At 61.5% G+C, this 46331-nt stretch carries 51 protein-coding genes (1 of these 51 running past the window's edge); 30 read left to right on the plus strand and 21 right to left on the minus strand.

The window, feature by feature from the left end:
- Positions 1-212, minus strand: the beginning of a protein-coding gene (locus BLU26_RS18225) for a nitrite/sulfite reductase (protein ID WP_092288246.1). 1459 nt of this gene lie to the left of the window's left edge; 212 of the gene's 1671 nt are visible here — the first part of the coding sequence; it begins with the start codon at positions 210-212; its stop codon lies off the left edge, out of view.
- Positions 199-417: a hypothetical protein gene (locus BLU26_RS18230; protein ID WP_092288247.1), complete on the minus strand. Its 219-nt coding sequence runs from the start codon at positions 415-417 to the stop codon at positions 199-201. The genes BLU26_RS18225 and BLU26_RS18230 overlap by 14 nt, the downstream gene beginning before the upstream one ends.
- A 94-nt stretch (positions 418-511) precedes the next feature.
- Here BLU26_RS18230 and ccoG point away from each other — a divergent pair, with 94 nt between their 5' ends.
- The 5 genes from ccoG to BLU26_RS18645 all read left to right on the plus strand — a co-directional run bounded on the left by ccoG (position 512) and on the right by BLU26_RS18645 (position 6416).
- A complete protein-coding gene (gene ccoG / locus BLU26_RS18235; RefSeq protein WP_092288565.1) occupies positions 512-1927 on the plus strand; it encodes a cytochrome c oxidase accessory protein CcoG in 1416 nt (471 codons plus the stop codon).
- A 64-nt stretch (positions 1928-1991) separates the two neighbouring features.
- The gene (gene mapR, locus BLU26_RS18240) at positions 1992-3401 is read left to right on the plus strand and encodes a GntR family transcriptional regulator MpaR (RefSeq protein ID WP_092288566.1); all 1410 of its coding nucleotides are present in this window, start codon (positions 1992-1994) and stop codon (positions 3399-3401) included.
- Positions 3402-3518: 117 nt separating this feature from the next.
- The gene (gene ubiM / locus BLU26_RS18245) at positions 3519-4691 is read left to right on the plus strand and encodes a 5-demethoxyubiquinol-8 5-hydroxylase UbiM (RefSeq protein ID WP_092288248.1); all 1173 of its coding nucleotides are present in this window, start codon (positions 3519-3521) and stop codon (positions 4689-4691) included.
- 125 nt (positions 4692-4816) lie between these two features.
- Entirely contained in the window at positions 4817-6250 is a 1434-nt protein-coding gene (gene ccoN, locus BLU26_RS18250) for a cytochrome-c oxidase, cbb3-type subunit I (protein ID WP_092288249.1), read from the plus strand.
- Positions 6251-6269: 19 nt separating this feature from the next.
- Positions 6270-6416, plus strand: coding sequence for a hypothetical protein (locus BLU26_RS18645; protein ID WP_157719403.1), 147 nt, complete (start codon positions 6270-6272; stop codon positions 6414-6416).
- Positions 6417-6442: 26 nt separating this feature from the next.
- On the opposite strand, the gene BLU26_RS18255 is transcribed toward BLU26_RS18645, so the two are convergent.
- The 5 genes from BLU26_RS18255 to BLU26_RS18275 all read right to left on the minus strand — a co-directional run bounded on the left by BLU26_RS18255 (position 6443) and on the right by BLU26_RS18275 (position 11016).
- Complete coding sequence (locus BLU26_RS18255; protein ID WP_092288250.1) at positions 6443-7105, minus strand: response regulator transcription factor; 663 nt, start codon at positions 7103-7105, stop codon at positions 6443-6445.
- A 203-nt stretch (positions 7106-7308) separates the two neighbouring features.
- A complete protein-coding gene (locus BLU26_RS18260) occupies positions 7309-8100 on the minus strand; it encodes an ABC transporter permease (protein ID WP_092288251.1) in 792 nt (263 codons plus the stop codon).
- The gene (locus tag BLU26_RS18265) at positions 8097-8837 is read right to left on the minus strand and encodes an ABC transporter ATP-binding protein (protein WP_092288567.1); all 741 of its coding nucleotides are present in this window, start codon (positions 8835-8837) and stop codon (positions 8097-8099) included. The genes BLU26_RS18260 and BLU26_RS18265 overlap by 4 nt, the downstream gene beginning before the upstream one ends.
- Entirely contained in the window at positions 8834-9808 is a 975-nt protein-coding gene (locus BLU26_RS18270) for a YVTN family beta-propeller repeat protein (protein ID WP_092288252.1), read from the minus strand. Before BLU26_RS18270 ends, BLU26_RS18265 begins: the two co-directional genes overlap by 4 nt.
- Before the next feature lie 11 nt (positions 9809-9819).
- On the minus strand, positions 9820-11016 hold the full coding sequence (locus tag BLU26_RS18275; RefSeq protein WP_092288253.1) for an ABC transporter substrate-binding protein: 1197 nt from the start codon (positions 11014-11016) through the stop codon (positions 9820-9822).
- A 151-nt stretch (positions 11017-11167) separates the two neighbouring features.
- Between BLU26_RS18275 and BLU26_RS18280 the strand changes: the two genes are divergently transcribed.
- From BLU26_RS18280 to BLU26_RS18340, 13 genes are all read left to right on the plus strand, one after another.
- Positions 11168-11611: a cupredoxin domain-containing protein gene (locus BLU26_RS18280; protein WP_092288254.1), complete on the plus strand. Its 444-nt coding sequence runs from the start codon at positions 11168-11170 to the stop codon at positions 11609-11611.
- Positions 11612-11620: 9 nt separating this feature from the next.
- Positions 11621-12910 carry a sensor histidine kinase gene (locus BLU26_RS18285; protein ID WP_092288255.1) on the plus strand — a complete coding sequence of 430 codons (1290 nt, stop codon included), beginning with the start codon at positions 11621-11623 and terminating at the stop codon, positions 12908-12910.
- The gene (locus tag BLU26_RS18290) at positions 12907-13548 is read left to right on the plus strand and encodes a response regulator (protein WP_092288256.1); all 642 of its coding nucleotides are present in this window, start codon (positions 12907-12909) and stop codon (positions 13546-13548) included. Before BLU26_RS18285 ends, BLU26_RS18290 begins: the two co-directional genes overlap by 4 nt.
- Before the next feature lie 193 nt (positions 13549-13741).
- On the plus strand, positions 13742-15262 hold the full coding sequence (exaC, locus tag BLU26_RS18295; protein WP_092288257.1) for an acetaldehyde dehydrogenase ExaC: 1521 nt from the start codon (positions 13742-13744) through the stop codon (positions 15260-15262).
- A gap of 816 nt (positions 15263-16078) precedes the next feature.
- Positions 16079-16507, plus strand: coding sequence for a hypothetical protein (locus tag BLU26_RS18300; RefSeq protein ID WP_231701977.1), 429 nt, complete (start codon positions 16079-16081; stop codon positions 16505-16507).
- Positions 16508-16591: 84 nt separating this feature from the next.
- Positions 16592-16957 carry a molecular chaperone DnaJ gene (locus tag BLU26_RS18305; protein ID WP_092288258.1) on the plus strand — a complete coding sequence of 122 codons (366 nt, stop codon included), beginning with the start codon at positions 16592-16594 and terminating at the stop codon, positions 16955-16957.
- A 72-nt stretch (positions 16958-17029) separates the two neighbouring features.
- Complete coding sequence (locus tag BLU26_RS18310; protein ID WP_092288259.1) at positions 17030-17566, plus strand: hypothetical protein; 537 nt, start codon at positions 17030-17032, stop codon at positions 17564-17566.
- A 267-nt stretch (positions 17567-17833) separates the two neighbouring features.
- Complete coding sequence (gene pqqA, locus BLU26_RS18315; protein WP_063607997.1) at positions 17834-17905, plus strand: pyrroloquinoline quinone precursor peptide PqqA; 72 nt, start codon at positions 17834-17836, stop codon at positions 17903-17905.
- Positions 17906-17961: 56 nt separating this feature from the next.
- Positions 17962-18873: a pyrroloquinoline quinone biosynthesis protein PqqB gene (pqqB, locus tag BLU26_RS18320; RefSeq protein ID WP_092288260.1), complete on the plus strand. Its 912-nt coding sequence runs from the start codon at positions 17962-17964 to the stop codon at positions 18871-18873.
- 10 nt (positions 18874-18883) lie between these two features.
- Entirely contained in the window at positions 18884-19636 is a 753-nt protein-coding gene (gene pqqC / locus BLU26_RS18325) for a pyrroloquinoline-quinone synthase PqqC (protein WP_083724656.1), read from the plus strand.
- Positions 19633-19911 (plus strand): pyrroloquinoline quinone biosynthesis peptide chaperone PqqD, encoded by a 279-nt coding sequence (gene pqqD / locus BLU26_RS18330; RefSeq protein WP_092288261.1) that lies wholly within the window; start codon positions 19633-19635, stop codon positions 19909-19911. Before pqqC ends, pqqD begins: the two co-directional genes overlap by 4 nt.
- A complete protein-coding gene (gene pqqE / locus BLU26_RS18335) occupies positions 19883-21025 on the plus strand; it encodes a pyrroloquinoline quinone biosynthesis protein PqqE (protein WP_092288262.1) in 1143 nt (380 codons plus the stop codon). The genes pqqD and pqqE overlap by 29 nt, the downstream gene beginning before the upstream one ends.
- Positions 20991-22892 carry an alpha/beta hydrolase family protein gene (locus BLU26_RS18340; RefSeq protein ID WP_092288263.1) on the plus strand — a complete coding sequence of 634 codons (1902 nt, stop codon included), beginning with the start codon at positions 20991-20993 and terminating at the stop codon, positions 22890-22892. Before pqqE ends, BLU26_RS18340 begins: the two co-directional genes overlap by 35 nt.
- 23 nt (positions 22893-22915) lie before the next feature.
- Here the strand turns inward: BLU26_RS18340 and BLU26_RS18345 are convergent, their stop codons facing one another.
- Together BLU26_RS18345 and BLU26_RS18350 are read right to left on the minus strand one after the other, a co-directional pair.
- Positions 22916-23362 (minus strand): regulator, encoded by a 447-nt coding sequence (locus tag BLU26_RS18345; RefSeq protein ID WP_092288264.1) that lies wholly within the window; start codon positions 23360-23362, stop codon positions 22916-22918.
- Positions 23363-23408: 46 nt separating this feature from the next.
- Positions 23409-25514, minus strand: coding sequence for a 4Fe-4S binding protein (locus BLU26_RS18350; protein ID WP_092288265.1), 2106 nt, complete (start codon positions 25512-25514; stop codon positions 23409-23411).
- Between the two features lie 256 nt (positions 25515-25770).
- Here BLU26_RS18350 and ercA point away from each other — a divergent pair, with 256 nt between their 5' ends.
- From ercA to BLU26_RS18365, 3 genes are all read left to right on the plus strand, one after another.
- Positions 25771-26934 carry an alcohol dehydrogenase-like regulatory protein ErcA gene (ercA, locus tag BLU26_RS18355; RefSeq protein ID WP_092288266.1) on the plus strand — a complete coding sequence of 388 codons (1164 nt, stop codon included), beginning with the start codon at positions 25771-25773 and terminating at the stop codon, positions 26932-26934.
- Positions 26918-28648 (plus strand): PAS domain-containing hybrid sensor histidine kinase/response regulator, encoded by a 1731-nt coding sequence (locus BLU26_RS18360; protein ID WP_092288267.1) that lies wholly within the window; start codon positions 26918-26920, stop codon positions 28646-28648. Before ercA ends, BLU26_RS18360 begins: the two co-directional genes overlap by 17 nt.
- A 310-nt stretch (positions 28649-28958) precedes the next feature.
- Positions 28959-29597 (plus strand): isochorismatase family protein, encoded by a 639-nt coding sequence (locus BLU26_RS18365; RefSeq protein WP_092288268.1) that lies wholly within the window; start codon positions 28959-28961, stop codon positions 29595-29597.
- A gap of 54 nt (positions 29598-29651) precedes the next feature.
- Here BLU26_RS18365 and BLU26_RS18370 read toward each other — a convergent pair whose 3' ends face one another.
- Genes BLU26_RS18370 through BLU26_RS18405 form a run of 8 tightly spaced genes read right to left on the minus strand, consistent with a single transcriptional unit; the run spans position 29652 to position 35883 of the window.
- Positions 29652-30575, minus strand: a complete 924-nt coding sequence (locus tag BLU26_RS18370) for a metal ABC transporter solute-binding protein, Zn/Mn family (protein ID WP_092288269.1) — start codon at positions 30573-30575, stop codon at positions 29652-29654.
- Entirely contained in the window at positions 30572-31477 is a 906-nt protein-coding gene (locus tag BLU26_RS18375) for a metal ABC transporter permease (RefSeq protein WP_092288270.1), read from the minus strand. The genes BLU26_RS18370 and BLU26_RS18375 overlap by 4 nt, the downstream gene beginning before the upstream one ends.
- Positions 31474-32256 (minus strand): metal ABC transporter ATP-binding protein, encoded by a 783-nt coding sequence (locus tag BLU26_RS18380; RefSeq protein ID WP_092288271.1) that lies wholly within the window; start codon positions 32254-32256, stop codon positions 31474-31476. Before BLU26_RS18380 ends, BLU26_RS18375 begins: the two co-directional genes overlap by 4 nt.
- Positions 32253-33188 (minus strand): metal ABC transporter substrate-binding protein, encoded by a 936-nt coding sequence (locus BLU26_RS18385; RefSeq protein WP_231701978.1) that lies wholly within the window; start codon positions 33186-33188, stop codon positions 32253-32255. Before BLU26_RS18385 ends, BLU26_RS18380 begins: the two co-directional genes overlap by 4 nt.
- Before the next feature lie 55 nt (positions 33189-33243).
- Positions 33244-33819 (minus strand): DUF6162 family protein, encoded by a 576-nt coding sequence (locus tag BLU26_RS18390; RefSeq protein WP_092288273.1) that lies wholly within the window; start codon positions 33817-33819, stop codon positions 33244-33246.
- Entirely contained in the window at positions 33816-34145 is a 330-nt protein-coding gene (locus BLU26_RS18395; protein WP_092288274.1) for a hypothetical protein, read from the minus strand. Before BLU26_RS18395 ends, BLU26_RS18390 begins: the two co-directional genes overlap by 4 nt.
- Complete coding sequence (locus BLU26_RS18400) at positions 34142-34684, minus strand: thiamine pyrophosphate-binding protein (protein ID WP_092288275.1); 543 nt, start codon at positions 34682-34684, stop codon at positions 34142-34144. The genes BLU26_RS18395 and BLU26_RS18400 overlap by 4 nt, the downstream gene beginning before the upstream one ends.
- On the minus strand, positions 34681-35883 hold the full coding sequence (locus BLU26_RS18405; RefSeq protein WP_092288276.1) for a PepSY-associated TM helix domain-containing protein: 1203 nt from the start codon (positions 35881-35883) through the stop codon (positions 34681-34683). The genes BLU26_RS18400 and BLU26_RS18405 overlap by 4 nt, the downstream gene beginning before the upstream one ends.
- A gap of 354 nt (positions 35884-36237) precedes the next feature.
- Here BLU26_RS18405 and BLU26_RS18410 point away from each other — a divergent pair, with 354 nt between their 5' ends.
- The 3 genes from BLU26_RS18410 (at position 36238) to BLU26_RS18420 (ending at position 39128) form a co-directional block, all read left to right on the plus strand.
- Positions 36238-37188, plus strand: a complete 951-nt coding sequence (locus BLU26_RS18410) for a hypothetical protein (RefSeq protein WP_092288277.1) — start codon at positions 36238-36240, stop codon at positions 37186-37188.
- Positions 37185-37511 carry a DUF7693 family protein gene (locus tag BLU26_RS18415; protein WP_092288278.1) on the plus strand — a complete coding sequence of 109 codons (327 nt, stop codon included), beginning with the start codon at positions 37185-37187 and terminating at the stop codon, positions 37509-37511. Before BLU26_RS18410 ends, BLU26_RS18415 begins: the two co-directional genes overlap by 4 nt.
- Before the next feature lie 273 nt (positions 37512-37784).
- A complete protein-coding gene (locus tag BLU26_RS18420) occupies positions 37785-39128 on the plus strand; it encodes an MFS transporter (RefSeq protein WP_092288279.1) in 1344 nt (447 codons plus the stop codon).
- A gap of 112 nt (positions 39129-39240) precedes the next feature.
- On the opposite strand, the gene BLU26_RS18425 is transcribed toward BLU26_RS18420, so the two are convergent.
- From BLU26_RS18425 to flgA, 4 genes are all read right to left on the minus strand, one after another.
- A complete protein-coding gene (locus BLU26_RS18425; protein ID WP_092288280.1) occupies positions 39241-39900 on the minus strand; it encodes a flagellar brake protein in 660 nt (219 codons plus the stop codon).
- 160 nt (positions 39901-40060) lie between these two features.
- A complete protein-coding gene (locus BLU26_RS18430; RefSeq protein ID WP_157719404.1) occupies positions 40061-40519 on the minus strand; it encodes a flagella synthesis protein FlgN in 459 nt (152 codons plus the stop codon).
- Positions 40520-40558: 39 nt separating this feature from the next.
- Positions 40559-40882, minus strand: a complete 324-nt coding sequence (flgM, locus tag BLU26_RS18435) for a flagellar biosynthesis anti-sigma factor FlgM (RefSeq protein WP_092288282.1) — start codon at positions 40880-40882, stop codon at positions 40559-40561.
- 142 nt (positions 40883-41024) lie between these two features.
- Positions 41025-41735, minus strand: a complete 711-nt coding sequence (flgA, locus tag BLU26_RS18440) for a flagellar basal body P-ring formation chaperone FlgA (RefSeq protein WP_092288283.1) — start codon at positions 41733-41735, stop codon at positions 41025-41027.
- Positions 41736-41852: 117 nt separating this feature from the next.
- Here flgA and BLU26_RS18445 point away from each other — a divergent pair, with 117 nt between their 5' ends.
- The 6 genes from BLU26_RS18445 to BLU26_RS18650 form a co-directional block, all read left to right on the plus strand.
- Positions 41853-42791, plus strand: coding sequence for a chemotaxis protein CheV (locus tag BLU26_RS18445; RefSeq protein ID WP_092288284.1), 939 nt, complete (start codon positions 41853-41855; stop codon positions 42789-42791).
- Between the two features lie 50 nt (positions 42792-42841).
- Entirely contained in the window at positions 42842-43669 is an 828-nt protein-coding gene (locus tag BLU26_RS18450; RefSeq protein WP_092288285.1) for a CheR family methyltransferase, read from the plus strand.
- Between the two features lie 235 nt (positions 43670-43904).
- Positions 43905-44309 (plus strand): flagellar basal body rod protein FlgB, encoded by a 405-nt coding sequence (gene flgB / locus BLU26_RS18455; protein ID WP_092288286.1) that lies wholly within the window; start codon positions 43905-43907, stop codon positions 44307-44309.
- Between the two features lie 3 nt (positions 44310-44312).
- On the plus strand, positions 44313-44753 hold the full coding sequence (gene flgC / locus BLU26_RS18460; protein WP_092288287.1) for a flagellar basal body rod protein FlgC: 441 nt from the start codon (positions 44313-44315) through the stop codon (positions 44751-44753).
- 17 nt (positions 44754-44770) lie between these two features.
- Positions 44771-45454, plus strand: a complete 684-nt coding sequence (flgD, locus tag BLU26_RS18465) for a flagellar hook assembly protein FlgD (RefSeq protein ID WP_092288288.1) — start codon at positions 44771-44773, stop codon at positions 45452-45454.
- 36 nt (positions 45455-45490) lie between these two features.
- On the plus strand, positions 45491-46331 hold an 841-nt coding region (locus tag BLU26_RS18650), incomplete at its 3' end, for a flagellar hook-basal body complex protein (protein WP_157719412.1).

Raw genomic sequence — 46331 nt, forward strand, 5'->3', positions numbered from 1 at the left:
AGGCTGCGCAGCTGGTCTGCCGATAGCGTGCCGTAGGGGATCGCCACCCGCAGCATGTAGGCGTGGCGCTGCAAATACAGGCCGTTCTGCAGACGCAGCGGCAGAAACTCCTCTTCGCTGAGTTCGCCGCTCAGGCGCCGCGCAACCTGATCGCGAAACTGGGCTACGCGCTCGGTTACCAGGGCGCGGTCATATTCATCATAGTGGTACATGCAAACCTCTCGGCTGGGCTGCACGCAGCGCCAATAAGGCCAGGCAACGGGCAGCTCGGATCAGATCGCCACTATGCGCAGCCCGGCGGTTACCAACCAGACCCAGATCCAGACAAAAAAAGCGGATCAGATCGCGGCCTTGCAGGTGCCGGGCGCTGGCGCGTAGCAGTAGCAGGCCGCTCTGCGAGACGGCCAGTAACCCCATCTGATCTGCTTTTTTTAGTGCAACCTGAATCTGTTACCGAATCAGCTGGCCCCGCATCATGCCCCGTGCCTGATAACCAAGAGCCATGATTGCCATGACCAGCCAGATTCCGCTTAAAGACGTGACTGCCAGAAACCAGCAGCCAATCACCTTCGTGCCGCCCGCCCAGACCGGCGAGCCGATCCATACCCGCAGCTTCAAGGGCTTTTTTCGCAACCTGCGCCTGAGCGGCGCGGGCGCGCTCATACTCCTGTTCTTCGGTACGGCCTGGTTGAACTGGAATGGCCACCAAGCGGTGCTCTGGGATCTGGACGCCAAGCAGTTCTTTATCTTTGGCGCGACCTTCTGGCCGCAGGATTTCATTCTGCTGTCGGCGATTCTGATGATTGCCGCCTTCGGCCTGTTCTTTATCACTGTATTCGCCGGACGCGTGTGGTGCGGCTATACCTGCCCACAGAGCGTGTGGACGTGGATATTCATGTGGGCCGAGAAGGTCACTGAGGGCGAACGGCATCAGCGCGTACGCCTGGACGCCGCGCCCTGGTCATTCAAAAAGCTGGCGCGCCGCGCCGCCAAGCACGGCATCTGGCTGGCAGTCAGCCTGGCCACGGCGATTGCCTTCGTCGGTTATTTCACCCCGGTACGCGAGCTGGTCAGCGATATGCTGCAGCTGCAACTGGGGGCTAGCAGCGCCTTCTGGCTGTTCTTCTTTACCGCGGCCACCTACTTCAACGCGGGTTGGCTGCGCGAAAAGGTCTGCCTGCACATGTGCCCCTACTCGCGCTTTCAGAGCGTCATGTTCGACGAGCACACGCTGGTCGTCACCTACGACAGCGCCCGTGGCGAAGCGCGCGGCCCGCGCAAGAAGAACATCGACCACACTGCAGCCGGCCTGGGTGACTGCATTGACTGCACTGTATGCGTCCAGGTCTGCCCAACCGGTATCGATATTCGCGACGGCCTGCAACTCGACTGCATCAGCTGCGGCGCCTGTATCGATGCCTGCAACAGCGTGATGGACCAGATGGATTACCCACGCGGGCTGATCCGCTATACCTCCGAGCGGGCGCTGGAAGGCAAGCCCACACACTGGCTGCGCCCCCGCCTGGTCGGTTATGCCGCCGTGCTGCTGTTGATGGTTGGCAGCCTGGTTTGGGGCATCCAGACCCGCCCATTGATTGATCTGGACATCAGCCGTGACCGCAGCATCTTCCGCGAGAACAGCGCCGGCGACATTGAAAACCTCTACACCCTGAAGGTGATCAACAAGAGCCAGCAAAGCCGCGCCTATACGATCGCACTGGGCGAGCCGGAGCGCTTCAAGGCACAAGGCCTGGGCGAGGTACGCATTGCCGGCGGTGAGACCGCTGTTGTACCGGTGCGCGTCAGCCGCCAGCAGGCCGACGGCCGTGCCGGCAGCCAACCGCTGCACTTTGTGGTCAGTGATCTGCACGACGCTGGCAGCAGCGTGCGCGATGCCTCGACCTTTGTTTCGCCGCAGGCGCGTTGAGTAGCCCATGGCCACTGACGATGGCGTAGAGTATGTGCAGGCTTCCAAACCCGCACAGGACAGGATGAAACGCTACGAGAAATTCGCCGACGAGATCGCCGAACTCATCCGTACCGGGGTGATCGCTCCCGGCGAGAAGGTACCCTCGGTGCGGCACGCCAGCCGCACCTACGGGGTCAGCCCGTCTACCGTGTTTCAGGCCTATTACCTGCTGGAGGACCGGGGCCTGATTCAGGCGCGCCCGCGCTCCGGTTACTTTGTGCACGCCCTGGCGCGGCGCCAGCTGCACGAACCGGATATCGGCCAGTACGCCTCCGGCAGCGTAGAGGTGGATGTCAGCGAGCTGGTGTTCTCGGTCTTGGGCTCGCTCAAGGACCCGGACATGGTCGCGTTCGGCTCGGCCTTTCCCAGCCCCAACCTGTTCCCGCTGGCGCGCCTGTCACGCTCGCTGGCCAACAGTGCGCGCGACATGCAGCCACACGCGGTGATCGCCGACATGACCGCCGGCAATCCCGACCTGCGCCGGCAGATTGCCCTGCGCTATATGGTCAGCGGCATGATGCTGCCGCTGGAGGAGCTGGTCATCACCACCGGCGCCATGGAAGCACTCAACCTCTGCCTGCAGACCGTGACCCAGCCCGGCGACCTGGTCGCCATCGAAACCCCGGCTTTTTACGCCACCCTGCAGGTGCTGGAACGGCTCAAGCTCAAGGCGGTGGAGATTCCGGTTCACCCGCGCGAAGGGATTGATCTGGACAGCCTGGCCGACAGCCTGCAGCGCTTCCCGATCAAGGCCTGCTGGTTCATGAGCAGCCTGCAGAACCCGCTGGGCGCCAGCATGAGCGATGAGAAAAAACAGGCGCTTTATGCGCTGCTGAAGCAGCATCAGGTGCCGATGATCGAGGACGACGTCTATGCCGAGCTGTACTACGGCAGCCAGCCGCCCAAGCCGGTCAAGAGCTTTGATACCGAGGGTCTGGTGATGCACTGCGGCTCTTTCTCCAAGTGCCTGGCTCCCGGTTACCGGGTTGGCTGGGTGGCGGCAGGGCGCTTCGCCGAGCAGATCAGCCGCCTCAAACTGATGACCACCATCTCGCCCTCGGTGCCGGCCCAGGCGGCACTCGCCGATTACCTGCAACACGGCGGCTACGACCGCCACCTGCGCAAGCTGCGGCATGCGCTGGAAAGCCAGCAGCGCGCGATGCTGGCCTCGGCCGCGCGGCACTTTCCGGCCGAAACCCGGGTTACGCGCCCTCATGGCGGCTACTTTCTGTGGTTTGAGTTTCCCAGCCGGGTCGACTCCTTGCAGCTATTCCAGCATGCGCTGGCCCAGGGCATCAGTCTGGCGCCGGGGCCGATCTTCTCGGCCAGCCGCCATTACGGCCACTGCGCGCGCCTGAACTACGGGCACCCCTGGGATACGCGCAGCGAGCAGGCCATGGCGACGCTGGGCCGCATCATCGCCTCCTTCTGATGGCCGCCAGCTGCGACACCCGACCGCAGACGCCAGCGACGGCACACTGACCCAGCGCAATATTCCGCGCGCCGCAACTCGCCAGACTGGCCTTTTGCTGCCGTAGGGAGACTTTGCATGATCCATGACGTTGCCATCGTTGGCGCTGGCCCCAGCGGACTTTGCCTCGCCCGCGCGCTATCGGAGCAAGGCCTGTCGGTGTTGTTGCTCGAGCGGCAAGCGGAGGCAGCCATTGCCGAGCCGGCCTTTGATGGGCGCGAAATTGCCCTGACCCACAGCTCGCAAGCGCTGCTCGAGCGGCTCAATATCTGGTCACTGATTGAGGCCGATGAGATTGCCGTGTTGCGCGATGCCAGCGTGTTCAGCGGCCCGTCTCCGTTTGCCCTGCACATCAATGCCCAGCAGGCCGGGGCCGAACGGCTCGGGCATCTGGTGGCCAATCAGGCGATCCGCCGTGCCTGTTACCAGAGCCTGCAACAGGATGCTGCGACCACGCTGCGTTGCGATGCCGAGATACACGCCATCCGGCAGCACCCGGACCGGGTCGAGCTGGCGTTGGCCCACGGCGATGTGCTGCAGGCGCGGCTACTGGTTGCTGCGGATAGCCGTTTTTCCGAGACCCGCCGCCTGCTGGGCATAGGTGCTCAGCTGAAGGATTTCGGCAAGAGCATGCTGGTCTGCCGCATGCGGCACGAGAAAGACCACCAGCAGGTCGCCTGGGAGTGGTTCGGCTACGGTCAAACCCTGGCCCTGCTGCCGTTGAACGGGCGGCAGTCGTCGGTGGTGATTACCCTGCCGCCGCGCGCGATTGCGCAGCTGCAGCAGCTAGGCGACGAGCGCTTTTCCAGAGAAATCGAGCAGCGCTTTGCTCACCGTCTGGGACGTATGCAACTGGTCAGCAGCCGCCATGCGTACCCTCTTGTGGGTGTTTATGCCCGGCGTGTCATCAGCCAGCGCTGCGCGCTGATCGGCGACGCTGCTGTGGGCATGCATCCGGTGACCGCACATGGTTTCAACTTTGGCCTGGGGAGTGTGCAGCGGCTCAGCAAGCTGGTGCTGGCTGCCCATGCGCGCGGTAAAGATCTGGCGGAGCCAGCCTTGCTCGAGCGTTACCAGCGCCAACAAAGGCTGGCTACCTGGCCCCTATATCAGGCCACCAATCTGCTGGTGGAGTGCTACACCAGTGATCAACTGCCTATGCGTCTGCTGCGCAACGCCGGTCTGCGTCTGGCCCAGCAGGCTCAGCCACTCAAGCGTGGCATAGCCCGGCATCTGACTACCCAGCGGTGATTCGCGCTGGCCATCTGATACGCCTTAACGCGTGACCTCTGAGTCTGTTTTGTGTTGTTCGCCTTTTCTACAGTACGGCTACCTTTGCGGCCCTGGCCGCAGTCACTGTCAGAAAGGTTTCAACGATGCAAAACACAGGTGCTGTGCAGCCTTACAACTACCGGGTGGTGCGCCAGTTCGCCATCATGACGGTGGTGTGGGGCGTGGTAGGTATGTCGGTCGGCCTGCTGGTCGCTTCGCAGCTGGTCTGGCCAGCGCTCAACTTTGATCTGCCCTGGACCAGCTTTGGCCGTCTGCGCCCACTGCATACCAGCCTGGTGATATTCGGCTTTGCCGGCAGCGCACAGTTCGCCGCCAGTTACTATGCGGTGCAGCGTACCTGCCAAACGCCGCTGATTGCGCCGCGCCTGACGGCCTTCACCTTCTGGGGCTGGCAGGCGGTGATCATCATCATGCTGGTGACCCTGCCCCAGGGGCTGACCACCACCAAGGAATACGCCGAGATCGAGTTCACCGGTGCGGTGGTGATGGCCATCGTCTGGGTGGCCTACGCGGTAGTGTTCTTCGGTACGCTGAGGCGCCGCAAGACCCGCCACATATACGTGGGCAACTGGTTCTTTGCCGCCTTCATCCTGGTCATCGCGGTGCTGCATATCGTTAACCACGCCGCGATCCCGATCAGCTGGTTCAAGTCCTACCCGGTCTATGCCGGCGCGACCGACGCCATGGTGCAGTGGTGGTACGGGCACAACGCGGTGGGCTTTTTTCTGACCACCGGCTTTCTCGGCATGATGTATTACTTTGTGCCCAAGCAGGTGAACCGGCCGGTGTACTCCTACCGCCTGTCGATCGTGCACTTCTGGGCGCTGATCACCCTGTACATCTGGGCCGGGCCACACCATTTGCACTACACCGCCTTGCCAGACTGGGCGCAATCGCTCGGCATGGTGATGTCGCTGATTCTATTGGCGCCCAGTTGGGGCGGCATGATCAACGGCATGATGACCCTCTCTGGCTCCTGGCATCAGCTGCGTACCGATCCGATCCTGCGTTTTCTGGTGGTGGCGCTGGCCTTCTACGGCATGTCGACCTTTGAAGGGCCGATGATGGCGATCAAAACCGTGAACGCACTTTCGCACTACACTGACTGGACTATCGGCCACGTGCACGCAGGCGCGCTGGGCTGGGTTGCGATGATCACCTTCGGCTCGCTGTACCACCTGATTCCCAAGGTATTCGGGGTCGAGAAAATGCACAGCACCGGGCTGATCAACCTGCACTTCTGGCTGGCGACCATCGGCACCGTACTCTACATAGTCGCGATGTGGGTCAACGGCATTACCCAGGGCCTGATGTGGCGTGCAGTGAACGTCGATGGTACGCCAACCTACTCCTTTGTGGAGGCGCTGGAGGCCAGCCATCCGGGTTACGTGGTACGGGTTATTGGCGGCGCCTTCTTCTTCACCGGCATGCTGTGCATGGCCTGGAATACCTGGCGCACGGTGCGTGCGGCCCGCCAGTTGGAGGCGCAGACCAGCGCTCTGGCAACCGTCCATTGAGAACGCAGGAGCTTGTCCCATGCTGATCTCTGAAATAGTCGCACTGCTGACGCTGATTGGCTTCTTCCTGGCCGTGAGCGCCAGTCTGGCGAACCATCCCGGCAACGAACTGGAAGACGCAGCTCAGCTGCCTTTCCTGGAGGAGCCGGACAGCTTTGACGCCTGAGCCAGCCCTGCGCCAGGGCCTGGCCGTTAACGTCTCAGATAAGCACTGAAATCCACATCACTGGCCGACAGAATCGCCTGCACGCGGTTGTGCACGTTCAGTTTGCGCAGGATCGCCGAGACGTGGGCCTTGACCGTGGTTTCGGCGATTTCCAGATGGTAGGCAATCTGCTTGTTGGACTCGCCCTTGGCCATGCGCTCCAGCACCAGCAGTTGTTTGCGGGTCAGGGCGTACAGCAGTTCCGGGGAGATGGGGTATTCCTCGGGGTTGCGACGGGTGATGGTACGGTTGGCGCGGATGATGTCGGAGGGCAGGTAAACGTTGCCGTCGAGGATCTGCACTATGGCCTCGGTCATCTGCGCCCGTGGCGAGGATTTGGTGATAAAGCCCACCGCGCCGTAGGTGATGGCCTGCAGCACTACCTGCTTGTCTTCTTCGGCCGAGACGATCACCACGGGAATCGAGGGTGAATCGTTGCGCAGAGTGATCAGCCCGTTCAGGCCGTGCATGCCGGGCATGTTCAAGTCGAGCAGGATCAGGTCAAGGTCATCGTGTTCCTGGGCCAGCGTCAGGGCGCTGTCCAGATCGCAGGTCTCCAGCAATTCGCTACCGGGAAACCCGCTGCTGATCACATTGCAGATGGCCTCGCGGAACAACGGGTGATCATCGGCTATCAGGATCTTGTACATGGCGTTGGTAACCTGTTTTTTTTGTATGCGGCCGACGTAGTCTGGCTGGGACTCGCCTGCTCGGTGATATTACATCGGTATTACACCCGGAGTAGGCTGTCTTGCAAATGATACATTGGCACAACAAACCGGTACTAAAGTAGTAAGTCCTGCCCGGAGCGCCGCAAGCGAAAAGCGGTGCGGGCGAGCGCTCGGTGGGCAGCTCAGCCGCGCACCGCTGCCCGCTGCGGGTTGAAGGTCAGCACCGCCGCCAGGCTGACCAGCAGCCACAGGCCCAGGCACACCAGCAGGGCAGTCAGGTTGAACCGCTGATAGAGCGCAAAGCGCACCAGTTCTACCGCGTGGGTAAAGGGGTTGAGGGCGCACAGCCAATACAGCCATTCACTGGATTCGCGCATCTTCCACAGCGGATACAGCGCCGACGACAGGAAGAACAGCGGGAAGATGACGAAGTTCATCACCCCGGCGAAGTTCTCCAGCTGACGAATCCCGTTCGATAACAGCAGCCCCAGTGAGCTGAGCAGCAGCGCCGCCAGCAGCAGGGCGGGTGCGGCGGCGAGCAGGCCCCAGAGGGGCGGGCGAATGTCAAAGCACCAGGCAATCGCCAGAAAGGCGTAGACCTGAATCAGTGACACCAGTGCCGTTGCCAGCAGCTTGCTGAGCAGCAGAAAGGGGCGCGGCAGTGGGCTCATCAGCAGCACGCGCATGCTGCCCATCTCCCGGTCGTAGACCATCGACAGGGAGCCCTGCATACCGTTGAACAGCAAGATCATGCAGCACAGCCCGGGCAGGATGTAGGTCTCATAGGTGATGTAGGTGCTGTACGGCGGGATGATCGACACCCCCAGCGCGGCGCGAAAGCCGGCGGCAAATACCAGCAGCCACAGCAGCGGGCGCACCAGTGCGCTGAGAAAGCGTGAGCGTTGCAGAAAAAAGCGCAGCCACTCGCGTTGCAGAATCCCGGCCATGCAGGCGAGGTAATGGTGCGGGCTCATGCGGTGGCCTCCAGGGCGTTGGCACTGAGCCGGGCGAAGGCCTGGGTCAGGTCGGCGGCCTGTTGTTGCCGCACCAGCTCGGCGGCTTCACCGCTGGCCACCACGCGGCCACGGCTGAGCATGATCACCGGATCGGCATCGTGGATTTCATCCAGCAGGTGGGTGGTCCAGATCACTGTCAGTTGCTGCTCGGCGCACAGGGCGCGCACATGCTGGTTGAGTGCGGCGCGGCTGGCGGTATCCAGCCCCACGCTGGCCTCATCGAGCAGCAGAATGCGCGGCTGGTGCAGCAAGGCGCGGGCGATCTCCACCCGCCGCCGATGGCCGCCGTTGAGCTGACGCACCTTCTCGTGCTGACGCTCCAGCAAGTGCTGCCGTGCCAGTTCGGCTTCGATGCGCGGGGCCGCCGCGCGGCGTGACAGCCCGTGCAGGGCCGCGTGGTAGGCCAGGTTCTGACGCACCGTCAGGTCCAGGTCGAGGGTGCTTTGCTGGAATACCACGCCTAGCTGGCGTAGCGCGTGGCGCGGGTGGCGGCGGATCGATTGGCCGTCCAGCAGGATGTCGCCCTGCTGCAGGCGGTACAGCCGGCTGAGCAGCGCCACCAGCGTCGACTTGCCGGCGCCGTTGGGGCCCAACAAGGCGTTCAGACAGCCCGTGCGCAGCGTAAAGCCAACCTGCTCAAGCGCCCTGTGTGCGCCATAGGTAAAGCTGACGTCGGCGACCTGAATGCTCATCAGGGCGTGACCACCACGCCCCACGGGAAGCGCCCTACCTTGATGGATTTCAGTACCTTGAGGTCCGCCACATCAATCACCGAAACGTCGCCACTCACACCGTTGGTGGTCAGCAGCCGGCTTTCGTCGCCGTTGAACGCCAGGTGCCAGACGCGGCGGCCAACCAGCAGGTAATCCAGCACTTCAAAGGTGTTGGCGTCGACCACCGCCACGTGGTTGGCCGGGCCCAGGGCGACAAAGGCGTATTTGCCGTCGCGGGTCAGGCGCACGCCAACCGGCTGGATGCGGTCCGGGTGAATGCCCTTGATCTCGAAGGTCAGCACCTTTTTCACTTCGCGCGAATCCACGTCCAACACGGTGACGGTGCCGCCGATCTCGGCCGAGGCCCACAGTGTCTTGCTGTCGTGGCTGAACTCGACGTGACGCGGGCGCTGGTCAACCAGGGTGTTGTCGACCAGCTCGTTCGTGGTGGTGTCGATCCAGTGCAGCATGTTGGTGGTTTCGCTGGTGTTCACCGCCCACTTGCCATCCGGGCTGACCGCCATGCCTTCTGGCTCCACGCCCACGTCGATCTGCGCCAGTACCTCGGCGGTGGGTACGTCGACCACGGTTACCAGTGCGTCGTCTTCGTTGGAGATGTACAGGGTGCGGTCGTTCGGGTGCAGGGCAAACTGCTCCGGGTCAGCGCCGGACGGCAGTTCCTGCACTATGCGGCGGGTCGCCAGATCCATGATCTGCACGGTGTCGGAGTCGCTGGCGCAGATGAACAGCTTGCTGTTATCGCTCGACAGCAGAATACCGCGCGGGCGCATGCCAACGTCCAGCGTGTCGGTCACCTCCAGCGTGTTCATGTCGATCACCGAGATGCTGTTGTCCTTCTCGTTCGATACGTAGGCAGTCTCGGCCAGAGCGGTGGTGCTCGCAGAGGTGATCAACGCGGCCAGCAGGGCGTGGCGAAAGGGCAGGGTAGTCATGGGCAGCTCCATCAGCTCTTGTTCAGGTGTTCGGCAATACGGCACTGGCTCTCGGGTTCGTCGTAGCCGAGGGTGTCCAGGTCGGTGCCGGGGTGCAGGAAGCCGTCCTGCGGTGAGGTCGTAACCAGTGCGCGTGGCTGCACCAGCGCAATCGGCTGGCGCAGCTGGCCGCTCCAGGTGCGGTAGCTCAGCTTGCGACCCTTGAAGCCGTCCATCGGCAGGCGGTCGCTGACGCTGAGCGCGCCAATGGCGTCGGCGTCGGCGCTGTTGAGGGTGGTGACGGCCGCGCCAATCGAGCGCACGGCCAGCCAGGAGGCAAAGTCCAGGCTGTTCATCCAGCGCCCGGCGTGCTCCTCAAAGCGCTTCTGCAATTGCGCCGCGCCATAGGTCTCGATGGTCTTGTGCCAGCCGACCGGGGTCAGGCCCTGGGTGCCGGCTACCGGGCGCGGATACCAGGTGTTGTAGGGGATGTATTCGCCAAAGTCGCCGCGCTCGTCGGCCACCAGCACCACGTCGTACTCGTCGGTCTGGGTGAACAGCGGCACCTCGGCCTGGGCGGCGCGGCGCAGGTCGGTAGCAAAGCTCCACTCCTTCTCCGCGACGATGCGTATGCCGTAGCGCTGGGCGGCGCGCTTGAGAACAGCAGCGTAGGCCTGATCCTCGGCGGTCGGGCCGCTGATCAGCAGCCAGCGCTTGAGTTTACGGCTGAGCAGAAACTGGCCCAGCGCATCGGCCAGCATGGCGCGGCTGGGCAGGGTGTGCAGCACGTTGGGCAAGCATTGGCTGGTGCGCAGGGCGTCGTCGTAGCTGCCCGCGTTGAACAGCAGGCTGTCGCCAAATTCGGCCGACAGGGTACTCAGCGCGCTGGCGGGCAGGTTGCTGATGAACAGCCGCACGCCGTCGGCATGCAGGGCGCGGGCAGCGTCCAGCGTGGCGCTCAGCTCGGGCTCGCTCGCGGTCAGCAGCTGATAGTCGTGCTTGAGGAAGCGGCCGGTGGTGTTGTTGTCGACGATGGCGAGTTCCGCCCCGCGCAGGCCGGCGTCGGTCGGCTCGGGAATCACGTTCGACAGCACCGGGCCGGGGTCGGGCGTCCAGCCGATATAGCCGATGCGCACCGTTAGCGGGTTGGCCTGTACGTCATGCGCGACCAGCGTGGCGGTCAGCAGGGCGAACAGATAAAGCGAGGTATGCAGGGCCATCAGACGCATGGGGACTCCTTCTTTTTATGCCTCCCAGCATAGGAATCCGGTTACCGCGGGGAAATATGAAGAAAGTACCAATAAGCCGGTACCAAGGTAGTATTTCGGCGATTTTCTTGCGCATTAGCATGGTGGCTACACAACAAAAAGGATTCCCGCCATGAGCCTGTCACGCACCCGTACGCTATTGAACGTCGGCCTGATGATCATCTGTCTGGTCGGTACCGACCGCATTCTGGCCGCTGGCGACCTGACCCGCCGGACCACCTCATTGCCGGATCTGGTGCTGGGCAACGCCGAAAGCGATTACGCCATGAGCCAGAACGAGTATCAGCTGGAAACCGGCAAGGCCTATCAGTTGATGGTGGTGGCCTCGGGGCAGAAGGAGTATGCCTTCCAGGCGCCGGACTTCTTCAAGACGGTGCACCTGCGCAAGGTGGAAGCCGGCGACGTGGAAATCAAGGCAGCGCTGCTGCACGAACTGGAGTTTGAAGAGGCCGGCGAAGCCGAGCTGTTTTTTACCCCGCTGATTCCCGGCCGCTATGCCTTTTACATGAAGGGGTTGGAGAGCAAGGGCATGGTCGGGCACTTTGTCGTCAAGTAACCGCCACCAATGAACGCGCTCTCGTTTCGCGCCCGTCTGTATGCCGGCGTCTGCCTGCTGTTTGCCGTGGTGCTCGGCAGCCTGCTGCTGGTGTTGTTGCAGCAGGCCGAAAAAGACCTGGTGCGCGAGCTGCACGCCAGCCGGTCGATGGCGCTGCAGTTGTTCGATAGCCTCTCGCGCTCGGCCACCGCGCCAGACGCCGCCCAGTTCAGTGGGCTACGGCACCTGCGCATCACCGACGTAAAGGCCACACCCGATGCCACGCCGCCGGCCGCCGAGCCTGGCGACGTGCCTGAGTGGCTGGCGCGGCGGCTGGCCCCGGCGGTCAGCGAACGCTTCCCGCCGCTGACGCTGTCGTTTGCCGACAGCCAGCAATGGCGAATCACCCCAGATGCCCACGACGAGCTGGCTGAAATCTGGGAGTCGGTACAGTTGCTGCTGCTGGTGTTTGCGCTGGCGCTGCTGCTCTCACTGCTGACCATCCACTGGGCACTGAATCGCGGTTTGCGCGCCTATCACCGCTTGCTGGATGCCCTGCAGTCCATCGCCGGAGGCCAGTTACGTACCCGCCTGAGCCCCAGCCAGCAGCCAGAGATCAACCGTCTGGCAGAACGCTTCAACGGCATGGCTGCCGCGCTGCAGCGGGCCGAGCAGCGCAATCAGGAGCTGACCGAGCGGCTGCTCAGCGTGCAGGAGCGCGAGCGTATGCAGCTGGCGCACGCGCTGCACGATGACCTGGGCCAGTACCTCACCGGCATCCGCGCCCAAGCCTTCTTACTGCAACGTTGCGATCACAGCGACTCACGCACGCTCACGCGTTTAAGCAGCCAGCTGCTGAGCAACTGTGATGGCCTGCAGCAAGGCTTCCGCCGTCTGGTGCGCGACCTGCACCCGGTGGTACTGGAGCGTCTGGGGCTGGAGCAGGCGCTGGCCCAACTGACCGAACAATGGCAACAGCAGCAGGGGGTCGAATGCCGCCTGGAGCTGGACGGCCAACTGCCCGGCCTGCGGCTGGAGGCCCGCGCCCATCTGTACCGCCTGCTGCAGGAAGCACTCAACAATGTGGCGCGGCATGCCCGCGCGCGCTGTGTGTGGGTGCGCCTGAGTCAAGAACAAGACTTGCTGCTGGTCAGCGTGCAGGACGATGGCAGCGGCATGGTCACGCCCGTGCAGTGGGGTATTGGCATGCATTCGATGCGCGAGCGCGCCCGCTGCCTGGGCTCGCCGTTGCAGGTTAACTCCGCAGCCGGGGAGGGCGTTGTGCTCGGGCTGCGTATTCCCTTGGGGGCAGTGGCATGAACATCTTGCTGGTGGACGATCACGCGGTAGTGCGCCAGGGCTACACCAGCCTGTTGGCGATGCTGTTCAGTCAGGCCGAGATTCGCGGCGCGGTGAGCGGTGAAGACGCCATCGCCGCCGCCCAGCAACAGGTGCCTGATCTGGTGATTCTCGATGTTGGCCTGCCGGGCATCAGCGGTATTGAAACCGCCCGGCGGTTGCTGCAGCGCTGGCCGCTGCTGCGTATTCTGTTCTTCAGCATGCACGATGAGCTCCCGCTGGTGCGTCAGGCACTGGCCACCGGCGCGCTGGGCTTCATCACCAAGAACGCCTCGCCTGAAGTGCTGCTGGATGCGGTCGGCCGTTGCCTCAAGGGGCACCGTTACATCGAGCAGGAGCTCGCCACCCAGCTGGCCTGCGCCGGCACTGACGAGCGCCTCGACCCGCGTCTGCGCGACGTCACCCAGCGTGAGTTCGAGATCTTCGTCATGCTCGCCCGCGGCGTGGCGCCCCGGCAGATCGCCGACAACCTGTGCATCAGCAGCAAGACCGTCTCAAACAACCTCACCGTACTCAAGCAGAAGCTCAACGTCAGCTCGCTGACCGAGCTGGTGCACCTGGCCATCGACACCGGCGTACTGCGGGTGCAGAGCGCCTGACCGTCCGTCAGCGGCGGCGCGGTCTGGCGTTGCCAGCAGCTAGCCTGAGAGAGCACCTGCAGCGTCGCCAATTACTACTAAATAACGATGTCATCCCTGCCAAGGACGCATACCAGAGACCCCGGCGCTGTTACTAGTATCAACCCATGACTTGGCCCGTGCGGGGTCAGGCTGCGCTCAGAGGGTAACAACAATGATCTATGCACAACCGGGAGCCCAAGGCTCCGTCGTCTCCTTCAAGTCACGCTATGGCAACTTCATCAATGGCGAGTTTATTGCGCCGCTGAAGGGCCAGTACTTCACCAACCTGTCGCCGGTCACCGGTGGTGCGGTTTGCGAAATCCCGCGCTCCACCGCTGAAGATATCGAATTGGCTCTGGATGCCGCGCACTGCGCCAAAGATGGCTGGGGCAAGATGTCGGTCCAGGCGCGCAGCAACATCCTGCTGCAGATTGCCGACCGCATGGAACAGAACCTGGAAAAGCTCGCCGTCACCGAAACCTGGGACAACGGCAAGGCCGTACGCGAAACCCTGAATGCCGACATCCCGCTGGCGGTTGACCACTTCCGCTACTTTGCCGGCTGCATTCGCTCGCAAGAGGGCACCGCAGCCGAGATCGACGAAAACACCGCGGCCTACCACTTCCACGAGCCGCTGGGCGTGGTTGGCCAGATTATCCCCTGGAACTTCCCGCTGCTGATGGCCGCCTGGAAAGTCGCCCCGGCGCTGGCGGCCGGTAACTGCATCGTGCTCAAGCCCGCCGAGCAGACGCCGCTGGGTATTCTGGTACTGATGGAGCTGATCGGCGACCTGCTGCCGCCGGGCGTGCTCAACGTGGTCAACGGCTACGGCCGCGAAGCCGGCGAGGCCCTGGCCACCAGCAAGCGCATCGCCAAGATCGCCTTCACCGGCTCCACCCCGGTGGGCCGCCACATCATGAAATGCGCGGCAGAGAACATCATCCCCTCCACCGTTGAGCTGGGCGGCAAGTCGCCGAACATCTACTTCTCCGACATCATGCGAGCCGAAGAGTCCTTCGTCAGCAAGGCCGTCGAAGGCATGGTGCTGGCATTCTTCAACCAGGGCGAGGTGTGCACCTGCCCGTCCCGCGCGCTGATTCAGGAAGACATGTACGAAGATTTCATCGGCATGGTGGTCGAGCGTACCCGCAGCATCAAACGCGGCAACCCGCTCGATACCGAAACCCAGGTAGGCGCACAGGCCTCCGAGCAGCAGTTCGACAAGATTCTGTCGTACATGGAGATCGCCCGTGAAGAGGGTGCCGAGTTCCTGATTGGCGGCGGTGCCGAGCGTCTGGAAGCCGAGCTGGGTAACGGTTATTACATCCAGCCCACGCTGCTCAAGGGTCACAATAAGATGCGTATCTTCCAGGAAGAGATCTTCGGCCCGGTGGTCAGCGTCACCACCTTCAAGGACGAAGCCGAAGCCCTGGCGATTGCCAACGATACCGAGTTTGGCCTGGGCGCCGGCCTCTGGACCCGCGACATCAACCGCGCCTACCGCATGGGCCGCGCCATTCAGGCTGGCCGCGTCTGGACCAACTGTTACCACATGTACCCGGCACATGCCGCCTTTGGTGGTTACAAGAAATCTGGCGTGGGTCGTGAGACGCACAAGATGATTCTCGATAGCTACCAGCAGACCAAGAACCTGCTGATCAGCTACGACGTCAACCCGCTGGGTTTCTTCTGAGGTAACCCGCAATACGGCTGAGCTTGCCCTGTTCAGCCGCCTGCAATGCCTGCGCAGGCCAGCTCCTCCTGTGGGGTGTTGCAGCGCAGCTGGGCGGGAGCCCTTCTGCAAGTCTGTTCGTGAACCTTTGGCGTGGCTTCGGTCACGTCTTTTTTTGTCTGGGGTTTGGTGGGGGAGCGTTGGTACTTGGCAGGACTCGCTCCTCGGGTGGCGCAGATCCTGGGAAGGTTGAGCTCCCGCTCGACCAGCTCTCTTGCCTGCAGCACCCATGGCCGAGTTGGAACTCGGCCTTCCCGTACACCCCAATCTGATGGTTCCCATGCCCTGCGTGGGAACGCCTGCTGGGCGCTCTGCGTCTCTTTCACTTTGGTGTGGTTGGCTCGCATCTGTCTTTCGCCTTCGCGGCGAGCAGGAGGAAATGCTTGGCCATTTCCCCCTGCACCCCCTAGGCCACCCCGGCTACGCGGCCCTTCGGGTTCGCTGCGTTGCTCGGTCTGACGGGGGCCGGCAGAACTCGGCTCTGCGAGCCTCAGACATGCTGCCGTCCTATTTCCCGCCAGCCCTGCGCTACTCGCCCGCGTAAACGGGGACCCGGGATCCGTGCAAGCAATAGGGCTTGCGCCTTAATCAAAAAATCAGCTTGCCGTGTGTGCTCCTTTCGCTAAAGTAGGAAGCACTTCACATAACTTCGCCACAGCGCGAAGACGCCATAAACACCAAGGAGGGTGGCAATTGCATGATTTCATTAGAGAGCCCCCAACACACGCAGGTTGCGTGCTATCTAATCAGTGTCATATCTGAGCAGAGGGGGAGTGCATGGCACGTCGAATGACAAAGGCTGAGAGCAAGGCGGTCGGAGTTCTCGCAATCATTGCCCTTCCGGTACTAGCTGTCGTTAAGCTGTTTGAAACTGTTGGTTGGGTAATTCCTGTCGCAGCTGTTGTCGTAGCGATTGCGCTCTTCATCTGGTATCAGCGCGATAAAAAGAAAAGGCGGCTTACATATCTTCGAGAAAAGTACGATAACGAAGAAGTAGTGCAGAAGATATTTCAAGGTTACTTTTGGCAGGGCCAAAGTGAGGAACAACTGCGCGACGCTCTTGGCCCACCGACCGATATTGATAATAAACTGCTCAAGACCAAGACGCGTGATGTATGGAAGTACCATCACCAAGGTGGAAATAGGTTCGGCCTGCGAATTACTGTGGAGAATGGGTATGTCACTGGTTGGGACAAAAAAGTTTGACCAGAGATTAAAGTCGACTTCAACGTAGCCGCTGCGCTCCGGCATGGCTGTTTAGTAGGTTGGGTTTTGAGTTGTAGAGGGAATATGCATCAGATCAAGTCAAATCTCTATCCTTGTGCTCATTGTGCTGGCGTTGGTACCTGCAGAAATGGCAGAAACGAACTCTCATGCGCTGTTTGCATAAAAGATCATGAGTTGAAGGGTATAGAGCTAGCCGGGCTTCCCTGTGGGGTCTGCGGGGGTATAGGGCAGGCAGAACCAAGAACTGAACGTATTAATAAACGGATGCCCGCCCTATTAGGGTTTATGATCGTTTTCCTGCTGATGCTCGGGGTGTTTTTAAGTGCTGTTTTCAAAAGTCCATATTTTAGTGAAGTCCTTGCCTTTTCCGGAACGCTAATTGGGACAGTGCTGGGCTTCTATTATTCAGACCGTAGCAAGTCCGCCTGACTAGTGGTTTAAATGTTTTCTTATCTGCTAGGGTGAGTTGTCGCTTCAGATTCAAGGGGATGAGTCAGCTCTATGGCTGAGTTTCTAGATGCGTTTTGGCCAAACCTCGCGGCTACAGCAATCGGTGTAGTGCTTGGTTTGCCTGTTGCGCTTTACCTTAATCGCCAGTTTACAATTAAGGCGATGGAAACTGAGGTTACAGAAAGCAAGAAGTTGCTTTCGGATGCAATTACCACCCTTGTTGAGTCTTGTGTCTACAATATTAAAGTGCTCAACAATATGAATCAGCTCTCGCTAGATGGCCAGGTCATGAGGAACCCTGACCTAAGAACCACAACTTGGGGCACGCTATCCGTGATACTGGTTCACCACCTTCGCGACCCCGGTCTACTCGAGGTTACCTCGCATCATTGGCTCAGGCTCAACCGTCTTGAAGAGCTAAATAGTCAGGTATTCGCTATGCAGACTGGACAAGCTCCTTTGCCCCAAGAGCCTATCACTCTAGCTGACTACATCTGCGAATTGCATAGATCTGCTTCCGACCTTGCGGCTCACGCCCATGAAATTTCGGAACGTCTGCAGCATTTGCAAGGGCAAGGTGCGTCTTGATCGTTCACCGGATCTAGGGCCGCTTCGTGACGTAGTCTCGCTCAAGTGTTGTCGCTGCAGAACGTTGCCCAGAACAGAGCGCTCGCCGATTGGATACTTGAAGCCGGCCGTTGGGAGCGAGCAGACACTTTGAGTTGTCCACACCAACCAAATCACGACCCAATCTCCTCCCAAAGTACCATTCGTACCCCCCGATCCCGGTGTTTAACTGAGTCCGTCGGTTCCTGCCGACGCTGTAAACCCACGCAATAACAAGAGGATCGACCCATGTGGACTAAACCCAGCTACACCGACCTGCGCATTGGCTTTGAAGTCACCATGTACTTTGCCAACCGCTGAGTACCGGGCGCCCCGGTTTCCGGGGCGTTTAGGCACGCTGGCCGAGGACAGATCCCATGCATGTACAGATACTTGGTTCAGCTGCTGGCGGTGGTTTTCCGCAGTGGAACTGTAACTGCCGCAACTGCGACGGCTTGCGCCGTGGCACGCTGAACGCGAAAGCGCGTACCCAATCTTCCATTGCCTTGTCGGATGACGGGGTGAACTGGATTCTCTGCAACGCTTCCCCTGACATTCGCACCCAGTTGGAGCAGACGCCTGTGCTGCAACCGGCGCGGGCGGTGCGTGATACGGCGATCCGGGCGATTGTGTTGATGGACAGCCAGATTGATCACGTGACCGGGCTGCTGACCCTGCGTGAGGGTTGCCCGCACGAGGTCTGGTGTACCGATATGGTCCATGAAGACCTGCAGACCGGCTTCCCGCTGTTCCCGATGCTGAGCCATTGGAACGGTGGTTTGCAGCGCCGCGGGATCGGGCTAGGCGAGCCGTTCCGTATTCCCGCTTGCCCGGCGCTGGAGTTTTTGCCGATTCCGCTGCGCAGCGCGGCGCCGCCGTATTCGCCGCACCGCAACGATCCGCACCCCGGCGACAACATCGGCCTGCTGGTGCGCGACACCAATACCGGCGGTGTGCTGTTTTATGCACCGGGCCTGGGCCAGCCGGATGAAGGCCTGCTGGCGACCATGCGTGATGCCGATTGTCTGCTGGTAGACGGCACCCTGTGGCGCGATGACGAGATGGCCTTTGCTGGCGTGGGCGACAAGCTCGGCAGCGAGATGGGCCACCTGCAGCAGAGTGGGCCGGGCGGGATGATCGAGCTGCTGGATGCGCAGCCGGCCAGCCGCAAGGTGCTCATTCATATCAACAACACCAATCCGATCCTGGACGAGGACTCCGCCGAGCGCGCCGAACTGGTAGCGCATGGCATCGAGGTCGCCCATGACGGTATGCAGATCGTTCTGTAAGGAGGCCGCCATGCAGCGCGAGCCGATGAGTATTGCCGAATTCGAGCAGGCCCTGCGCGACAAGGGCCGCTACTACCACATTCATCACCCGTTCCACGTTGCCATGTACGACGGCAGCGCAACCCGCGAGCAGATTCAGGGTTGGGTGGCGAACCGTTTCTACTATCAGGTCTGCATTCCGGTGAAGGACGCGGCGATTCTGGCTAACTGCCCGGACCGCGACACCCGCCGCGAGTGGATTCAGCGCATCATCGACCACGATGGCGAGCCGGGCAGCGAAGGTGGCATCGAGGCCTGGCTGCGCTTGGGCGAGGCCGTGGGGCTGGACCGCGAGGTGCTGCTGTCGCAGGAGCTGGTGCTGCCGGGCGTGCGCTTTGCGGTGGATGCCTACGTCAACTTCGCCCGCCGGGCGAGCTGGCAGGAGGCGGCCAGTTCGTCGCTGACCGAGCTGTTTGCCCCGCACATTCATCAGTCGCGGCTGGACAGCTGGCCGCAGCATTACCCGTGGATTGATCCGACCGGATACGACTACTTCCGCAAGCGTCTGAAAGAGGCCCGCCGCGACGTCGAGCACGGCCTGCGCATTACCCTGCATCACTACACCACCTGGGAGGCGCAGCAGCGCATGCTGGAGATTCTGCAGTTCAAACTGGACGTGCTCTGGAGCATGCTCGACGCCATGACCATGGCCTACGAGCTGGAGCGCCCGCCGTATCACACGGTCACGGCCGACAAGGCCTGGCACCGGGGGATCGCGCTATGAGCCCGGTGGTGCGTGATAACACGCCGGTGCTGCGCCCCGGCTTTCGTCTGCAATGGGAACCGGTGCAGAACAGTCACGTGCTGCTCTACCCGGAGGGCATGGTCAAGCTGAACGAAAGCGCCGCCGAAGTGCTGTTGCTGGTCGACGGCAAGCGGCCGGTGGCTGACATCATCGACACCCTGTCCGAACGTTTCCCCAATGTGCCTGGTCTGGACGAAGACGTTCTGGCCTTCATCGAGGTGGCCCATGCTCAACACTGGCTCCACATCCGCTGAACAGGGGCCACCACTGTGGCTGCTGGCTGAGCTGACCTACCGCTGCCCGCTGCAGTGCCCGTACTGCTCGAACCCGCTGGAGTTTGCCAACCACAAGAGTGAGTTGAGCACCGCCCAGTGGATCGATGTATTCACCCAGGCGCGAGCGCTGGGCGCGGCGCAGCTGGGCTTTTCCGGTGGCGAGCCGCTGGTGCGCGAGGACCTGCCCGAGCTGATCGGCGCGGCGCGCGAACTGGGCTTTTACACCAACCTGATCACCTCCGGTATGGGGCTGACCGAGGCCAAGATCGAGGCGTTCCGCGAGGCGGGGCTGGATCATATCCAGATCAGCTTTCAGGCCTCCGATGCCGAGATCAACAACATGCTCGCCGGCTCGCGCAAGGCGTTCGAGCAGAAACTGGCGATGGCGCGGGCGGTCAAGGCGGCGGGTTACCCGATGGTGCTCAACTTCGTTACCCATCGGCACAACATCGACCAGATCGACCGCATCATCGAGCTGTGCGTGGCGCTGGAGGCCGATTTTGTCGAGCTGGCGACCTGTCAGTACTACGGCTGGGCGCACCTGAACCGCGCCGGGCTGCTGCCGACCAAGGCGCAGCTGGACCACGCCGAGCAGGTCACCAATGCGTGGCGCGAGAAACTGGCCGAGCAGGGCAACCCGTGCAAGCTGATTCTGGTCACCCCCGATTACTACGAAGAGCGCCCCAAGGGCTGCATGAATGGCTGGGGCAATATCTTCCTGACCATCACACCGGACGGCACCGCGCTGCCGTGCCACAGCGCGCGGCAGTTGCCGGTCAGCTTCCCGAGCGTGACCGAACACAGCCTTTCACACATTTGGTATGACTCGTTCGGCTTCAACCGTTATCGCGACTATGATTGGATGAGCGAGCCATGCCGGTCCTGCGACGAAAAGGAGAAGGACTTCGGCGGCTGTCGCTGTCAGGCGTATTTGCTGACCGGTGATGCCACCCAGGCTGACCCGGTGTGCAGCAAATCGCCACACCATCACAAGATTCTGCAGGCCAGAGCCGAAGCAGAGCAGCCCCAGCCGGGGATAGAGGAGTTGACCTTCCGCAATGAGCGCACCTCAAGGATCATCTGCAAAGTCTGATAACCAACCGCCCGGCCGCTGGGCCAGCGAGTTCAGCGCGGCCCAGGCGGTCGCCGCCAGTGCCGATTACAGCGATTTGTGCTGCGCCGATGGCGCGCTCTGGTGGGTTGAGTTTCGTCCCAGCCAGGGCGACAGCGTACTGATGCAGTATCGCGACGGCCACAGCCTGCGCATTACGCCCAAGGGTTACGCCGTGCGCAGCCGGGTCTACGAGTACGGTGGTGGCAGCTTTTGTGTGCTGCCGGGGTTGCTGGGGCCTGATTGCCAGGTGGCCTTCGTCAACGCGGACGACCAGCAGATCTACCTGCACTGCCCGGCTACCCAGCAGCTACGCAAGCTGAGCAAGAATCCCGAGTACCGGTATGGCGGCCTGTGCGCTGATCCGCTGCGCCGGCGCGTGTTGGCGGTAGAGGAGGCGCATCTGCCGGGTCGGGTTGAGCATCGGCTGGTCGCTATCGGGTTGGATGGCAGCCGCCAGGTGCTGGCCGATGCGGCAGATTTTTACCACAGCCCGCAGCTCAGCGACGAGGGCGCGCAACTCGCCTGGATCGAATGGGACAGGCCCAACCTCAGCTGGACGCGCACCCGGCTGATGCACGCCGGGCTGGATGAGCCGGGTGCGATTACCACGCAGCAGACAATTCCCGGCGGCGATGAAGCCTTTCAACAACCGCAGTTTGATCAGCAGGGGCAACTGCTCTGCCTGACTGACCGCAGTGGCTATTGGGTGCCCTGGGCCCTGGCTGCGGACGGCAGCGCAACGCGGCTACCCAGCCACGCGGCTGATCACGCCCCGGCGCCCTGGCAACAGGGCGTTAATACCTGGCTGGCGCTGAAGGACGACTGGCTGGCGCTGAGCTGGACCGATGGCGGATACGGCCACCTTGCGCTGCGCCATGCGCGCAGCAGTGAGGAGCGCTTGTTGGCGCACGGCTACAGCCGTTTTCGCTACCTGTGCAGTGACGGTCAGGCGCTCTACTGCATTGCCGCCTCGCCGCGCTGCAGCGCCGCCATACTGCGGATTGATCTGGCCAGCGGCGCGCTCACCCGGCTGCGCGGTGACGACAGCAGCTTGCCAGCGGACGATCTGGCCCAGCCGCAACGCTTGCTGTATCTGAGCGAGGGCGGTGAAACCGCGCATGGCTTTTTCTACCCGCCGCGCAATAGCGCGCAATCGCCCACCCAGGCGCCGCCCTTGCTGGTCTTTACCCACGGCGGGCCGACCTCGGCCTGCTACCCGGTGCTGGATAATCGCATCCAGTTCTGGACCCAGCGCGGCTTTGCCGTGGTTGACCTCAACTACCGTGGCAGCACGGGCTATGGCCGCGCCTATCGCCAGCGTTTGCAGGGTGGCTGGGGCGTGGTGGATGTGCAGGATGTGTTGGCGGCTATCGAGCACCTTGGCCGCCAAGGCTGCATCGACCCACAGCGGGTGTTTATCCGCGGCTCCAGCGCTGGCGGCTACACCACGCTGTGCAGTCTGATCGCCGGGCCCCAGCGTTTTCGCGCCGCAGCCAGTTTGTATGGGGTGAGTGATCCGCTGCAGCTGCGCGCCGTGACCCACAAGTTTGAGGCCGATTACATCGACTGGCTGATCGGCGACCCCGAGACCCAGCCCAAACGTTACGTCGAGCGTTCACCCTTGGTGCAGGCCGATCGCATCCGCACGCCGGTGATCTTCTTTCAAGGCCTGCGCGACGCCGTGGTGCTGCCCAGCCAGACCGAACAGATGGTTGCCGCACTGGACGACAACGGCGTACCGGTACACAGCGTGACCTTCGCCGATGAACGCCACGGCTTCCGGCAGGCCGCGCATCTGACGCAGGTGCTGGAAGAGGAGTTGGCGTTTTATCAAGCGTGGTTGTAATGGGGCGCTGCCGTATCCCGCTGTTAGCCAGACGCCGCCTGCTGGCGTTGGTTGGCCTCGTGCAGCGCGGCAAACTCGGCCATGCCTAACGCTGCGATCAGGTTCTGCTGGTCATCCAGAATCTCGTACATCACGCCACTGGTGCCGCGAATGCTGAACAGCACTACTGTGCCGCCATCGCCGCCGCATTCCCGGTGTGGCGTGCTGTCGGCGGCGCTCACCGTATAGCTGCCGGTGGGCCGTATCTCCTTGAGGTCGCCGTTGGCGTGATAGAGGTGATGCTCGCCGCTGATCACAAAGGTGTGATTCAGCGCGCAGTGGCGGTGCAGGACGATCGGGTCGTGCGCGCGGAAATGAAAGATTACATCTACCAACTGATTGGCTTGGTCGATGTTCAGAATGCTGTAAGAGAAATTCTCGAAGCCGGGCAACTGGCTCCAGTGAATCTGGCGGTCGTCAAAGTGTTGCATGCGGGTGTGCCTCTTGTTGGTGTGATTTCCCTGGTTGGCGGGTGGCTCAGCGACCGGGCGACCAGTCGCTGACAATAATCTGGCCGGCGGCCGCCCTTTGCGCCTTGGCGGCCTGCTTGCGCGCGCTGATGCTGGCCACGCACTGATCCTGGTTGTTCAGAATCACGATGCACTCCAGGCATTGAATGCACTCCTCGTAGTCGATGGCGCCGCTGCGCTTGATAGCGCCGATCTCGCATTTGTTGTGGCAGTGCTGGCAGGGCTTGCCGCAGGCATCGATGCGCGTCAGCCAGGAGAACAGCCGCAGCCGCCCGAGTATCGCCAGCCCGGCACCGAGCGGGCACACATAACGACAGTAGAACTTGTGCACAAACAGGCCGAGCCCGAGCAGCAGCAAGGCATAGAGTACAAAGGGCCAGCTGCGCACAAAGAGCAGGGTGATCGAGGTTTTAAATGGCTCGACCTCGGCCAACCGCTCGGCCAGTGTCAAGGAGTAGAAAGCGGTCGGTAGCAGGGCAATCAGGATCAGATACTTGAGCCATTGCAGGCGCTGGTGCATGCGTTCGCTGATCTTCCATTGCCTCAGCTTGAGCCGCTTGGCTAGCCAGCCGACCATCTCCTGCAGGGCGCCGAACGGGCATAGCCAGCCACAGAACAGCCCTCTGCCCCAGATGAACAGGCTGGCAAAGGTAAACACCCAGAGGCAGAAAATCACCGGGTCCATCAGGAATACGGTCAGGTCGAAGCCGTGCCAGAGCGCGAGCAGCAGGGTGAAGATATTCACTACCGACAGCTGCCCTTGGGCGTAAAAACCGATAAAAAACAGGGTGAACAGTAAAAAACCGGCACGAAACCAATGAAAGCCTCGGCTGTGTTCGCTGATCTGCCGCTGTTTGACAAACACCACGGTGAGCAGCGTCAGCGCCGCCGCCAGCAGGCACAGTTGCCAGGCACGTTGCTGCCACATGCGCAGCCAGACCGGCGTAGCTTTGGCTGCTATCACCTGCGCCTGTATATCGAACAGCGTTGGGTCGAGCGTCAGCGCCTGACGGAACTGGCTTTGCTGCTCGATCAGCGGATTGCGTCGCAAGCTGACGTTGAGCTGCAGCGCCGCCGGCGCCAGCGGGTTGAACGCCGCGTGGGTTTTGATGCGGAAGATATTGGCGTGTAAATCGCGCTCTGGGGTGTTGATCAGCTCCAGCAACGCGCCGTTGTTGAAGTTCATGTCGTGCAGCTCTATCGCCTTGCCGTTTTGCAGCAGGTTGAGGCGGCTGGGCGCGGTGGCCGGGATAAAATCTGGCGGTACATGCGTGTAGCTGCCGCGCGACATCACCAGCAGTGCTTGCTCGTTAGCTTCCAATTCACTCATCAGTTGCGTAAAGCGCGTCTCACCCAGCAGGTTTCGGCCAATGCTGGGCGCGTTCAGATAGGCGAAGTAGAGCTCGCTGAAGGGCGCTTGCGCATCGCCCGCAACATCGGGATAAAGCGCCAGCGAGTGGCCCAATTGCTGTTCGACTGTCTCGCGGCGTAATATCCAGTGCTGCACATAACCGCGCTCGAGCAGTTGCTGCCAGCTCAGTGGCTGGAACAGCTCGGCACGAGCGATGGCCTGCGGCCCTTGCGCGAACTCTGGGAGCAGCGCGCGGGCCACGGTCATCGCCGATTGCAGTACCGTCTCATTGAGAATTACCACCGAGACCGTGGCCTTGCTGACGCCATCGATATAACCGAGGCTGTCGCCTTCTACCGCGTTGCCGTGGGCGCTACCCACCAGAATCGGCGTGGCGATATTGCGGCCAGCGTACTGGGCGGCAAAGTCGAACAGCGGTTGCTCCCCCAGCCCGTGCAGAAAGACCGGTTCGTGATGCTCCAGCACGCTGACGCCGGTCAGCTTGCCGCTGGGCGTCATGCCGATCAGCAGGCGAATCGGCTTGCCGGAAAAACCCTGCAGGCTGGAGTAGTCGGTCGACTCAAAGGCATACCCCAGCAGCGCGTCGAGCTGGTAGGCCTGATACACCGGCGGCTCGCCCTGTTTGGGCTCGATGCGGGTGGCGCTGGGAAACAGCGCCTGCACCGCCTGTTCCACGCTCTGCGTGCGCGGCTCCACATTGGCCTGTAAGGGCGTGGCGGTTACCCAGCACAGCAGCGCCATCAGTAAAGCGCGAAGAGTTGAATGGGTGCAGGCAGGCATGGGTCTGGCCCCGGCTTTTTATGATTTGCTCCATGCTATCCAGCCATCTGCTGCCAGCCATGCCACTTAGGGCCTGATGCACCGCTACTTCAGTCTTATAGCCGCCGGTTTCGGCTTAAAAAGGGCAGGGCTTTAGGGTAGGCTGCGGGAATGCCGGGCGGCGCTGCAGTGCTGCCTTCAGGCGATCCATTACAAGAACAACAGCGGTGCAAAATCCATGAGTTACGATATCAGCCAGCTGCGCAAATTCGTCACGCCGGAAATCATCTTCGGCGCCGGCGCGCGCAAGACCGTGGCCAATTACGCCACCACCTTTGGCGCCAAGAAAGTTCTGCTGGTGTCCGATCCTGGTGTACAGGCGGTTGGTTGGGTAGTGGATGTGGAAGAAAGCCTGCAAGCGCAGGGCATCGACTACGTGCTGTTTACCCAGGTATCGGCCAATCCACGCACCGAAGAGGTGATGCACGGCGCCGAGGTGTACCGCGCGGCGGGCTGCAACGTGATTGTGGCGATTGGCGGCGGCAGCCCGATTGACTGCGCCAAGGCGATTGGCATTGCGGTGGCGCACGACCGCCACATTCTGGAGTTTGAGGGCGTAGACACCATCCGCGCGCCTATCCCGCCGCTGATCTGTATTCCCACCACCGCCGGCACGTCCGCCGACGTGTCGCAGTTCGTGATCATTTCCGATCAGCAGGAGAAGGTGAAGTTCTCGATCATCAGCAAGGCGGTAGTGCCGGACGTGTCGCTGATCGACCCGGAAACCACCTCGACCATGGACCCCTTCCTGTCGGCCTGTACCGGGGTGGATGCCATGGTGCACGCCATTGAAGCCTTCGTCTCCACTGGCAGCGGCCCCATGACCGATGCCCACGCGCTGGAAGCCATGCGCCTGCTGAACAGCAACCTGGTGAAGATGATTCAAAACCCGCAGGACATCGCCCTGCGTGAGCAGGTGATGCTCGGCAGCCTGCAGGCCGGTCTGGCGTTCTCCAACGCGATTCTTGGCGCGGTACACGCCATGTCGCACAGCCTGGGTGGCTTTCTGGACCTGCCACACGGCCTGTGCAATGCGATTCTGGTGGAGCATGTGGTGGCCTTCAATTTCGACTCGGCACCGGATCGCTTCAAGGTGATTGCGCAAACGCTGGGGATCGATATTCGCGGGCTGAGCACGCCGCAGGTAAAACAGCGTCTGGTGCAGCATCTGATCGAGTTGAAGCAGGCGGTGGGCTTCCAGCAGACGCTGGCGATGCACGGCGTCAGCAACAGTGACCTGCGCATGCTCTCGCTGCACGCGATGGATGACCCGTGCATCCTCACCAATCCGCGTGAATCCAGCCTCGCCGACGTTGAGGTGGTCTATGCCGAAGCCCTCTGATCCGCGCCGTGAGGTGCTGACAGGGCTGTTGGGGCTGGGCTCGCAGTCCTCGCGCAAGAGTTACTACCCCGAGCTTTCAGCGCGGCTGGAGGAGCTGGAGGCCGAGCGCAACCGCTATAAGTGGCTGTTTGAAAACGCCGTACACGGTATCTTTCAGGCCAGCCTGGGCAAGGGGCTGCTGACCGCCAACCAGTCGCTGGCGCGTATGCTCGGCTATGGCTCGGTGACAGCGCTGGTTGCAGCACGGCAGTCGCTGGAACAGGGCTTCTTCATCAGCGCCGACGAGTTTCAGCGCGTCCGCCGCCACCTGTTGCTGCAGGGCGAGTTGACGGGGTATGAAACCCGTCTGGCCCGCGCCGACGGTAGCCTGCTGGATGTGCGCATGAACATTCTGCTGCGTCCTGACGCGGCTGATCATGTGATTGAGGCCTTCGTGGCTGATGTGACCGAGCGCAAGCAGGCACAAGTTGCCATGCAGCAGCTCAACGATGAACTGGAACAGCGTGTTCAGGCCCGTACCCGCGAGCTGGAAACCCTGAATGAAAGCCTGCGCTTCGAGATCATCGAGCGCGAGCGCACCCAATGCGAGTTGCGCGAGGCGCGTGATGTGGCCGAGCAGGCCAATCGCAGCAAGGATCGTTATCTGGCGGCCGCCAGTCACGACCTGTTACAGCCACTGAATGCCGCCCGTTTGCTGATGGCCACGCTGCGCGACAGCGCACTACCGGCCAGCGCTGCGCAGATGGTCGAGCGCTCACACACGGCGATGGAAAGTGCCGAGGACATGCTCAGCGATCTGCTGGATATCTCCCGTCTGGATCAGCCAAACCTGCAGGCAGAATTCGATGATTACGCCATCGCTGATGTGATCGAGCCGCTGCTCAGCGAGTTCCACAGCGTGGCCCAGGCCGGCGGCGTGACGCTGCGCGGACGCCTGCCAAACCGGACCGTGCATACCGACTACCGTTTGCTCAGCCGCATTCTGCGCAACTTCATCAGTAACGCCATCCGCTACACCGAGCGGGGCGGGGTGCTGGTGGGGTGCCGGGTGCGCGGCGAGCAGCTGTGCATCCAGGTGTGGGATACCGGTCGTGGCATCGAGCGGCAGGATTTTCGGCGGATTTTTCAGGAGTTCAATCAGCTGGAAGTGGGCAAGGCGGGGCAGCGCAAAGGGGTAGGGCTGGGGCTGGCGATTGTTGAGCGGATCGCGCGGCTGCTGCGCGTACGCATCGAGGTGCAGTCGCAGGTGGGCCGTGGATCGGTGTTTTCAGTCAGCGTGCCGCTGGCGCCGGATTTGCCGACGCGTGCGGCCAGCAACAGCTTGTTGGATAGCCTTGCGGTGCCACTGCAGGGACGCCGGCTGCTGGTGATTGATAACGAGGAAATCATTCTGCAGAGCATGCAGAGCCTGCTGCAGCAATGGGGTGCAGAGGTGGTGCTGGCGCTGGATGCCGACGCTGCGCTGGCCGCACTGGCAGGCGTGCCGCCGGATGCCATTCTGGTCGACTACCACCTGGATAACGGGCTGACCGGCTGCGACGCGGTGAGCCAGCTGCGCGCGCACTTCGCCCAGCCACTGCCGGCCATCATGATCACCGCCGACCGCACCGAGCATTGCCAGCAGGTACTACGCGACATGGCCATGCCGATACTCAACAAACCGCTGAAGGCTGGCAAGCTGCGGGCGATGCTGGGCAAATTGCTGCAGCCCTGAGTCAGGCTGCAGGCCCGTATGCAAAGCCGCGTTGCGCTGGCGTGGGGCAAGTGCGCCCGTGCGGTGCAATGCGGTTTTTGTCATTGTTCTCTAGCGCAGCGCCGCGCCGATTTGGGCCGCGCTGCGGCGCCCGGATTTCGGCGCCTGTCGCCGAGCTGCTGGCCCGCTGCGATGGCCTGCGCTGAACGGTACGTACCTTGCTTCCCCTTGCTCGCCCGGAATCCTCCGCCTTGAGCGGCCGAGGGCCGTTTTCGGGTGTTCTGCCGGTGTCTGCCGGCGAGGACTCATTCAAGCCGAGGAGCAGTACGTCATGAGCAAGCCCCTGATCCGGTGGGATCTCAACCCAGCCCGCACCGCCATTATTGTGGTGGATATGCAGAAGGTATTCTGCAACCCCACGGGTGCGTTGTACGTGAAGAATACCGCGCAGATCATCGCGCCCATCCTGCAGCTGACCACGGCTGCGCGCGCGGCTGAGGTGCCGGTGGTCTACCTGCGGCATATCGTCCGCGGGGATGGGTCGGATACCGGACGGATGCGCGATCTGTACCCCAATGTCGACCAGATACTGGCGCGCAGTGAGCCGGACGTAGAGGTTATTGACGAGCTGGCGCCGCAGCCCGGCGACATCGTTATCGACAAGCTGTTTTACAGCGGTTTTCACAATACCGATCTGGACACGGTGCTGCGCGCGCGGGATGTTGACACTATCATCGTCTGCGGCACGGTAACCAACGTCTGCTGCGAGACCACCATCCGCGATGGCGTGCACCGTGAGTACAAGGTGGTGGCGTTGAGCGACGCCAACGCGGCGATGGACTATCCGGATCTGGGTTTTGGGCCGACGGCGGCCGAGGAGATTCAGCGTGTGTCGCTGAGCACTATTGCCTATGAGTTTGGCGAAGTGACCACCACGGCGGATGTTATCGAGCGATTGGGCGTGGCATGACGCCTGCTGCCAGACGGTGCGCGCTTGCGAACGCGGCACCGTCTGGCGCGCGGGTCAGGGGGCGAAGGCTTCCAGCAGGTCTTTGATGTGGTTTTCCAGGTTGGTGACCGGGTCTGTGTCTGCCTCTTCCAGCACTACCAGGCTGCTGTTGCTGGCGGCGATAGCGGCGAGAATATCGTCACTCGGCTGATTGGGGGCGAGCACCAGCGCTACCTCGTAGTCGTTCAGGGTCTGGGTCAGCTGCGCCAACTGCTCTGCACTCCAGCGGCGGGTGGTGGGTAACTCGAACGGTACCGGCTCCAGATTGAGGCCGCTGATCAGATAGTCAAAGTGCGCGCTGAGGCTGACCACGCTGAGGTTGTCGATTTCCGCCAGTTTGCTCTCACTGCTGGCGCTCAGTTGCAGCAGGCGATGTTTCAGGCTGGCCAGGTTCTGCTCGATTTTCGGTCTGGCATCAGGCGCCAGGCGCACCAGATCGGCGGCGATGATATCCGCCATACGACCCATATTAGTCGGCTCCAGCCAGGGCTGGGTGTCGAGCCCGTTGCCGCTGAGCGCAGGCTGGGTGGCAATGCCGGGCAAGGCGCCATCCACCGGCCTGGCCGCGTCTATCTCGATCACCCTGATGTTGCTGCGGCGGGCCAGCGGGTAAAGGCTGTCTTCCGGCCAGCTGGAGCGCAGGCTGATGACTGCATCGGCCGTTTTGGCCAGGCCTTCCAGCTTGGCGGCGCCGCGTCCGGCGAAGTAAGACGGCTGCCGGCTGCCGGGCAGATTGGCCGGGGCCGCACGCACCAGCTGCACACTACTGCCCTCAATCAGCATGGCGGTCAGGCCATAGGTAATGGGTAGCGCGGCCAGTAGCTGTACCTGGGCCGCGGGCGAGGCGCTATCGTCGGCCGCTTGGGCCAGAACGGGGATGCTGCTGCCGACCAGCAGGGCCGTCAGCAGCGCTGTCAGCAGGCGAGGGGAGTGGCTCATCCGATATTTCCTTTCAACTGCGGGAGGGTGCCGCGGGCGATAGCGGCGAGGGCGAAGAACAGGCCAGCGACCAGAATGATGGCCGCGCCGGAGGGGATCGGCAGATCAATCATGATCGGCAGCAGAATGCCGGCCAGGGTGCTGAGCGTCGCGATGAGCACCGAGTACCAGAAAAAGCCGCGCAGCGATTGCCCCACCAGCCGCGCCGCCGCCGCCGGAATCACCAGCAGCGCACCCACCAGAATCGCGCCAATGACTTTCACTGCAGCGACGGTGATCAGGGTTACCAGTACCACAAACAGGTAGTCCATGGTTTTCACCGCGACGCCGCGTACCGCCGCCAGCTGGGGATTGAAGCTGGCCAGCATGATGCGGTTATAGAGCGGAATGGCCAGGCAGACCACCAGCGAGCCCACCCCGGCCAGCACGGCCAGATCGGTGCCGTTGACCGTGAGTACCGAACCGAAGAGCACGTTTTCCAGAATGTGAATGTTGATCCGCCCGGCCAGTATCAGCAGCAGGCTGGCGCCGAGGGCCAGGGAGACCGAGAGGAACACGCCGATCAGGGTATCCGGCGCAAGGCCGGTGCGGTTGCGCAGGTAGTTGAGCAACAGACCAAACAGCAGACAGTAGGCGAACAGGCTGCCGTACGGGCTGGTGTAGGGCTCGCCCAGCAGAATGCCGATGGCGACGCCGGTCAGCGCGGCGTGGCCGACCGCCTCAGAAAAGAAGGCGAAGCGCTTGACCACGACCAGGGTACCAAGACCTCCGAGTACCGGGCCGATCATCAACCCGGCCAGCAGCGCATTGACCACAAAACCGTAGGTGAGCATTTCCGGCAGGTAGCCGGCGCTGGCCCAGGCTTGAATGCCCAGGCGAAGGTGTTCGTAATCAAAGCTCATGCGGGCTGCCCCTGCGGCGAGTGGTCGGTGCTGCGCGGATGGGTCGAGAACAGCGCGAGCAGACGCTCTGGCGTCAGTGCCTCGCGCGGGGTCGAGCTGAACAGAATCTGCCGGTTGAGCCCGCTGACGCGGTCGGCCATACGGCCCACGGCGGCAAGGTCGTGCTCGATCCAGAGCACGGTCACGCCGGCGGCGCGCCAGTGCTGCAGCAGCCGTTCAAACACCTGGATCCCTGCTTCGTCCAGCGCCGACATAGGCTCATCCAGTACCAGCAGCTGTGGCGCCGGGATCAGGCCCTGGGCGAGTAGCACGCGCTGACGTTCACCACCGGACAGTGCGCCCATACGGCGCTTGCGCTTGCCCTGCATGCCGACCAGGTCGAGTGCCTCATCGATCGCTGCGCGAAAGCGCTTGGAGATGCCGAAAAAGGCCGGGCGGCGCTGGCACATGGCAGCCATGAAATCTTCCACACTGAGCGGCAGTCCGCGATCAAATTCCAACGCCTGCGGCACATAGCCAATCACGCCGGGGGCTTCTGGCCAGTGCAGGCGCAGCTCGCCCTGATGCGGCATTTGTCCCAGCAGGGTCTTGATCAGCGAGCTTTTGCCGCCGCCATTGGGGCCCACCAGCGCTTGTATGTCACCCGCGGCCACCTGCAAGTCGATGTGGCGCAGAATCTCGGTTCTACCCAGGCTCAGAGACACGCCGGCAAACTCGATGGCGGGCCCGCTGACCTGAGGTTGCAGCGCGCTCAATGGCGCAGCACCGGCACTGTTCATTGGGCCGACTCCTGGATCGCGCGCACCACAGTATCAAGGTTCTGCTGCATGCCCTGTTGATAGAGTTCCGGGCTGTATTCGCCGTAGGAGATGTGCGTCAGGGCATAGAGCTTCACGCCCGACTCACGCTGGATGGTGTCGACGTACGCCGAGGGAAAGTCGATCTCGGAGAAGATCACCTGAACGTCCAGCTCCTTGAGTTGATCGATGGTTTTCTTCAGCTGGCTGGGGCTGGGCTCGATACCGTGGGCCGGCTCCACCACGGCGGTGACATCCAGCCCAAACTCGCGCAGCAGGTAGTCGTAGGCGCCGTGGATGGTGGCGACGCGCAGCTCGGCGTTGGGCGCATCTGACAGTTTGGCCAGCGCATCGGCGCGCATCTTGCGCAGCGTGCGGCCGTAGCTGCGGGCGTTGCGAATGTAGGTACTGGCGTTATCGGGATCGAGTTTGCCGAGTTCGCGGGCGATATTGTTGACCTGCGCAATGCTGGCGCTGATCGACAGAAAAGTATGCGGGTTGACCACCTTGCCGGCGCCCCGCGCGGCGTTGCCGGTGGCGGCCAGCAGCGGCACGTTCTCATTGGCTTCGATGGTCGGGATGTCGGGCTTCTCGCTGGCGGCGATCATGCGGTCGGCAAAATCGTCGTGGCCGATGCCGTTGAGGACGATCACGTCCAGGGTACCGATGCGCTTGATGTCTTCAGAGTGCGGCTCGTAGGCGTGCGGGTTGAAGCCGGCGGGGATCAGGGGCACTACTTCGGCCTTGTCACCGACGATATTGCTCACGTAGCTGTAGTAAGGGTGCAGGGTGATGCCGATACGCAGCGGTTTGGCGCTGTCGGCGTAGGTGGTCTGGCAGGTGAAGAGGGCGATCAGGCTGAGCAGGGCCAGGCGCAGGAAGGTGCGTCGAGGAGTGGCGGCTTTGCGTGTCATGGTCATCCAGAAATAGGTTTCAGGTAAAAAGGTGAAGGCCCGGCGCTAGCCACGTTCAATGATCGCGGTGGCGCGTGACGCCGGCGTCAAACTGGATTGCCAGTTGCTTCCAGCCAGCAGCGATCAGCGCCTGATCACTCAAGCTGTCGGGAGCCGCAACCGGGGTTTTTGCGTGCAGCCACACGGCCTGGTTGATCTGCTCGGGTGCCGTCAGTCGCATGAGAAAGCTGCCGGCCACACTGGCGTCATCCGTCTGGCCCAGGTAGGCGCTGTCAGCACCGCGTTGAATCAGCTCCCAGTGATGGCCGCCGCGCTGCTCGGCGCTCATGTCGTGCATGAACGGCGGGAAGCCTTCTTCGCCCATCTGCTGCGGGCTGGGCAGCGCGCCAAGTTCATCGCGAATGAAAGGAATCTCTTCTGCCACCACGCGCAAATCGGCATAGATGCCTTGCTCGGCGGCGCTCAGGTCACGGCGGGCATCGAGCTGGTAGTCTGCGATGCTTTGCTCGATGGGCGCTTCGTGGTGCCAAAGAATGATGGCAGCGGCGAGCGCGAGAATCAGTGCGCAAACCAGCGCAACATACAACGACTCGTGGCCGGCACCGGCCGGGCGTACGACTTGTACCGTCACGGGCCAGGTACTTCGGTGTGATCCACTTCAACCACGTGGCCGGGGCCGGCATCGAACAGGATGTAGAACTCGTCGTCCGGCCGCGCGAAGGTCATGCTGGAGTCGTCGCCGAGCTTGCCGGGCACCAGGATCTCTTCGTTGTAGCTGATCACATCCAGGGTTACCCCGGGCGCGCCGCTGCCATCGGAAAACCCGCCAGTGCAGCGGATCTCTTCCTCGCCGACCGGCTCGCAGGTGCACAGGGGGTTGTGCGCGAACGCCTGGCCTGTGGCCATGAGTAGCCCGGCAGTCAGGCCGCTCAGACCGAAACGCGATAGTGTTTTCATTCGGTGTCTCCTCGTTGTTTCAGCCAGGCAACGGTTGCCGGTGAGGCCTGGGCCAGGGGAATAGAGCCTTGGTGCATGCTGCCGTCCCAGCCTTCCATGGTGACCCACAGCTGGTCATCGGCTTTGGCACGGGCGGGGACCGGCAGGCTGGCGCCCATGCGGTAGGGGCTGCCGAAGAACAGGGCGCCAGCTGCCCGCAGGCTGCGTGGCTTGCCGATACGCAAATAGGTGGCTTTGACCTCGTCGATGCAGGTGTCGCACAGCGCGGCGTTAAAGGCCTTGAAGTAACCTGCCGGGCCGGAAGAAACCGGGCCGTCCTCCCGCAGCTCGGCCAGCGTCAGGCTCCAGGGGCCCACCTCGATAACCCCGGCTTCACGCTGCCCCAGCCCGGTATCACCGCGAAACAGCGCGGCATCCTGGAAGTAACGCGGCATGAAGCCTAGCGGAATCAACACCAGCAGAATGTTCAGGTGAAAGCGCCAGCGCTGCCACAGACGGCCCAGGGTGCTTGGTGCAGGTGGGTTGGTTGCGGTCTTCATACGCGACCCTCGGCTGATTGGCCCAGCGTGTGCTGTGGCTGCGTTTGGCTGGCTCCGGCCTGATTGCTTTTCTTGAGTGCCTTGGCGGTGGCGATGGCGGTGCGCTTGCTCCAGATCAGCAAGCCGCTGAGTACCATCATGCTCAGTACCAGGCCGAAGAAGAACCAGATCAACTTGATCCACAGGCCGCCGAAGTCACCGGTATGCAGGGGGCGCATCGACTCGGTAACGAACTCAAGCGAGCTGCGATCGCTCAGCAGGCGAGTGTATTCCACGTCGCCATCATAGGGATTGATGCCGGCGGTCTGGTTCATCAAGGGATACCAGCCGCGGCCACTGACAAACAGCAAACTGTAGGCGTTGCCGGGCAGAAAGACCGAGCTCGCCTCCAGGGTGGGGATCTTGTCGATGGCGCGGGCAATCGCCTCATCGGTACTCAACTGGGCTGGCGCGTACAGGTCATCGCTCTGCGGCACGTCCTCGCGGGAAATAACCGGCGGCACGCCCTCGGTTGAGATGGAGATGTGGTTGTCAAACAGCAGCGCCTGAATCAGGAACCAGGTGCCGGTAATGGAAATGACCGCAATGAACCAGATCGACCAGATACCGCTGAGGCGGTGAAAGTCACCCCAGAAGATGCGTGCGCCCTGGCGTACGCGCAGGCGCGGCGAGAAAAAGCCTTTCCAGAATTTCTTGTAGACTACCAGCCCGGTGATCAGCGACACCAGCATCGGCAGACCCAGGAAGGACACCAGGTACCAGCCCCAGCTGAAGCCGTTGGTGAACGGCACCAGCCACCAGCCGTGCAGTGCGCGGGTGAACTGGCGGAAATCGAATGTGGGGCTAACGCCCTGAATGTTGCCGGTGTATGGATTGACGTAGAGCGTGGGTGAGCTGCCGTCGGGGTAGCTGACACGCGCGCGAATGGCAAAGTGCGACTCGTGCGGCTGGCTGAGCGACTGCACCTTGATGTCGGGCTCCGCTTCATTGATTTTTTGCAGTACGGCGCCAAAGCTCAGGCGTTCGGCGTCAGCTGTGGGTTTGGGTGCCCGCACGGCGGGGTCAGCCAGCCAGACGATTTCCTGGCTGACGGTTGCCAGGGTGCCGGTAACGCAGACAATGAGCACGAAAAACCAGACCGGCAACGCCAGCCAGCTGTGCACCAGGAACCAGATTTTCGAGCGGGACTTCTTCGACATGAGTTCAACTTCTTCAATGATCCGCCAGCGCGGTTATCTCCATTGGGGCGGCGGGCAGCAGGGCAATGCAATCTGTGCCTCAGCAAAGTGCCGATGAAGAAAATAACCATAGAGGTGGAGAACGTGATGTTAATGCGAACTGTTAGCATTTTCTTATTTTCTCGGGGTGCTTGTCCATCACAAAATCGCCCATTTTCTCAGGCCAGCGCGGGTTGGGGTGCAGTGCAGCAATGGTTGCGGGCGGGTTATCGCGATTATCAGGCTGTATTTAAGCCGCGTTCTGTTTAACACTTGCAGGTCGAGGTGCGATGCGCCCTTAGCTTGCCACCCACCCATGGATGCAGGATCCGCAATATGCAGTTTGCCTTGTTGGAATGGTGTTTACAGGCGCCGCTGGCGACGCCGGAGATGGACTCGGCCGATGCTTGGTTAGCGTGCTGGCAGCAGTTGCCCTTTGCTGATGCGTCCGCCATGCAACTGGCAGTACAGGGCGGTTTTCAGGCGGATCGCGCTGCCTGGGCGTTTGCCAGCGGCTATCAGGCGGCGTTGCGCGCTCAGTTCCCCTCAGCCGAGGGCGACGGCCTGTACGCGTTCTGCCTGACCGAGCAGGGCGTGCGGAGTTCGCGCCAGCTGCATAGCCGTTGGTGGCACACAGAGACGGGCGTGGCGCTGCAGGGCAGCAAGGGTTGGGCGCCGCTGTTTGAGCAGTGCCGCGCCTTTTATGTGGCCTGCCGCAGCGCAGACGGTGCCGCGCCGGATGAGCAGGAGCCCGGCGGTTTCCGCATCCTGCGCGTGGCGACTACTGCCAAAGGCGTGACCTTTACTCCCCGTGCGCCCGGCAGCTTCATGCCGGAGCTGCCCACGGCGCGCCTGCAACTGGATGGCGTGGTGCTGTGCGCCGATGCGCTGTTGCCGGGCGATGGCTGGCACGCTTACGCCAACCCTTTTTCAGTGCAGGAAGAGCTTTATGTCAGTGCGGCGTTGTTGGCCTACCTGCTGCGCGAAGGGCGCAGTAACGAGTGGCCTGTAAGCTATCTGCAGCAGTTGCTGGCCGCACTGGCGCTGTTTGCCGAGCTGGCAGGCAGCGACGGCAAGGCGACGATTTCCCGCGTGGTGCTGAGTGGGGCCACGGCCTGGGCGCGTCAGCTGTTTAATGAGGCCAATGCGCTTTGGGCTGTCGCCCCCGATGACGCACGGGCGCAACGCTGGCTGCGTGATCAGCCGATCCAGACGCTCTGGGCTGGCAGCAGCGCCCAGCGTGGCGCCAAGGCTTGGCAGGCGGTTTGTGCGCAGGTCAGCTCGTGAGTCTGCCGGGCAGCGCCAGAGCGTTGCAGGCGCGCGAGGTATACCAGGTGTTGAAGGATATTGCGCTGGAGCAGCGGCGGGTGATCGGCAAAACACCCCGGGCCTGGGGTGACGTCGCCTCGGGCGAGGTAGCGGTCGAGGTCGACGGCTATCGGCTGCGTCTGCGCAAGGAGGCGGGCGAGCTGGACTACTGCATTGCCTGCACAGCGACGGACGGGCGCAGCGCGGATATGCACTGCTGGGCCGGTGCTGGCACCGATCCGCTCGAGTTGCTCAGTGTCTGGGAGCGCGCTCGGCTGATCGAATTACTCGCTGCCGAGTAGCCACGGTCGCGCATCGTCGCCCTGGCGAGCTGTCGGCACAGTGTAACGCTGGCGCGTTAGGCTGACGGTGCTCGGACAGGCGCGGCTACTCTGGAAGCGGAACTTGCCCCCACGCCTCCGGTCAACCGGGCAACTCGTCACCCGGACGGTTTTTCTGTGCCGCCCAGCGCGCCGCGAACGTCAGGCATAAAGCTGTTGGCAGGCCCAATCGGGCGATAGCTGCTATATCTATCATTCAAGCGTTATTCAACGCTGTAATACGCAGGAGTATTGATGTCTCAGGCACTGATGGCTTTTTCTTCACTCTATTTTGCGACCCTGCTGATGCTGCTTGGCAGCGGTTTGCTGGGTACCTATCTGGGCTTGTATCTGGCCGCGAAGGAGGTGAGTGAAATCTGGATCGGTGTGCTGATGACGGGGTACTACGTAGGTCTGGTCATGGGGGCGTCGATCGGGCACCGGATGATTGCGCGGGTTGGCCATATTCGTGCCTTCGTTGCCAGCGCGGGGGTGGTAACTGCGTCAGTGCTGGGGCATGCGTTGACCGATAATGTCTCCATCTGGCTGGCGCTGCGGGTGCTCACGGGCATGGCCATGATGTGTCAGTACATGGTGCTGGAGAGCTGGCTGAATGAGCGCGCCGAGTCCCATCAGCGCGGCATGGTGTTTGCCAGCTACATGGTCGTGACCTTCCTTGGGTTGGTGCTCGGTCAGGTGGTGTTTACCGTGATGCCGACTTTGCAGATAGAGCATCTGCTGTTTGTCGCCATGTGCTTTTCACTGTGCCTGGTGCCGGTTGCCGTCACCAAGCAGATTCACCCGGCGCCACTGCACCCAGCGCCGCTCAAGGTCAAACTCTTCGTTGAGCGCATTCCACAGGCCTTGACCACCATCGCGGTGGCCGGTCTGATGCTGGGCGCGTTTTACGGTATGGCGCCGGTGTTTGCCAAGACCGCCGGCCTGACGACCTCACAGATCGGTATTTTCATGGCAGTGACCATCTGCGCCGGGTTGATGGCGCAGTGGCCGGCGGGCTGGCTGTCGGACCGGCTTGACCGTAGTCATCTGATTCAACTCAATGCGATTGTGCTGACCGGCGTGTCTGTGATGATTGCGTTGGACCTGCTGCCGGGCATGGCGCTGATGGTGCTTACCTCTCTGTTCGGGTTGCTGGTGTTTACCCTTTACCCGTTGGCGGTCGCCTTGGCCAATGACCACGTTGAGCCGGATGACCGGGTGCCGCTGTCGGCCATGCTGCTGGTGACCTTTGGCCTGGGTGCCAGTGTTGGCCCTTTGGCCAGCTCGGCGATGATGAAACTCTGGGGCGCCGACATGCTGTATGTCTTCATGGCCTGCTGCTCGCTGGTGTTGGTATTCCGCGTCCGCGCTGGCGCAGTGACCGGCGAGCACCTGGTGGAGGAGGCGCCGCTGCACTTCATGCCGGCCGCCGGTAACCTCGCCAGCTCACCGTTGGCAGCTGCGATTGATCCTCGGGTCGATGAACAGGCGGTCGCTGACCAGATGCAGGACGACGTGGTGGAAGAGGAGCCAGCGCCCTTGTCCGAGGCGGAAGTGGCAGCAGCGGATGCCGATCAGGACGACCATCGTCCGGGCTGAAGGTTTTTTTACCAGTGCCAGGTGGGCGGCGTTCTCGCCCACAGGATGCTCGCTGCAAGCAAGCTGATGGCGCGCGCTGGCGCCGGGTGAGTCCGGCGCATTCGCAGGTAGCTTAGAAAAGGTCTTCTTTTTCGATGCGGCGCGCTTCGCGCTGAAGGTGGTTGACGAAGCGGTCTATCTGCCGCTGCGCGAGGGGCGAAGGCTGGCGGAAATGCGCGCCAACGTGGGTTTCGTTTGCGGTTTCCACGAAGGCCGCATGGCGGATTTCCAGGCCCAGTTCCAGGCGCCCGGTCTCGGGCAACTGCAGATAGCAGGGCTCGAACAGTTCACCTGGTTGCAGCGACTTACTCAGATCGCCATCGAGTCGAATCTTGCAGCCGGTGGCGGAGATGTCCATCAGAAAGGCTTTCAGGCTGCGCTGGCGCTCGGGGTGGTTCAGCTCCAGCGCAATGTCGGCGGTGCGGCGGACGCTGGCTCGGAAGGCGCCACGTTTCTGGTGATAGATGAGTTCTTCCGGCATCTTCGCAGCGTAGGCGGGTGCATCGTCGAGCATCACCTGAGTAGCGCCAGGGCAGCTCCAGCGGATATGAATGCCCTCATGCCAGGCATCCACCTTGTAGGCCTCACCCTGGCTGGCGTAGCGGTCGCCTTCGCGCGGAATCATCTCGTCAATCCAGACGTCGCCACGATCGCCATCGAGGTTGACGATAAAACTCTGGAATTTCTGGGTACGATCTTCAAAGGTGATGATCAAGGGGTCGCGAGATTGCATCAGTGTCTTGAGTAGCGCGGTAATCTCAATCGGGGAGCGGACTTCGCGAGGGGGCTGTGGACCAGCTTCTTGTGAGAATAGGGTGGACACTTAGGGCTCTCGGTATTATTGGTTTTGGCTTGCGGACTACTATACAGCAAGCTGGCTGATTGGCATCACCTCAGACCTTGGTAAGGTCACGTGACACGCCTGACCGGCTCCGATTGCCCAGTTGGTCATAGATGTTCTGGCTGGATTCGCCCTGATTGCGCAGCAGGTCGAGCAGGTTGGAGGTGCTGTTCTGGCTATGTCGAACCAGTCGTGCATTGCGGTCATTGGCGGCCTTGCAGGCTTCCAGGTGCTCGAGAAACTGCTGATAGGCGGCGCTGAGTGCTTCATCGTTCAGGCCGCTAACATGGCTTTGCAGGCTCTGAGCGCTGATTTGCTGCTGGCTGCAATAGTGCTTGATGCTCTGATCGTGGCGGGCGAGGGCTTCGATCAGCGGGCGCTTTTCCTGCAGCAGTTGTTCCAGTTCGTCCATGCTTTGCTGCACTATGGCCTCGCGCTCGCGCTCGGTCAGTGCAAGGTAGCGTTCACAATCCTGGTCAGCCTGTTGAAGAATATCGTTCAACGCGTGCATCGGTGCCTCCGCAAGCATTGGCCAGGATCAGACAGCCGGTCAGCTTTCGAAACTGAGCAGCTTGTCTGCAATCCGGTTGCTATCGACCTGATAACTGCCGTCAGCAATGGCCTGTTTGATCTGGTTAACACGCTCGCTATCGACTTCCGGCAGCTCACGCAGACGCTCTTCAATGGCCTGCAGCTGTTGTGCCTGCTGGCTGAGGCTGACCGATGAGCGCTCGCTTGTGGCTTCCTGAGTAGTACCGCTAGTAGCTTTCTCGGCGTTGTCGAGCGTTGCGTCACGCTTGCCAGACGTGCTGCTGGTCTGGTTGCTGCGGCCGGCTCCGTTAGGACCATTCGGCGAGTTGAAGTCGATGACCATGATGAATTCCTCAAACTGTAAAATCTTCTCTAACCGCTTTAACGGCCGCGAGGCTGAAAACTTTAGGGAAAATAAGTGTGAAGAGCATCACAGTACGGCGTGCTCGGTTCTGTCGGCAGTATATCCCATAATTTGCCGTTCATCACATGTCTACCCTGACCTGTCCCGGCCCGCTGACACGGGCCTTTATCTCACGGTTCGAGCGCGTGTTGCGCACTCGGATCTGTGCTCCCAGCGTACCGCTTTCCAATGCCTCGCCGGGCATTTTCACCGATACATTGCTGTTGCTGGCGCTGATGACTACCTTGTCGCCACGTTGCACCACCTCGTTTTGTTCTACCACGGCAAAGGTGATGATGGTATCCGGTGGCACCGGTCGGGTCAGGCGCATGCCAATCGCCTGCTGCGGATCAACCAGATATTTGTCGCGCAGCAGGCTGGTGTCGCGCTCCTTCAGGGTCAGGTCGGTTGCGCTGAGCAGACTGTTGCGCGCCAGCGGACGGGCACTGACCAACACCTGTTGGTACAGGCTGACCTGGCCGGGTACAAAAAGGCGCCAGGGAGAGCTGCTGTTACAGGTCAGGCGGACGGTAACCCTGCCAACCGGGATGTCGGGGCTTTCCAGCTCGGCGCTGAGTTGATCTTCCGGGCACACAGGCAGGCGCAGTCTGGCGTCGAGCCGGTTGAGCTTGATCTCGTAGCGCGCCGGCAGACCACTGCGTGCAATATGTTCCTCGACTTCCTGCTCAAGAAACCCATTGGTCGCGCCGATAAGCTGGTCAATGAGCGGGTTGGCGAGCGCTGACGTGGAAAAAAATATCGCCAATGCCGCGCACCCGGTGATAAAACGCATACAATTACCTTTATAACAAATGGTCGGTGCGTGTCATTTTACTGTCAGTCCAATAGCCTCAAGGCCATTGCTGCAGGAAACATGCCGCATTGAGCTCAAGACGAGAAGGAGCTGCCCATGGCTGGTGTAATGGATTCAGTCAATCAGCGGACACAGCTGGTTGGTCAGAATCGGTTGGAGCTGCTGCTGTTCAGGCTGGCAGGCAATCAGCTATACGGGATCAACGTGTTCAAGGTGAAAGAGGTGCTGCAGTGCCCTCGCCTGACCACGATGCCGAAGCTGCATCCTGTGGTTCGCGGTGTGGCGCACATTCGTGGTGGCACTCTGCCGATTCTTGATCTCAATCGCGCAACGGGCGGGCCAGGGCTGGATAATCTGGATACCGCTTTCGTTATCATCACTGAGTACAACTACAAGGTTCAGGGTTTTCTGGTTCGCTCGGTTGAGCGCATCGTCAACATGAACTGGTCCGAGATTCATCCGCCGCCAAAGGGTACCGGTCGCGATCACTACCTCACCGCGGTGACGCGGGTCGACAATCAGATGGTGGAGATTATCGACGTCGAGAAGGTGCTGGCCGAGGTCGTGCCGACCAATGAGAAGATTTCCGAGGGCGTCATCAACCAGGAAACCAACGCCGAGGCGGTGTCTCGCCGGGTACTGATCGTTGATGACTCGTCGATTGCGCGCAAGCAGGTGTCGCGCTGTCTGCAGGAAGTGGGGGTCGAGATCATTACCCTCAATGATGGCAGGCAGGCGCTGGACTGGCTCAAGTTGCAAGCTGAACAGGGTGAAGATGTCAGCAAGACCTTGCTGATGATGGTCTCGGACATTGAAATGCCCGAAATGGATGGCTATACGCTGACCGCAGAGATACGCAACGATCCACGGCTGAAAGATCTGCACGTGATGCTGCATACCTCGCTCTCGGGTGTATTCAACCAGGCGATGGTCAAGAAAGTGGGTGCTGACGACTTTCTTGCCAAGTTCAAGCCCGATGACCTGGCGCAGCGGGTTATTGATCGTCTGCACGCCGTGCGCGATCAGGCCGAGTAGCGGACGGTGAGGAACCCAACACTGAATTCACACAACGCAAGGCGGCCCGAGTGACTTTGGCAAATCAGGACTTTCAGGTATTTCGCGAGTTTTTGGAAAAAGCCTGCGGCATTGTACTGGGTGACAACAAACAGTATCTGGTGTCCAGCCGATTGAACCGTCTGCTTGAGCAGGAGAAGATCGGCAGCCTGGGCGAACTGGTCAAACGTATCCAGGCGCAGCCGCGCGGTGGTTTGCGTGAGTCGGTGATCGACGCGATGACCACTAACGAGACCCTCTGGTTTCGCGATGTTTATCCGTTCGAAGTGCTGAAGAAGAAACTGATTCCGGAGTTCATCAAGAACAATCCAGGCCAGCGTCTGCGTATCTGGTCAGCGGCTTGCTCGTCGGGTCAGGAGCCGTATTCGCTGAGCATGTCGATTGACGAGTATGAGCGCAGCAACCTTGGCCAGTTGCGTGGCGGGGCGCAAATTGTGGCCACGGATCTGTCGGGTGGCATTTTGAACGCCGCCAAGAGTGCCGAATACGACAGTCTGTCGGTGGCCCGCGGCCTGTCACAGGATCGTCTGGCGCGTTACTTTGATCAGTTGGCGCCAGGTCGCTGGGCGGTGAAGCCGCCACTGCGTAACCGGGTCGAGTTCCGCGCGATGAATCTGCTCGACAGCTATTCGATGCTGGGCAAGTTCGACATCGTGTTCTGCCGGAATGTGCTGATTTACTTCTCTGCTGACGTCAAGAAGGACATCCTGCGGCGTATTCATGGCACCCTCAAGCCGGGCGGCTATCTGATGCTGGGCGCCTCCGAGGCTCTGAACGGCTTGCCGGAACTCTATCAGATGGTGCAGTGCAATCCGGGTATCGTGTACCAGGCTCGCTGATTTTTCTCCCGCCTTTCTTCTCTCTTTGCCGCTCCCCAGTGGGCGGCAAAACTCTTGCCGCTTACCCCTGATGTTGGCACTGCCGCTTGCCGCCTGCCGGTAACGCTTTGCCGCTTTACCTCGTACTTGATTCCTAACTCTATGTATTTTATGGGATTTGTTTTTTGGCATGCCCTTTGCTTTGTTGTTGGCAGAAAGGTCTTTTGGCCACAGCGCCAGAACGAGGAAGGTTGCCATGAGTTTGAGTTTCGAAAACGCACTTGGATTGCACGAGCAAGCGCTCAAGTTCCGCTCTCAGCGGGCTGAGGTGCTGGCCAACAATCTCGCCAATGCGGAAACCCCCAACTACAAAGCGCGGGATCTGGACTTCAGCGCGGTGCTGGCTGCCCAGCAGACCGGCGGTAGCCAGGCGGTCGCTGTCGCGCAGACCGATGATGGCCACATTGCTGCCGAGAGCCTGATTGATCAGGTGGCTGGCCTGCGCTTTCGTAACCCACTGCAGCCCTCGCTTGACGGCAATACCGTAGACCCTGAGGCCGAGAAGGCCGCCTACGCGGAAAATGCCATCGACTTTCAGGCCAGTTTCACCTTCCTCAATAGCAAATTCAAAGGGCTGATGACGGCCTTGCGGGGAGAGTAACGCATGTCACTCGATAAGGTTTTCGACATCGCCGGTTCCGGCATGAGCGCACAGTCGCTGCGCCTGAATACGGTCGCCAGCAATATTGCCAACGCCGAGACGGTCTCCAGCAGCATTGATCAGACCTACCGCGCACGCAATCCGGTTTTTGCCACCATTTTCAGTGCACAGCAGGGCAATGGAGCTTCACTGTTCAGCGATGAGCAGCAGGCGGGCGAGGGTGTGCAGGTGCTGGGCGTGGTGGAATCAGATGCCGAGCTCGAGCCGCGCTATGAGCCGGATCACCCGATGGCGAACGAAGAAGGTTATGTGTTTTATCCCAACGTCAACGTGGTGGAAGAAATGGCCAACATGATGTCTGCGTCGCGTTCTTATCAGACCAACGTGGAAGTCATGAATACCGCCAAGACCATGTTGCAACGCGTCCTTACCCTGGGCCAGTGATCGGAGATCTATAGACCATGAGTGTCAGCAATAATGTGGCAGTGGGCAACAGCGTACTGGACCAGTATCAGCTCGATTCCGAGCGTCAGCCCAAGAATGATGAGCTGGGCAAGGATCAGTTTCTGGAGCTGCTGGTCGCGCAAATGAATAACCAGGACCCGCTGTCGCCGCAGGAGAATGGCGAGTTCATCGCCCAGTTGGCACAGTTCAGCACCGTTGAGGGCATCGAAAACATGAACACCTCGATGGAGGCATTGCTCAGCGGCTATCAGTCTTCTCAGGCGCTGCAGGCGTCCTCCATGGTGGGTCGCACGGTCATAGTGCCGTCCGATCAGGCGATGGTGGATACCGCCAACGGTCTGGAGGGTCAGTTTGCGTTGCCCAAAAATAGCGGTGCAGTCACCGTGAAGGTGCTCGATAGCTCCGGCAGCCTGGTCGACACCATCAACATGGGCAGCTTGGAAGCCGGCATGCACGACTTTACCTGGGATGGGCAGGACTCCAGCGGCAATATCTTGCCGCCCGGCGCCTACACCTTTGAAGCGACCGCCGCCATTGATGGCACCAGCAAGCAACTGGCAACCCTGTTGCCGGCCAATGTGGACAGCGTTTCGCTGGGTGCTGGTGACAACGGCGAGCTGCTGCTCAACGTGGCTGGGCTGGGCAGTATCAGCCTGTCCAACGTATATGCAATCAAATAACAGTCGTCCGACACTGACTGAGTAAGGAGAAACACCATGGCTTTCAATATCGGTTTGAGTGGTATCCGGGCGGCAGCATCCGATCTGAATATCACCGGTAACAATATCGCCAACGCCGGCACCGTGGGCTTCAAAAGCTCACGTGCCGAGTTTGCCGACGTCTATGCGGCATCGGTTCTGGGCTCCGGCAGCAACGCGCAGGGCAGTGGTGTAGCGCTGGCCGATTCGGCGCAGCTGTTTACCCAGGGCAATATCAGCTTTACGGAAAACAGTCTGGACCTGGCGATCAACGGCAACGGCTTCTTCGTCACCAGCAAGGATGGCGCTATCAGCTACACCCGCGCCGGTTACTTCGGTACCGACAGTGCGGGCAACATCGTCAACAACGCCGGTGAGCGCCTGCAGGGCTTTGGTGTGAACTCGGTGTCGGGCCTGATCAATCAGGGTATTCAGACTGACCTGCGAGTGGATACCCGCTCGGCTGATCCGAATGCTACCAGCGCCATTACCTCCACGCTGAACCTGAATTCAACCCAGACCCGGCCGACGCTGTTCACCCAGCAATACGACGCCGCCTACGCTACCTCGATTGCCGGTGCGGCTGATCCGGCCAACCCGACTGCGGCGGAGATCGCTACCGCACAGGCGGCGGGTCTGGCTGCAGGGCGCTCTACCTTTGACCCGACCAACTCGGCTTCTTATAACAGCTCTACCTCGGTCAATGTTTACGACAGCCTGGGTAACTCCCACGTCTTGACCAAGTACTTCGTCAAGAATGACGCCAACAGTTGGGACATGTATGTACTGATTGATGGGCGTGACGTGCAGAGCGGTGTGGAAGCATCCGACCCGGCCTTTGATCCCACCACCACCACGC

It is taken from the genome of Halopseudomonas sabulinigri, assembly GCF_900105255.1.
Classification (GTDB): Bacteria; Pseudomonadota; Gammaproteobacteria; order Pseudomonadales; family Pseudomonadaceae; genus Halopseudomonas; species Halopseudomonas sabulinigri.

Coding starts and splice junctions, on each gene's coding strand:
- ubiM (WP_092288248.1), top strand. CDS start 3,519: ATGATCCATGACGTTGCCATCGTTGGCGCTGGCCCCAGCGGACTTTGC.
- BLU26_RS18365 (WP_092288268.1), top strand. CDS start 28,959: ATGAGCAAGCCCCTGATCCGGTGGGATCTCAACCCAGCCCGCACCGCC.
- BLU26_RS18430 (WP_157719404.1), bottom strand. CDS start 40,519: ATGCACGCGTTGAACGATATTCTTCAACAGGCTGACCAGGATTGTGAA.
- flgB (WP_092288286.1), top strand. CDS start 43,905: ATGAGTTTGAGTTTCGAAAACGCACTTGGATTGCACGAGCAAGCGCTC.
- exaC (WP_092288257.1), top strand. CDS start 13,742: ATGATCTATGCACAACCGGGAGCCCAAGGCTCCGTCGTCTCCTTCAAG.
- BLU26_RS18370 (WP_092288269.1), bottom strand. CDS start 30,575: ATGAGCCACTCCCCTCGCCTGCTGACAGCGCTGCTGACGGCCCTGCTG.
- pqqB (WP_092288260.1), top strand. CDS start 17,962: ATGCATGTACAGATACTTGGTTCAGCTGCTGGCGGTGGTTTTCCGCAG.
- BLU26_RS18275 (WP_092288253.1), bottom strand. CDS start 11,016: ATGCGTCTGATGGCCCTGCATACCTCGCTTTATCTGTTCGCCCTGCTG.
- ercA (WP_092288266.1), top strand. CDS start 25,771: ATGAGTTACGATATCAGCCAGCTGCGCAAATTCGTCACGCCGGAAATC.
- BLU26_RS18645 (WP_157719403.1), top strand. CDS start 6,270: ATGCTGATCTCTGAAATAGTCGCACTGCTGACGCTGATTGGCTTCTTC.
- BLU26_RS18255 (WP_092288250.1), bottom strand. CDS start 7,105: ATGTACAAGATCCTGATAGCCGATGATCACCCGTTGTTCCGCGAGGCC.
- flgM (WP_092288282.1), bottom strand. CDS start 40,882: ATGGTCATCGACTTCAACTCGCCGAATGGTCCTAACGGAGCCGGCCGC.
- BLU26_RS18260 (WP_092288251.1), bottom strand. CDS start 8,100: ATGAGCCCGCACCATTACCTCGCCTGCATGGCCGGGATTCTGCAACGC.
- BLU26_RS18290 (WP_092288256.1), top strand. CDS start 12,907: ATGAACATCTTGCTGGTGGACGATCACGCGGTAGTGCGCCAGGGCTAC.
- BLU26_RS18285 (WP_092288255.1), top strand. CDS start 11,621: ATGAACGCGCTCTCGTTTCGCGCCCGTCTGTATGCCGGCGTCTGCCTG.
- flgA (WP_092288283.1), bottom strand. CDS start 41,735: ATGCGTTTTATCACCGGGTGCGCGGCATTGGCGATATTTTTTTCCACG.
- pqqC (WP_083724656.1), top strand. CDS start 18,884: ATGCAGCGCGAGCCGATGAGTATTGCCGAATTCGAGCAGGCCCTGCGC.
- flgD (WP_092288288.1), top strand. CDS start 44,771: ATGAGTGTCAGCAATAATGTGGCAGTGGGCAACAGCGTACTGGACCAG.
- BLU26_RS18395 (WP_092288274.1), bottom strand. CDS start 34,145: ATGAAAACACTATCGCGTTTCGGTCTGAGCGGCCTGACTGCCGGGCTA.
- BLU26_RS18385 (WP_231701978.1), bottom strand. CDS start 33,188: ATGACACGCAAAGCCGCCACTCCTCGACGCACCTTCCTGCGCCTGGCC.
- BLU26_RS18300 (WP_231701977.1), top strand. CDS start 16,079: ATGGCACGTCGAATGACAAAGGCTGAGAGCAAGGCGGTCGGAGTTCTC.
- mapR (WP_092288566.1), top strand. CDS start 1,992: ATGAAACGCTACGAGAAATTCGCCGACGAGATCGCCGAACTCATCCGT.
- BLU26_RS18350 (WP_092288265.1), bottom strand. CDS start 25,514: ATGGCGCTGCTGTGCTGGGTAACCGCCACGCCCTTACAGGCCAATGTG.
- pqqD (WP_092288261.1), top strand. CDS start 19,633: ATGAGCCCGGTGGTGCGTGATAACACGCCGGTGCTGCGCCCCGGCTTT.
- BLU26_RS18380 (WP_092288271.1), bottom strand. CDS start 32,256: ATGAACAGTGCCGGTGCTGCGCCATTGAGCGCGCTGCAACCTCAGGTC.
- BLU26_RS18425 (WP_092288280.1), bottom strand. CDS start 39,900: ATGCAATCTCGCGACCCCTTGATCATCACCTTTGAAGATCGTACCCAG.
- BLU26_RS18375 (WP_092288270.1), bottom strand. CDS start 31,477: ATGAGCTTTGATTACGAACACCTTCGCCTGGGCATTCAAGCCTGGGCC.
- BLU26_RS18445 (WP_092288284.1), top strand. CDS start 41,853: ATGGCTGGTGTAATGGATTCAGTCAATCAGCGGACACAGCTGGTTGGT.
- BLU26_RS18340 (WP_092288263.1), top strand. CDS start 20,991: ATGAGCGCACCTCAAGGATCATCTGCAAAGTCTGATAACCAACCGCCC.
- ccoN (WP_092288249.1), top strand. CDS start 4,817: ATGCAAAACACAGGTGCTGTGCAGCCTTACAACTACCGGGTGGTGCGC.
- BLU26_RS18230 (WP_092288247.1), bottom strand. CDS start 417: ATGGGGTTACTGGCCGTCTCGCAGAGCGGCCTGCTACTGCTACGCGCC.
- BLU26_RS18400 (WP_092288275.1), bottom strand. CDS start 34,684: ATGAAGACCGCAACCAACCCACCTGCACCAAGCACCCTGGGCCGTCTG.
- BLU26_RS18420 (WP_092288279.1), top strand. CDS start 37,785: ATGTCTCAGGCACTGATGGCTTTTTCTTCACTCTATTTTGCGACCCTG.
- pqqE (WP_092288262.1), top strand. CDS start 19,883: ATGCTCAACACTGGCTCCACATCCGCTGAACAGGGGCCACCACTGTGG.
- BLU26_RS18345 (WP_092288264.1), bottom strand. CDS start 23,362: ATGCAACACTTTGACGACCGCCAGATTCACTGGAGCCAGTTGCCCGGC.
- BLU26_RS18405 (WP_092288276.1), bottom strand. CDS start 35,883: ATGTCGAAGAAGTCCCGCTCGAAAATCTGGTTCCTGGTGCACAGCTGG.
- BLU26_RS18280 (WP_092288254.1), top strand. CDS start 11,168: ATGAGCCTGTCACGCACCCGTACGCTATTGAACGTCGGCCTGATGATC.
- ccoG (WP_092288565.1), top strand. CDS start 512: ATGACCAGCCAGATTCCGCTTAAAGACGTGACTGCCAGAAACCAGCAG.
- flgC (WP_092288287.1), top strand. CDS start 44,313: ATGTCACTCGATAAGGTTTTCGACATCGCCGGTTCCGGCATGAGCGCA.
- BLU26_RS18270 (WP_092288252.1), bottom strand. CDS start 9,808: ATGACTACCCTGCCCTTTCGCCACGCCCTGCTGGCCGCGTTGATCACC.
- BLU26_RS18310 (WP_092288259.1), top strand. CDS start 17,030: ATGGCTGAGTTTCTAGATGCGTTTTGGCCAAACCTCGCGGCTACAGCA.
- BLU26_RS18410 (WP_092288277.1), top strand. CDS start 36,238: ATGCAGTTTGCCTTGTTGGAATGGTGTTTACAGGCGCCGCTGGCGACG.
- BLU26_RS18360 (WP_092288267.1), top strand. CDS start 26,918: ATGCCGAAGCCCTCTGATCCGCGCCGTGAGGTGCTGACAGGGCTGTTG.
- BLU26_RS18305 (WP_092288258.1), top strand. CDS start 16,592: ATGCATCAGATCAAGTCAAATCTCTATCCTTGTGCTCATTGTGCTGGC.